The following is a 57,671-nucleotide window of genomic DNA, read 5'->3' on the forward strand; positions in this document are numbered from 1 at the left end:
CATTGCCATTGCCAGCCAGACCGGCGCCATGGAAATTGCCCAGACGGGCATGGTGACCAACCCTCAACAGGTGGAGGCGCTGATCCGGCGCGGCGTGCTGACGGTGCGGGTGGATCTTGCCCGCAGCAAGCTGCCGGGAGGGGGCACGGCAAGCCCGGCGGATGTGGTGACAAACGGGGTGGGCTCCTCTCGTCAGATCGGCAGTGGTGAAGGGCGCGAGCTCAAGATCCGTCGGCTCTATCAGGAAGCGCGCGAACTGCAAGGCAAGTTCATTCGCCATCTCAAGGCCGGAGAGCCCATCGACATCACGCCCCTTGCCGCCGTGGCCGAAGAGATGGTCGATACCATGTTCACCCACGGCGATGCCATGCTCTGTCTGGCGCGGATCCGTGCCAAGGATGCCTACCTGATGGAGCACTCCATGAATGTCGCCATCCTCCTGGCGAACTTCGGCCGCTACCTGGGGCTGGATCGCAGCGTGCTCAAGGAGCTGACCCTCGGTGGCCTGCTCCACGACGTGGGCAAGATCATGACCCCGGACGAGGTGCTCAACAAACCGGGCAAGCTCACCGATGAGGAGCTGGAGGTGATGCGCGAGCACGTGGTCCACAGCCACGACATCCTGGCCGCCACCGCCGGCATCACCCCCATCATGCTGGAGGTGGCCGCCAACCATCACGAGCGGATCGATGGCACCGGCTACCCGCGGCGCCTCAAGGGGGATCAGCTCTCCCTCTACACCCGCATGAGCGGCATCGTCGATGTCTACGATGCGGTGACGGCAGACAGGGTATACAAACAGGGCATGCAGCCAACCCAGGCGTTTCGCATTCTGCTCAAGGGGGTTGATCTGCATTTTGATGCCGACCTGGTAACCAGGTTCATCAAGTGCATGGGGGTCTATCCGGTGGGTACCCTGGTGCAGCTCTCCAACCAGCGCCTGGCCATCGTGATGCAGCGCAACGAACAGCAACCGCTCAAGCCCGTGGTCAAGGTGATCTATCACGCAGGCCATCGCCATTATCTCGAGGTGCAGTGGCTGGATCTCGCCAAAAACGGGGTTCAGGAGACCATAGAGAGCACGGTGGACCCCAAGGAGTTTGGCATCAACCTGGCCAACTTCGTCTAACCTATCCGGCTTGTTGGCGGCTGCTCGCGGCAATGGCGAATCAGGAACTCCTCATCCAGCGGGGAGAGATCGAAGCGCAGGCAGGCCTCTTCGATGGCCCGGATGTCGTGTTGATGGTGTTCGCTGAGCCAGCGCACCGCGCGGCGCAAGTCTTCACCATGGGGCAGCAGGGTATGGTCGCTCATGGAATACCTCCGGTCAGCCATCGACGCCAGCCCGTCAATCCGGGCTCTCACTTTTAGCTTAGCCCGCCCGCACTCGCCCGGCAGACACCTGCGCCCTTGACGGTGCCCACCCTGTAGCAGGTATGCTCGACCCCTTCGGCGCCCTGCCGTGCCGGCGCCGCTCAAACAAGGATGCTGCATGCAAACCAAGGACAAGTGTCTGGCCGCCCTGGTCATTCTCTGCTGGGGACTCAACTTCGTTGCCATCAAGTGGGGGCTGGAAGGCATCCCCCCACTGCTGCTGGGAGCACTGCGTTTCGTCGGAGTCGTCTTCCCCGCCATTCTGCTGGTCCCCAGGCCTGCCATGCCTTGGCGCTGGCTGCTGGCCTATGGCGGTGCGATCAGCCTGGGCCAGTTTGCCTTCCTGTTCTGCGCCATGAAATTCGGCATGCCCGCCGGTATGGCCTCCCTGGTGCTGCAATCCCAGGTGGTCTTCACCCTGCTGTTCGCCATGATCTGGCTGGGAGAGCGCTGGCAGCCCCACCACTGGGTGGCACTGCCGCTGGCGGGAGCAGGTCTTTATCTCATTGCCACCCATGGCGAGGGCAACCACACCCTCATCGGGTTTGTGCTGACGCTGTGCGCAGCCGCCTGCTGGGGCCTTGGCAATGTCATCAATCGCCAGATAGGTCTGCGCTATCGCACCTCTCTGCCGAGCCTGGTCGCCTGGGGCGGGCTGGTGCCCATCCTGCCTTTCTTCGCGCTCTCCTGGCTGTTCGAGGGGCCCGAACTCATCGCAAGCAGCCTGCTCAACATCCGTTGGCAGGGCGTCTTGTGCGTGCTCTATCTCTCGTTTATCGCCACCTGGCTCGGTTATGGCCTGTGGGGGAGGCTGCTGATGCGCTATCCGGTGGCCCAGGTTGCCCCCCTCTCCCTGCTGGTACCCTGTGTCGGCATGGTGGCCGCCGCCCTGCTGCTCGATGAACACCCCACTCCCCTGCAATGGCTGGGCTCGGGTCTCGTGCTGCTCGGCTTCGTGGTGCATCTGCTGGGGGGCAAGATGCGCTTCTTGAAGACCCAAACCGAGGATTGACCTCGCCCGGGAAACTTCCCATCATGGGTCAGGCCCTCTTGGGCCCACCCCGTTATTTCGGCAGGACGCCATCATCAGGAGAGCAAGGACATGCGTCATCCGTCACTTTCGATCATTCCCTCTTTACCAGGCATCATGCGGGTCACGGCCATGCTGCTCCCCTTCTGCTGGAGCCCGTTCGGCTGGAGTGCCACCCTGCCGGCAGATCTCAAATGGGAGAACAACGACACCGATCCCGTCTATGCAGACCCCGAGGCCAAGCGAGGCGGCACCTTCCGGGATTTCATGTCGAGCTTTCCGCTCACCTTGCGCAAATACGGGCCGGATTCCAACGGCGGCTTTGCGGCCTACGTGCGCGAGACCAACCTGCCGCTCCTGAGCACCCATCCCGTGACGCGCAATCCCATCCCCATGCTGGCCAACCAGTGGGCTTTCGGCGCGGATAACAAGACGCTCTATTTTCGTATCAACCCCAAGGCCCGCTGGTCGGACGGCCAGCCCGTCACTGCGGACGACTGGGTCTTCACCCTCAAGATGATGCGCAGCAAGGAGATCAACGACCCCTGGTACAACAACTACTACAGTACCCAGATAAGCGAAGTGACCAAGTTTGACGATCACACCCTCGCCATCACCAGCGGCACCGAGAAGAGCCGGGAAGATCTGCTCGAAGCTCTCCCCTTCACCCCGGAACCCAGCCACGCCATCAAGCTGACCGCCAACTGGGTCAAGGAGTACAACTGGAAGGTGCTGCCGGTCACCGGCCCCTACCAGATTGGCGAGCTCAAGAAGGGCAAGTCGGTTACCTTCGACCGGGTCAAGGATTGGTGGGGGAACGACGAGCGCTACTTCCAGCACCGCTTCAATCCGGATCGCATCGAGATCAAGGTGCTCAGGGATCAGAACATCGCCTGGCAGCACTTCCTGCGCGGTGAGCTCGACACCTTCCCACTCGTGATGCCCAACTGGTGGCATGACAAGAGCAAGACCGCCGAATTCGAGAAGGGCTATATCGAGCGACTCTGGTTCTACAACCAGACGCCTCAGCCCCCCATGGGGCTCTATCTCAACACCGCCGATCCCTTGCTGAGCAATCTCGACGTCAGACTCGGCATCCAGCACGCCCTCGCCCTGGACAAGATGATCGCGACCCTGCTGCGGGGGGACTACCAGCGTCTCAACACCTATGGCTCGGGCCAGGGAGATTTCACCAATACCGACCTCAAGGCGCGCCCCTTCGATCCCGCCCTTGCTCGCGAATTCTTTGCCAAGGCGGGCTTTACCAAGACCGGGCCGGATGGCATCTTGCGAAACGACAAGGGCCAGCCCCTCTCCCTCAGCATCACCTACACCACGGCGGAACATGCACAACGCCTCACCCTGCTGCGGGAAGAGGCGAAAAAGGCGGGGCTCAACCTCGAGCTCAATCTGATGGATGCGTCTGCCGGCTTCAAATCCATGCTGGAGAAAAAACACCAGAGTGCCTGGATGGCCTGGAGCGGTGGTCGCTATCCCGCCTATTGGGAACACTTCCATAAGGTCAATGCCAACAAGCCCCAGACCAACAACATCATGAACATCGATGACGACAGGATCTCGGCCCTGGTGGAGCAATACGACAAGGCGTTCGATTTCAGCAAGAAGGCCGACCTCTCCCGCCAGATCCAGCAGCGACTCTATGAGCTCGCCAGCTTCGTCCCCGCCTATCAGGTGCCCTATACCCGGGCCGGCGCCTGGCGCTGGATACGCCTGCCCAAGGTGCCGGCAACCCCCCAGAGCGACTTGCTTTACTGGCCCCTCGACGGCTCCAACTCGGGTTACAGCTTTGGCGGCCTGCTCTGGATTGACGAAGCGGCAAAGGCGCAGACCCGGGCCGCCATCAAAGGGGGGCAGACCTTCCCGCCAGTGACCATCACGGATACCACCTACCAACAGAAATAGGGCAGCTGGCACCGTCAGCCCCAAAATATCTATGGTCACCCCCTTTTTTGCAACCTTGATTTCGGGTGTTGTGGTTGGCTTGCTTAAATCTATCCGGCGTCTTGATGGAGAATGTTCTCCGCGCCACGATGAGAATCGCGCCTGACTGTCCTAAAAAGACCCTCGGCCTAGAAAGCCTATTCTTTTGCCAGGTTATCAGTCAGGCCGGTATGCCGTTCACGTCATCCAATATCACAGTCGCAAAACCAGGTGGGTGTGTCAGTACAAAAGTAAATAGGGGCGCGTCAGGTTGGCATTGCCCGAAATTCGGTATGCCGTGCCGCCAGCGCCCAAGCCGTGCGGGCCAACTTGTTGGCTAGTGCACAAGCCACAACATTCGAATGTCGCCGAGTCAACATAGACCTGACCCAATCAGCCAATCGTCCCGTTTGCCGCTCTAGCCGTTGCATATAGGCTCGTGCACATTGCACCAACAATCGTCTAAGATTTTTGTCGCCACGCTTGCTGATACCCTTCAGGTTTGCCCGGCCCCCAGTACTGTACTGGCGTGGCACCAATCCGACTGACGCCGCGAAATCACGACTACATCGATAGTGTTTTCCGTCACCGAGCTCGGCGGCCAACACGCTGGCAGTGATCGGGCCGACACCAGGGATTGTCATCAGACGCTGACCAAGATCGTCATCGCCAAGCTGGCTGGCCAGTTCCTTGTCGATCTCGGCAATTTGCTGCTCCAGATACTTGAAATGGGCATGCAGCCTCTTCAACATGGTAATCAGTCGCGCTGGTAACTCGTGTTCAGCCATCACAGAAGGCAGGCGCTTGATGGCGGCATGACCGACGGGCAGACTGATGCCAAATTCGAGTAAAAAGCCGTGTATCTGGTTCGATGCCTTAACCCGATCGCGCACAAACGATTCGCGCACACGATGCAGTGCTCCCAACGTTTGCTGGCTTTCGGTCTTGGGCGTTACAAACCGCATGGAGGGACGGCAGGCGGCCTCGCAAATAGCTTCAGCATCGATGAAGTCGTTCTTGTTGCTCTTGACGAATGGGCGCACGAATTGAGGCGAAATGAGCTTACTCTCATGCCCAAATTCAGCCAGCCGACGAGCCATGTAATGGGCTCCGGCACATGCCTCCATGACGATGGTGCATACAGGAAAAGTTGCGAGGGATTCGATGAGCTTTGTCCGGTTGAACTTCTTGCGAAGAAGAGCCTTGCCGAACCGGTCTTGACAGTGAATGTGAAAAGAGTGTTTACCGAGATCAATACCAATAAGCGCAACGTTTTCCATGATGGCCTCTCCTGAAAGAAAAACACCCTGTCAGCGTACCGCTCACAGGGTGGGGGTGACCATCTCATTAGACCCCGCACATTGGCGGGGTCTTTGTTACAACCGGGATGGCACCAGGCAGAGGGCATTCAGCCGCGTTTGGCCTGCTTTTGCGCGATGGCGTCGGCGACGTCGGCCGGGTCCAGCACAATGCCTTCCTGATCCGGTGTCGGGAACACGGCCACGCAGAGATCATCCTGCTCCATGCCGTCCACCCAGCGATCCAGCCACACCTTGAGGGTGATGGATTGCGGCTTGCACTCGGCCCACTCCCCTTCGGCCCAGGCCTTGGCGTAGTCGGGATGCGGCCATACCGGGATGCAGTCTTCCTCTTCGGTCGTCAGCATCATGACGCCGTGTTCGTCGGTCAGAACAAACAGCTCTTCGTGCTCGACCAGCTTGCTGATGAAGTGATCAAAGCGGTAATCGGCGTTCAGTTGCAGCGCGGCATTGCGCTCGGTGTCGCTAAGTTCATAGCTCATCGGTCAAGTCTCTCGTTCAATAAAGGGCGACATGTTCACATCTTGCCGACCCCTTGTCCAGCAGGAGTAATGGGTCATCCGTCTTTCCATCGCCTCACCCCAGCTCGGGGGTCAACAGCCGGAGTCCCGCGGTCTCACCCAGTCGCTCCCTCAGCCAATAGGCGGACTCCACCTCCACAAAGCAGAGCTGATCCCGCCCCGCAGCGACCCCCACCATGATCTGCTCAAGCCGTGCTTGCTGAGCGGCACTCCAGGCAGCAACCAGCTTGCCGCCATGGGCCTCGTCCACCACCTCACGGCGCAGCTCGAACAGGTTATCGGTGATCGGGCTGTTTATCTTGCTCGGGTGGCGCCAGTACATCTGCAGGTTGTCCAGCATCTCCTCATCGTAACTTACCAGCGCATCGAGCTCCGGCGTCTCTTTGCTCTGGGCCGCGAACTCGCACCAGCCTGCCGACAAGGTAGCCAGACTCTGGGCATCCTTGCCATGCTGACGCAGGGTTGTCACGTCTTCCCCACGAATGGTCGGCAGCCAGAGATCTCCTTGATGTTGCGCCAGGAGAGGGAGCAGCAAGGAGGGAGCATAAACAGGAAAACGGGGACCCAGAGAGTGCAGCAGAGAGACCAGAGTAACAGTGATCATGAGACGCGCCTTGAACAAGATGACCTGGCATCACGCCTGGTCATGAGGGTGAACGAGGGTGCCATTCTAGCATGTTTGCCTTGCTGGGGGCGTTTGCGTCCAGCCGGACCGGGGATAGATAGCGTCCAAAAAAGCAGCGTTTGAACCAGAGCGGCCCCGATAAAGGCCAATTGTTTGAACCAGCGCCCACTAAAGAGGCACCGGGGATGCTAGGTTGCATACATCTTTAGCGTAAGGAGTGCATCCATGAGTGGGATCAACCAGGTTTCTGACGATTTTGTGAATGAGCTGAAAATACTGGCGTGTTTTGATCCGGCCAACATGAGCCTGGGGATCAAGCTGCGCAGCGACATGTCGGAAGCGCTTTGCCAGGCGGCAGCGCGCCTGCACAGCCAGGGCCTGATCACCGCGGCAGATGGCGGCTATCTGACCCCTTTCGGCATGACCATGCTGGAGCATCTCCAACACCTGCTGGTTGCACTCAAGCCGAATTGAGCGGTTGTGGTGCCCAGAGCGAGAAGTTGAGCAACTCCCAGCGCTCTCCTTGTCGCAGCAGACAAGCAAACAGCAAAGGACCTTCGGGTCCTTTTATCTTGCCATCGACCAGCCACTCTCCCGCCCGTTTTGGCACCGGCTGTACCCTGATCTCATCGGGTTTCACCGCGTTTCCCAGGCGAACATGTACAAACTGTTGACACACGGACACGGCATCATTCACCGCAGGATCCGGCGCTGGCGGGCTGGCCTGACCGGTCAACGCCACGGTCAGCAAAAGGGAGGAGAGCAGGGCCATGACGCGTATTGATGAAGCCATAAAAACAAAAAGCCGTGGCACCAGAGGTACCACGGCTTTCTTAAATTCTGCAAGAATTACAGAGCAGTTACGTTCTCAGCCTGCGGGCCTTTTTGACCTTGGGTCACAGAGAACTGTACGCGCTGACCTTCAGCCAGGGTACGGAAGCCGTTACCTTGGATGGCGCTGAAGTGAACGAAAACGTCCGGGCCGTTTTCTTGCTGGATGAAGCCAAAACCTTTGGTTTCGTTGAAAAACTTAACGGTACCGGTGATCATGTTAGACATATCTTTAAACCTGTATTCAAAATAATTACTTATGCTTTTCAGCGGGTAAAGCTCAAAAAACGGGATTACTTATGAACAACAGGAAAAGATGTAAAACATCATATTCATTGACATAACTATCGCCTTTTCAAGCTGGTTAACATTATACGTGCCTTTGTCGATTACGCAAACAAATTTGTACCCCGCCAGCGGCGGGGTACAGTGGGTCAGACCTGTGCCGACTCCAGTGCCTGGACCAAGGCTTTGAGGAAGCGAGCCGCCTCTCCACCGGTGCAGGCTCTGTGGTCAAACGTCATCGACAAGGGAAGTGCACGCACCGGGCGCGCCTCACCGTGGATGAACACCACCTTCTCGAACAACTTGCCCGCACCTATGATGGCCACCTGGGGTGGTGTGACGATGGGGCTGGCGTAACGGCCAGCGATGGCGCCAAAGTTGGTGAGGGTGATGGTTGCCCCCTGCAGCATTTCCCGCGGCACGGCACGGGCCTTGACATCGGCGATCATCCGATCCAGTCCCTGCCGTATGTCAGCCGAGTCCCGTTCAGCCACGTTCTCCATCACGGGCACATAGAGCCCATGCTTGGAGTCAACCGCGATGGCCACATTGACCTCCCTGAACAGACGCCGCGACAGGGTCTCTCCGTCAAACCACGCATTCATGGAGGGTTCGGCCCGACACGCCACGCCGATCGCCTTGATAAGGCGCACAGTCACATCTTCATCCGGGCGCCAGTGGCGCAAGTCCACTTCGTCGGTGATGCTCACCGGCACCACAGTCTGGTGCGAGAGCTCCATCGCCTTGGCCATGGCCCGGCGCGAGCCTTTCAGGAATTCGTTGCCGCTCTCCTGCTGGGCCTCGAACGCCTGCTGCACATCCTGCTCGGTCACCATGCCAGCGCTGCCGGTTCCCTTGACCTTGTCGATGTCCAGCCCCAGTTTTTGCGCCAGCAGACGGACCGCTGGCATGGCTTGCACCAACGTACCGCCGGGCGCCATGGCCCCCACCACGAAATGATCCTCGATATGCTGCTGATGGGCGCTGACCTTGCCAACGACGGTGCCGTCATCCTCGCCCCCTTCAAACTCCACCAGCGGTGCCCCGATGTGGAGGATGTCCCCCTCCTGCCCGCACAATCTGGCGATGACCCCGGCCACCGGTGAGGGCACATCCACCAGCGCCTTGGCTGTCTCCACCGACAGCAGTACCTGATCTACCTGCACCGTATCACCGGCGCTCACCTTCCACTCGACGATCTCGGCCTCGGCCAGTCCTTCGCCCAGATCCGGCAATTTGAAAAATTTCATGACCTGCTCTCCCTCTGCTGGGACATCACCAAACATTGACAGACACCATGGAGCCCTGTGGTCCTGGCACTTGCGCATCCGTACCTGTCGTGCGTCATAGCCACTGGTTCTCCATCAGTTGCCGAGCCGCCTGCGCGATCTCCTGCTCGGTGATGAGGTAATACTCCTCGTTGCGATAGTAGGGGACGGCGGCATCCACGCCGGTGAGGCGTCTTGGCGGCGCCTTGAGGGCAGTCATCGCCTCTTCGGTCACCTGGGACACGATTTCGGCACCCACCCCGAAACTGCCACAGGCTTCGTGTACCACCAGCAGCCTCCCGGTCTTGCGTACCGAGGTCAGGATGCTCTCCATGTCCAGGGGTTTGATGGTGGCAAGATCCAGCACCTCGCACTGGATGTCCTGCTCCGCCAGCAGGTGCGCCGCGCGCATGACTTCCTGGATGCAGGCTCCCCAGGCCACCACAGTGATGTCCCGGCCGGGACGCAGGGTGAAGCAGACATCCAGCGGCAGGCCGATGCCGTCATCCACCACATCCGACTTCATGGAGCGATAGATGCGATCCGGCTCGAAGAACATCACGGGATCCGGGTCCCGAATGGCCGACAGCAGCAGGCCGTAAGCCCGCTTCGGGCTCGAAGGGATCACCACCCGCAGCCCGGGGATATGGGCAAACAGGGCCTCGACGCTCTCGCTGTGGTGCTCGGGTGAATGGATGCCGGCACCATAGGGGGCGCGGTAGACGATAGGACAGGTGACGCGGCCACGGGTCCGGTTTCGCATCCGCGCCGCCTGGCAGATGATCTGCTCCATGCCCGGGAAGATGAAGCCCTGGAACTGGAATTCGGCCACGGGTTTGAGCCCCTGGGTCGCCATGCCCACCGCCACCCCGGCGATGAGCCCTTCGGCCAGCGGCGTATCGATGACCCGCTTGAACCCGAATTTATCGCGAAGCCCCACGGTGGCGCGAAACACACCGCCGTTGACCCCCACATCCTCCCCCAGTACCACCACATCAGGATCGCGTGCCATCTCGTGGTGCAACGCCAGATTGATCGCTTCGAGCAGCGTGATATCGCTCATAGTTCCTCCCCGCTCTGCTGCATGCCCTTGGCGATGATGCGCTGGCGCTGGGCAAGATAGGCCTTCGGCAGCTCGGCAAACTGGTAATCGAGCAGGGTCTCCGGCGCCTGGGGCGTGATGGCCTCGTAGGCGGCAACGGCGCGTTCCACTTCCCGGCCCGCCTCTGCCAGCAGCGCCTGTTCTTGCTGCTCGTCCCACCAGCCCCGTTCAAACATGAACTGGCGCAGCCGCTTGACCGGTTCCCTGGCCCAGGCCGCTTCCACCTCGGCGCCGTCACGATAGCGAGTCGCATCATCGGCGGTGGTGTGATCCCCGAGCCGGTAGCTGACGGCTTCGATGAGCGTCGGCCCCTTGCCGCTGCGAGCCCGCTCGACGGCGGCGCGGGTCGCCTCATAGACCGCCACCACGTCATTGCCGTCCACCTGGAGGCTGCGCACCCCGGCTCCTATGCCCTTCTGGGCCAGAGTGGGCGCGCTCGACTGCAACTTGCGCGGCACCGAGATGGCCCATTGGTTGTTGTTGATGATCATCACCATGGGGAGATGCCAGACACCGGCACAGTTGAGCCCCTCGAGGAAGTCTCCCTTGGAGGTGCCGCCATCGCCGATGGTCACCACGGCGACCCTGGGCTGGTTGCGCAGCTTGAAGGCGGCCGCGATGCCGGCAGCATGGGTGATCTGGGTGGCGATGGGAACGCAGATGGGCAAGTCTTCCGACAACTCGCCATCGGCCTTGTAGAAGACACTGCCCCGTTCATCGCCGCCCCAATACTGCAGGTTCTGCTCCATGGGCACGCCCCTCACGTAGAGAGTGGGCATGTCCCGGTAGTAGGGCACATAGACATCCTCTGGCTGCATGGCGAGCCCGACCCCGATCCCCACCGCTTCCGCCCCGAGATGGGAGGGAAAGGTGCCGAGTTTGCCGGTTCGCTGCAGTGCTATCGCTTTCTTGTCGTAACTGCGCACCATCACCATGTTGCGGTAGAAGGTGTGCAGCATCGCCTTGTCCAGCCAAGTCGGCAGTGTCGCGACCGGGCGCCCCTCCTCATCGAGGTAACGAAGGAAGGGAATGTCGACATGGGTCATAACTGGCTCCTTGCCGTTGTCAGCGTCACCACCATGAGGTGACATTTAAAATGTAAACAACATGTTAACTAAAGGGCAACGAGATTCATCCAGGTAAGACCAGTAGAAACTTCTTTTATTTTCGAAGGTAATCGGAACTTTCGGCGAGCAGAAACAAAGAAGGGAGCCTGTTCAGGCTCCCTGTCATATCGAGTTCGGGATCACGCCCATCACCGTCATGCTGCTTGCCACCGCCCGTGGCGCAGGTTCAGCATGAGAAAAAGGCGTCAATTCACTCCCACAAACGGGTGGGTACTACCAGCAGCATGGTGCGCTGTCCGATGGCCACGTTGGCGTTGGGGAAGACCACCGCCTCCCGCGCTTTCTCTACCCTGTATTGCCGATCCCCATCTTCTGCCAGCACAAAACCCTGGGGAAATTCGGTGAAATTGTCCACATCGCTGGCAAACAGGAAGCGGAACTGCTCCGACTGCTTGTTGATCACCCGATCTATGGCAAAAAGGGTGAAGTCATCGGCTCGCCATGGCTCGAGGGCCACCTCATCCCGGGTCACCAGCTCCTGCAATGTCTGGCGCACCTCGATGAAGCGAGTCATGTCGTTTTCACCGAAAGGCCGCACCTTGCCCAGCTCCACCGTAAAGGCATGGGCGCCGTGCTGGTGCGAGCTGTAATAGCTGAAGGTGGTAGTCGGGCCGCTCGAGAGCAGTATGGTGCGCACGCCGCAGGCACCGAGGAAACGTACCTGCTCCTTGCAGTGGGGGCGTTCGTGGGGGAAGGGATAGACGGCAAACTTCTCGTGGCGCGAGCCGCGAATGGCGGTATGGAGATCGTAGTGGTAACGGGGCCTGCCCGAGTCGGCAAAGAAGCGGCTCACATACTGCTCCAGACGCATGGCGCGGATGCGCTCCCGGTTGCACAGCCCCTCCCCCTTGCTGTGGGCGCCCGAGAAGAGGCGGTTCATGTTCTCTTCCACCTCCCTCACCCCCTGGTTCATGGCGGCGGGGTTGCCAAAGAGGAAGAGCACCCGGTGACGAACCTTGAGCTCCTCTGCGAGCAACCGGGTCAGCAACTGGTTGCAGATCTCGATAGGGGCGGTCTCGTTGCCGTGGATGCCGCAGGAGAGGACGATGTCCTTGTGCCCGGGTTGCCCCGCCTCGGAAGCGGGTTCCAGGCAGATCACGCCGGTATCCCACACGCTCACCCGGGTACCGTCGGTCAGATTGAAGGCGAAAGGCTCGAGCTGCCACTCATGGCGGCGCGTCAGGGCCAAAAAGTCATGCTGGGGAATCATCCGTCTCACCCTTTAGTCTGGAATGCCATGGCCGGATTATACGCAAGGCAACCGGGCTTAAAATCAGTTTTTAAACAAATTCAAACAGTAAGGATACAAAAGTGGCGAGAATGAGTGACAACTCATGCAACAGGGTCAAGCGGGGGGAAACACGGGAGAGGGAAATCAGTGAACGGGTATCGGCAGGTGAAGGCAGCATGCCTTCGGCAGACTGGTGGGCATCATGCCCCTGGTATCAGCAGAAAAACAAGGCATCCATGCCCGGCTGATCAACCACGCCAGAACGGCTTGGTGGTCTCTTGATAGCGGTCGGCTTCGTTCAGACCGATGTCCTTGAGCAGGTAGGCGGGTAGCTCGGAGAGCTGGCGACGGCTGCGGCTGCGTTCCAGCCAGGTCAGGACGGTCATCTTGACGCGAGCAACCAGATTCGATTCGCTGGAATGCTGGTAACCGGCTTCGGTATAAGTCATGTTGGCCATGATATGGCACCTCTCTCTAGTTCTGCGCAAGGCTCGGATTTGATGCGCAAAGCTTAGTCAGGGCGGGGAGGTGCCTCAATTGACGAATTTTGATACATGACATTAGTAAAAGTAATGGTTGATATCGCCAGAGCAATAAACATAACCATATGATTTTAAAATGAAATAATGCTGAAACTTTCCCCCTGGCAGCCTGGCAGCATTTTCTCCTGCGCCACCCACTTCTAACTATGCACTTTCCCACGCTAGCTATGCACGGCACGACGACGAGTCAGCAGGGTGCAAACTCTCGGCCACCAGGTTTTGTTAACAAATAGATCGCAACAAGATCGTTATTTAACAAAAGGATACGAACAGGCAACCTGAACCGGATGCCCCCATGTCACCCCCATCGTCAGGGTGGCACCGGACACTTGGCACCCTGCCATCATACTGGTATGGTTATTTATACAGTGGTTTATCATGCTGCCTCCCCACGTTGTCCCAATATCATGCTGAACAAGGGAGCGGCATACACACAGGAGCTGCCGATGGACACCTTTACCCCCACCGCCGCCCTGCGTCAACAGATGGCCCTGCTGGAGGCGTCGCTGGCACGCCTTGCCCGGCAACTGGGCCAGCTCGACCTGCTGGAGGCTCATGTCTATCCCCTCCCGGCCGTGGCCCAGGGGGAAGAGCATGAGCCCATCGAGGCCATCGAGGTGGGCTATCTCTCGGGCGAGGCGGCCCTGGCCGCCACCCTCGCCGCCTTTCAGGACCACAGCGCCCGCCCCGGCTGCTCCACCAAGGCGACCCACCGTCTGCCCGGCTGGCTGCGCTTTACTGCCGCCAGCGCCAGGGAGCTGGCCCCCGTCATCGAGGAGATCAACGCGCACAAGCTCGCCTTCAAGGCCATGGTGCAGGCGGCGGGCGGGCGGGACGAGAAGTTCGAGCTGGTGCACGGTGCCCTGCCCGGTGTCATCACCCTGCAGGTCTATCGCAAGCTGACCTGGCTTCAGGGGGATCTGCATTCGCTGGGCTTCACCTGGGCCGACAAGCAGAGCATCAGCCGCCTCAGCCGGGAGCAGGTACTGGAGATGCTGGAGCGCAGCCGCCGATATGTACCGGCGCTCTTTGACAACGAAGAGTGGAGCAAGATGGTGGATCAGGAGGTATACGACATTCGCCGCCTGCCGGCGGATGCCGCCCTGCGGATCCGCAGGCCGGTCAAGACCCACCCCATGATCAACCTGCTCTGGCAGGACCGGGAGCCCCGCAAGCAGCAGATCAAGGCGAGCCTTCCCCTGCTGCTCTGCTCCGATACCCAGCCGGCCGTCACCCATCTGGGCCACTACCCGCCCAAGCTCCGCCAGGCACGCCGGGATCGCAAGATTGGCGGTGACCCCATCATAGAGCGGCTGCACCTCTACCTCTATCAGGGGTAGTGCAGGCTCGGCACCGCCACAAACGACAAGGGGAGCATCACAAATGCTCCCCTTGTCACATCGAGCGACAGCCCATCGCCGTCAGCTCATCAGCAGTGCCCGCAGGCTCTCCACATCCAGCCCCTTCACCTCAGACTGGCCGCTCAGGAGGCCGTCGGCCAGTGCCCGCTTCTCGTCGTGCAGCGCCACTATCTTCTCCTCCACCGTCTGCTCGCACACCAGACGATAGACGGTCACCGGCTGGGTCTGGCCCATGCGGTGCGCCCGATCGCTCGCCTGATCCTCCACCGCCGGGTTCCACCAGGGATCGAGGTGCAGCACGGTGTCGGCCTGGGTCAGATTGAGGCCCGTCCCCCCCGCCTTGAGGCTGATGAGGAAGAGCGGCACCGCTTCGTGACGAAAACGCAGGATGGACTCCTGACGGAACTTGGCCGAGCAGCCCCCATCCAGATAGCAGTAGTCCCACTGCCGCTGTTCGATACGGCTGCGCAGCAGGCTCAGCAGATCGACAAACTGGCTGAACACCAGCACCCGGTGGCCGCCGTCGATGGCTTCGTCCAGCAGCGCCATCGCCTCGTCCAGCTTGCTGCTGGTCTGGGACCACTCCGGCATCACCAGCTGGGGGGAGCAGCAGAGTCGGCGCAGCCGGGTCAGGCCGCTCAGCACATGCATCAGGGCACGGCCATCGGCACTTTGCACCTGCTGCACCACCTCGCGCCGGGTCGCCTCGTAGAGCTGACGCTCCTCGGGGGAGAGGCTGATGTGATGGATGATCTCGGTCTTGTCCGGCAGCTCCGTCAGCACCTGTTGCTTGAGGCGGCGCAGGATGAAGGGGCTGATCACCGCCCGCAGCATCGCCATGTGCTGGGGATCCTTGACCGCCTTGCCAAAGCGGCGCTTGAACTCCCCGAGGCTCCCGAGCAGGCCGGGATTGATGAAGCTGAACAGGCTCCACAGCTCCCCCAAATGGTTCTCGATGGGGGTGCCGGAGAGGGCGAGGCGAAAATCCCCGTCGAGCTGGAACAGCAGCTTGGCGCGCTGGGTACCGGCATTCTTGATCTGCTGTGCCTCGTCCAGCACCATGCTCGACCAGCGGCGGGACTTGAGCGCCTGGGAAAGACTGCCGAGCATGCCGTAGTTGACCAGGACGATCTGTCCGGCCCTGGCCCCCTGGATCAGGGTCTCCCGCTCGGCGGGATGGTCGAACACCACCACCTCGAGCTCGGGGGCAAAGCGGGCCACCTCCTCCTGCCAGTTGGTGACCACTGACTTGGGCACCACCACCAGCGCCGGGCCCAGGTGCTGACGCATGCGCAGCACAATGAGGGCCTGCAAGGTCTTGCCCAGGCCCATGTCATCGGCCAGACAGGCGCCGAAGCCGTGATGGGCCAGGGTCGCCATCCAGCGTACCCCCTCCTTCTGATAGTCCCGCAGCGCCGTCAGCAGCTCGGGGGGACAGCTCACCTCCTGCTGCCACTCCTGCTGGAGATTCTGCCAGGCGGCATCCCCCTCGGTGGTGATGACGGAGAGCAGGCGGGCCAGCGGATAGGCCAGCTTGTTGTTGATGCGCTGCTCGTTGTCCAGCATGGCGCCGAGCACGGTGAGGCGATCCACCAGCTTGTCGCTCAACATCAGGCTGGTCTTCTCATCGAGCTGCACCGTGCGCTGGCCCGGGGTCAGCTGGCGCAGGATGAGGCGAAGATCGAGGATCTGGTGCTCGTCCAGCGAGAGCGCGCCCTCCACCTGGAACCAGTCCTGACGCCGCTCGATGCGCAGGCTCAGAGCCGCCTCATCAAGGCTCTTGAGGCGGGCGCTGTCCTGGTGCCAGTGCACTACCACACCGGCGTCCACCAGCTCGGGCAGGGCGTTGACCAGGGTGAGCGCCTGCTCCCCGTCCAGCTTCCACTCGTTGCCGGGCAGGCCGATGGGCAACTGGTTGCGAAGGCGTTGGGCATCGTCCTTCTCGGCAGCCAGATCCCGCTGCCAGTAGTGATACTCCCGGATACCCTGGCGCACGATGGCCTCCCCCTTGCCCAGAGGCAAGGGAGGCAGGTCCCCCTCCCGGGTCACCAGCTGAACCACGAGCTGCCCCTCCTGCCAGTCGAGCAGGACGGAGGGAACGCCGGGCCAGGGGGCCAGCTCGGCGTTGCCTCTGAGCCCCGCCACCTGGCTGTGCCAGGGGAGATCGGGGATCGCATCCAGCGTGCGTTGCAGCTCCTCGAGCCCGGCCGGCGGCAATGCCGGAATGGCCTCCAGGGCCGGTAATCTGTCCAGCAGCGCCTGCGGTGTCAGAATAAGCTGCCACAAATCCTGAGCCAGGGGGACGATGTGCGCACCGCGGGCGGCGGGAGCAGGATGTAGTCTGGCGCTCATGCCCTCCCCGCTCTGTACCAGTTGCAGCAGGGGGGCGCTGACGGCCAGTTGCAGCTTCTGCCCCTTGGCATTGAAGAGGCGAGGATGGTTTGCCAGGGGCACCCAGGCATCCCGGGGCAGCTTGCCCATGTTGCGCGGCAGGGTGCGCACCAGTGCCCAGTCAGCTTCGTCCAGCAGGCTGGCGTACTGGGTGGAAAGCAGGGCCGGATCGACCCTTCGCCCGGCGGTCCACTCCCCCTTGGTGCTCTGCTTCTGGATCTTGCACTCAAGCTCAGGCCCCTCCGCGTGGAGCAGCCAGACCAGCCGCTCCCGAGGCTTGCGCACCCCACTCGAGCGTCCCAATCCCTGCAGCCAGTTGAGCCAGCTTGCCGAGGCGGGGGCCTTGCCTTCCCCCTCGGTGGCATCCTCTTCCTCTCCTTGAGCAGGACGCAACGCGCGCAGGGGCCAATGGGCGGCCTCCCGGCCCAGCAGGAGTCGCAGCAGATCCTGGCAGAAGGCCATCAGTCGATGCCGGGGCTCGGCGTCCAGCACGTGGGAGAGGTCCCACTTGTGCAAGATGGTCACCTGGGGGCTCTGCTCGCCGTGGCGCGCCAGGGCGCAGAGATCGAGCCAGAGGTAACCCCAGTGGAGCTCCTCCAGCGGCAGTTGCAGGGTATCGAACAGGCCGACCGCCTGGCCGTGGCGATCTCCGGCCCACTGCCCCAGCAGATCGGCCAGCAGGGGGGAGTGATGGCCCAGACTGCGCTGCCACTTCTTGCGCTGCTCGCTCCCCTGCACCGGATCTGCCTGTTGCAACCAGCCGAGCCAGAGCAGGGCGCTGAACATCCGGGGCCAGGGCGACGCCTCTTGCCCCTGCCACTGGCCAAGCGCCCCCAGCAGCCGCTCGGCCAGGGGTTGCTCATCCCCCTGCTGCGCCAGTTGTTGCAGTGCAGGCCAGTGAGTGGTTACCTCGCCGCCAAAGGAACCGCAGAGCCACTCCCATTCTCGGGCGCGAGCCTGGATCTGGCCAGAGAGCGCCGGGGAGCAGGAGGCGACCAGCGTAGCCAGCGGCCAGCCCTCGTCAGGCTCTGCGTCAAGCAGGGCCTGCAAGGCGAAGTGCTCGAGCAGCAGGGCCTGCCAGGCGGGGCTGGAGCCTGCCAGCAGGCGGGGAGCATCGGGGAGATCCAGGAGGCTCAGGAGTTCGGCACTCTGGTAATAGGCCGGGATCTGCCCCGCGTCTCCCAGACAGAGCTCGCGCACCACCTCCTGTGCCCGCTCCAGGCCCGTGACCGAGGGGATGCGGGACCACTGCGGCATGGGGCACTCCCCCGCACGCACCGCCAGGATCAGGGTCAGGGTTCCCTCTGCCGTCAGACTCCACTGCTGCTCCGTTCGTTGACGGACAAGCCCCCACTGCTGCAACTGATCGAGGGTGTCGAGCAGCGCACGCCCGGGTGCGCCCGGGGCATAGAGGGTGTCTTGCAGGTAACGAGTGCTGGCGGCGCGCTGCAATTGCAGCTCGCACAGCAGGGCATGGCAATCTGAAGAGAGGGTGAAGGCTGACATCAGAACTCACGGGCAAGTGCAAAGGCGGAATTTTAACGGGAAAGCGGCGGCGGCTCGACCCTTAAGCGCGAAATAGTGCAAAAAAGCTGGCGCCTTTGATGGGTACGCGAGCGACAGGGCTGACAGGGCACTCGCCCCTGCCACCGGGCAACGGGCCGCAGGAGGGGCGCGGTCATCAAAAAAGGCGCCGCAGCGCCTTCTGGAAACAGGTTGTTGGCTCAGCCTTCCAGCCGGGCCAGACGGGCTTCCAGCCCCTGCAACTGCCCCTTGAGGTGCTCGACCTCTTCTTCGAGCGCCGCCAGTCTGTCTGCCGCCGGTGACACAAGGTTGCCAGCGGGCGCCGCGTCGGCCAGCGCCTGCAGATCCACCTCGCCACTGAACAGGTGGGCGTAGCGGGACTCCCGCTTGCCCGGCTCCCGGGGCAGCTTGACCACATAGGGCCCCCGCTCGACGAGGCCGGCCAGCACGGCATCCACCTCGGTCACGTCGTCGAAACTGCACAGGCGATTGGTGCGCGAGCGCAGTTCACCCGGGGTCTGCGGGCCGCGCAGCAAGAGTTCGCAGACAATGCCGAGCTCCTGGGCCGTGAACTTGAGCTCGCCAAATTCGGTGTTACAGAAGCGGTGCTGATAGCGCGGCACCCGGGCGTTGAAACCGGCGGTATTGACCACCAGGCGGCGGCGGATCAGCTCGTCGATCACGGCGCGGATGTCCAGCTCGGCGAGCTCCAGCACGGGCTCGCGGTTACTCTTCTGGTTGCAGGCGTTGACCAGCGCATTGAGCGAGAGAGGGTACTGATCCGGCGTGCAGATCTCTTTCTCTATCAGGCAGCCGATCACGCGCGCCTCTAATGGGCCTAGTACTATCTCCATGTCATACTCCCTTGCCAAACAAGACGTTAAGACGGTTATCTTAGCCAAGACGCTCCCGCCGTCCAGCACTCAAGCCCGTTTTTGCGAGCCGATGCCCCCCTTGGTGCAACCTTGTACAGCTCCTGCCCCGACGTGGCTATACAGACTTGTCGACCCGGGTGTCCGCTCCCGTGGTCAGGATGCGCACCCTGTCCCCCTTGGCGAAGGTGAGTGCGGGATCCTGCTCCTGCACGACGTTGAGCAGTTTGCCCGCCTCCGTCTTGATCAGCAGCTCGACCGTCTGCCGGCCCTGCCCGCTCTGCTGGTTACCCTGGCGGCGGCGGGAGACTTCGGCCCCCGCGACGGCCCCCACTGTGGTGGCGACGGTCTGGCCGGAGCCACCGCCAAATTGGCTGCCGACGGCGGCTCCCAGCGCGGCCGCCCCTATGGTGCGAAGGGGCCGGGTAGTTCCCTGCCGGGGCGCCTCCTGGGTGAGGAGGCGGCTCTCCTGTACCGTGCCGTATTCCACCTGGGCGCTGGTGCCCGCGACAGCGGGCGAACCCGTCAGGGCGAGCAGGCTGATGACGATGAATGCACTCTTCTTCACGATGTCGACTCCGGTGACAACCAAGACCCGATGACGCCGACCCCGCCTTGGGCCACGCCATCCCCCCGGGGAGACTACACCACCAAAGCTGACTGCCAGCTTGCCCGGGGTGGAAATGATCACGGCCGCGAGGCGGCCGTGATGGAAAGACACCGAGGGCTGTCACTCCGGACTATGAAGAGGGCTTGCGCTCCAGGGTCGCGGCAACGGATCTCGCCGCCGAGCCGGTGAGCAAGGGCTCACCCGGATAAAGCACCAGGGCCTCGGCCCGCAGGCGATCGGCCTCCTCATGCCTCCCCAGGGCATTGAGGGCGATCACCATGTTGGCGTAAATATTGGCCCTGGGGGTATGGCGCACGAACCCCTGCCCCCAGTCGAGATAGGCCTCCAGCTCTCCCTTGTTGTTGCTCTGCAGGCCCACCATCAGCCGCACCGCGTTCACGTCAAACTCCACCCGGGTCAGCCAGGCCATGGGATTGACGATGTCGAGCAGAAGCGCCGGCTGCTTGTAACCGCCGCGCTCGTACTGGGTCACCACCCAGGCGGTGTGGATGGCCGTCAGCATAAAGGGCACCACGATGAGGGGAATGGCGATGGCCGCGAAACGCAGCAGCAGCCAGGGGCGGTAGGTATACTCCCGCCAGCTGGCCTCGGCCCCCTCCTCCACCTCTGCATCCAGCACATGGACGAGCAGCAGCAAGGCCCACCAGTGGGCGATGGAGTGATAAAACGGGTACTCGGTCTGGGTATGCAGCAGGATGGGCGTCACCAGCGCCAGCAGGGCCGGGCCCCTGACCCAGCCAGTCCGGCTCACCCGCCACAGCAGGGCGCCCCCCATCAGCACCATGCCGAGCATGGGGGCCAGCCCCCCCTCCACCGCCCAGTAGAGAAACTCGTTGTGGGGGTGATCCAGGTTGTATTCGATCTGCACCATGGCGGGGTTCAGCGCCTTGTCGGCCATGTAGTGCTGAAGAAAAACGGACTCGAAGCTGCCGTAGCCCCAGCCGGTCCAGGGTGCCTCGGCGATGAGCCTGGCAGCATAGGGCCAGTAGACCGAGCGCATGCCGCCGGACTGGTACATCTCTAGCCCCCGCTTTGCCCCCGCCATCCCGTACTGGGAGGCCAGCCCGAGCGCCACACCCAGGGCCACCAGACCCAGCACCCGGCCCAGCAACCGCTCGCGGTGCAACCGGGGCACGAGCAGCAGCAAGGCCAGCACCCCGCCGAGTTGCCCCACCCTGGATTGCACCACCACCAGCAGCAGGGACGTTGCCAGGATCACCCCATAGCGCAGCCCCCTGAGCCAGGGGTGCCCATGGCCCCGCAGCTCCAGCCAGATGGCCAGCGACAAGCCGGTCGCCATGAAGCTCGCCATCACGTTGGGTTGCTGGAAGATGCCGTAGGGGCGGTTGACCTTGGTGTCATAGCCCAGCCAGTTGCCCGGCACCAGCAGGTAGTACTGCACCAGGCCGAGCAGCGCCTCTATGGCGACGGCACCCAGCAGCAGATAGAGCAGCCGGTCGCGCGCGCCGCGATCCAGCCGCCACTGGTAGAGGCTGGCGAGGAACAGCAGGCCGGCAAACAGCCCCAGCAGCCGGGGAATGGCGTAATCCTTGAGCGCGAAGCCGGGATAGGCCATGGGCAGCAACAGCAGCAAGCCGCCAAGCCACAGGACCGTCAGCAGCGGCGAAACCATCAGCCGCTGGTTGAGGGTGACCTGCCACAGCCCCAGGGCCATCACCAGGCTCGCGAAGATCCAGCCCCAGGCGTTGAACGGCAGATAGAGCCCGGCCCCGCCAGGGTTGTGCATAAAGAAATGCATGCCCAGCAGCCAGTACAGCACGCTGATCAACCCAAAGGCCCTTGCTGTTGACGTCATCTTCCCTGACCTCCATGCATTCATGTTCATAACACTACCCCCCAAGCAACAAAAAGGGGGCCGAGCCCCCCTTTGATGCACTTGGCAACGATTATGCCTGTTCTGGCTCGGGCTTGCGAAACGCATGGCGCACCAGCACTATGCCCACCCCCAGCATGCCGCCGAGCAGGGTGGCCAGCACCACGACCAAGGGGCGCTTGGGCTTGTCACGGCTCTGGGGTTCGTCGGGTGCGTCCAGATAGGAAAATGGACGAAAATCAATCCCCTCCAGAGAGATGCGCTTCAAGCGATCCATCTGTGCCTGCAACTTCTGCAACTCGGGTTGATAGACTGACAAATCAAGGGACTTCAGCAAGGCCAGCTTTTCTTCCAGTCCCTTGGACCCGAGCAAGATGGAGAAACGTTCCTGACTGCTAGTCCGTTCCAACGGCGTACTCACACCCGCAGCCTTGGCCACGCGGTTGGCAAGCGCGACCTCGGAGATCTCCTGCTGCAGTGCACGCTTGGCCTCTTCCTGCATCACGGTGTAGCGTGTATTCATCTCTCCCAGTTGCAAATCACGCTGTGCACCTAGGCGCTCGATCAATTTCTGCTGTTGCAACTTGACGATGTAACCGACATATCCTTCCAGCATCGCCAGCGACGTTTCAGCGGCAGGAGCCGCAAAGGTAATTGCAATCCCTGGCTCTTCTCCCTTCTTATCTACAGGTTTGGCCGTCGCCAGATTGGCCCAGTCACGCAGCCAACGTCTCTGAGCCTTGGCATCCAAAGCTGATTCCTCTATCTGCTCAGCAAACAGCGGGCTGTCTTTCAGGTAATCCCGACGGTTTTCATAAGCGTTGAACTCCTGTACAAATTCCTGATAGAGACTTTTCCCGTCTGGAAAACCTGTGAGCCCCAGTGCAGAGGCTTGTACCGATATTTTATTCATCGGTAGCAAATCTTCCGGCTTGGGCTCCGCGATCACCGCCTTGGCAGACCAGACCTGTGGCGCCAGCAGCGCATAGGCCACCCCAGCCACGGCAAACAGCGCCGTGAACAGCAGGATCACCGCCTTCTGACGCCATAGCACCAGCACCAACTCGCGCAGATCGATTTCATCAGAAGTAGCCTGCCAGCCTTTTGGCAAATGAGCATCAGCTTGTGGAGTTATCTCTTTATTGGTCATAACGGCAGTCGTTTCCTAAGCAGTTCAGAGAAGTCATAAAAGGCGCCTGGCGGTCTTTGTCAGACAAGATCGGGGGCGTATCTTCCATAAGAGGCCAGGCAATATCCTATGCAGACCGGCCCAATTTAATTAGGGTCATTGGCAATCTTGGGCTTTACCCAGGCGAGAATACGCCAGATATTGTTAAGCAACTGGTAATAGAGGACAAACACCAGAGCAAATAACAACAAGCTGATCCACTCTGGCACGGCACCATATTCGAGGGCAATACCCGCAACGGCCAGCAGGGTCGCAACACCACAAATCACCACCAAGGCTTGATGGGATGAAAGCCCCGCCCGCAGGCAGATATGATGTAGATGCTCGCGATCGGGCTTAAAAGGGGAGACTCCCTTACGGATGCGCCGCACCATGATACAAGTCATATCCATCAGCGGAATGGCAATTAACCAGAGTGCGGTGACCGGGTTCATCTGTGCTTTTGGCCCTTGAGTACCCTGCAACAATACCCAGATTACGGTAAAACCGATCAGCATGCTGCCCGCATCCCCCATAAAGACCTTCTTGTGAACACCAAAAGGGAAGCCCAGATTCAGGCAGATATAGGGCACCACCACGATCATCATCAGCAGACAGAAGCGAGCCAGTGGTAGTTGCCCATCGGCATAATGGATATATGCGAGTGCACCAAAGGTCACCATGGTGAGCCCACCCAATAAACCATCTATACCATCCACCATATTAAAGGCGTTAATAGCACCAAGTACGGCAAGAATGGTGACAATGTAGCCGAGCGGCCCCAAGTTTATCTCATAACTGAAAAAAATATGACCAAGGCTTTTTAACGAGAGCCCTGCGGCAAAAATCATCGCACAAGAGATAAGAATTTGTACAATCAATCTGAGACGATAATCAACATCATATTTGTCATCAATGGCGCCCATCATGACTAAAACAGAAGCACAAAGCACGTACACTTCAGAATTAGCCAGTAATTCAGGCTTATACCATAAGGCTAACATCAGCGTCAGATATATCGAAATCCCCCCGACCAGAGGAACCAACCCCTGATGCAATTTACGTTCATTAGGCCGGTCTACTAAATTTATTCTTTGCGCTAACTTTCTTGCAAAAAACAATAAGATAAAGGACGCAACAAAAAATAATATAAACTCCACAATTCGACTCCAGAAGACAATTAAATAGAATCTATAAAATATCAAGTAAACATTACTCTTCTGCCCTATACACACTCTTTAATAACCTGCCATGGCTCTGTGAAGCAATGGCTAAGTAAGGCAGCTAAATAAGGCGCATAAAATCAAAAAATATTGAATAATAAAACAACAGCCAATGCTAGCTTATCTCGCGCCCTACGCCTTAATCTATTAATGTTGACTAAGAGATATAGATTACCAACATAGCCATTCATCAATCCATTTTTTACAATCGGAGTATTTTCTAGCCCTAATAGGGTGGCAATACTGACAATTTGATTTCTATACCACTTATCTTTAATCAATCGCAATCTTTTTTTTGCCGCAGCGAAATTATTATTAGTTCCTACCTGATTATTCTGATGCTGGCGATATTGCATGCCAGAATTCGGATCGATATACCAACGATAATCATTGTTCCTGGCAAACGCGTACATTAACCAATCATGTAAAGCCACATTGTTTGCTATTACTTCATGATGTCTTCTTAACCATTCTTGAAAAACAAGACCGAACTCTCGCTTGAAGACATAAGTACACCCCGGCCCCGCAGCTTCAAATAAATAATCCCAACGCTGTTGTGGTTGCGCCTTATCAATAAGAACTTCGCGGCCATCCTCCCAAAATGCAGTGACATTTGAAGAATAACAATCGTATTGTTGTAATTTTTCAATAGCATTAGATAGCTTATCATGATGCCAGATATCATCCTGATCACTGAAGGCAATGTAATCAAAGCTTGAAAAATCACAATCTTTTATTAAACGATAGAAATTATTCCCCGCACCACCAAAAGACTCACCATATGGCAGCACCTTAACATTAGAGTTCAAATCAGCATATTTTTTACAAAGTTCTAATGTATCGTCGGTACTCCTATCAACGCTAATAACAACACATACATCAACATCGCGCTGATTAAATATTGAATCCATCTGCTCTGATAACCATTGCTGTCCATTATAAGCGGCGACTAAAACTAATATCTTTCCACTGTTCACAATCATGAGCCTTAATTAAAACGTTGGAGTGTTTTAGGAAAAGTGCGAATAAGCTGACCACACCTTCATCATGGCGTTGCTAACCAAATCTGTCTGAAGCTGGATAGCCACCCGCCAACTCATTAGGCTGAACAGGTCGCTCAACATCCAAAATATGATCCAGTGACCGAACGTCACACTTCTGTCAATAGGGGCGGTTAACGGTTCCAAGTATTCAAGTAAGCTGATAGCGTTCATGATGATAACCGTATTGATAGAAGAACGTCTATCAGATCAGAATCTTGTCGCTATTATAAGCATTTCGAAAAAATGGCATAGAAGAAATAGAGTTCTCATGAATTTATCTTGTTTCATTAAATATTAAACGAAAAATCCCCTACCGGCAGAATATGTTACCCAAGAATTATAAATAACCGTGTTAGTGCGTCACGTAATTTATCAGACTTATACGGGGGTTTATCACAGGCAGCGCAAATACGCTGAATAATATTCTTTTGATTAAAGTTTTTAAAGAATGTTATTCTTTCAAACTCATTGCAATTTAGCTTTTCTATTTCATATTGAGATAGCTTGCTATAAAAAAATTCAAGTTGATATATTGCTCTATGAAAGTTTGCCCACGATTTTTTTATTTTTTTATAAAAATCACTAAAATTACTTTCAATAGTCGCGCCAACCGCATTATTTTCATGCTGACGATACTGAACCAGCGGTTCATTAATCACTAACACATTTTCATGAATAGAGGCGAACATTAAAGCCCACCAATCATGCATCACGATTTTTTCGTCATCAAGAGGATATATTCGCTCTATACATTTTCTATTTAATAACATAGCACATCCTGGCGCAACATTTTGAAAGAAAAGATTCGATACTTTACATCCCCAATCAAAAGAAACTTTTTCATTTTCGAAAAAATTACGGCCTAATAAATTCAAGTGCTTATCAACAAGTGTTAGGTTGGAATAGACAACACCGGGATGATTGACATCAAGAAACTTTGATTTTTCATAAAACTTTAATATTTTATCCTTGCACCAAACATCGTCTTGATCAGAAAACATGACAAACTGTGCAGTTGAAATACTCAAGCCATGAGAAAAATTTCCAACAGGACCTTTATTAAAGGTATTTGTTACAACCTCAATTTTTGAGTCATTAAACTCGTGGACAATTTTAACTGTATCATCAACGGAGCTATCATCACTGACAATGATTCTGTTAATCAATTCATTGTAGCCATCACAATTTCGAATTGAATCAAGTTGCTCTTTTATAAAAAGAGCACCATTATAAGTAGCCAACACAATATCTATATAATACTTAGACATCAACGATCCCTCAGAAAATTCATTTATCTTCACACCCATTAGAGACTGCCTGAACACTCGTGCTAAACCTTAAAAGAAGCATAGCAAGATAGATAAAAACAAATGTAATAATAGAAGAATACACAATTGACAGCAACAACAAAACATCAGTGTATACATATGTTATATTTATAAAAACTCCAATGAATATTAATGAACCAAATAGTCCTGAAGTTTTTATCAAGATATAAGCATTGTTTCTAATATAGAAAAATATAAATCCAAACATTAATGAAAGCGCATATTTTATGTGCAGCGATACAAGAGAGAGTACAACAGGCAATTGACCATTAGGGCCAAAACTAACTAAATTTTCACCTGTAACGGCAGACACCAGTTGCGAACCAAGCGGGTACTGTTGCTCTATTATTTTAAGCATAGATAGTAGTGGAGATAACAAATAAGCAAACAAGTTTATAGATTCTATCTTTTTCTCTAAATCATATTCATACCAGAAGAAAAATGTGTCTCCAAACGCTATCATTCTTATCATAAGTAATTTTAATATTTGATCGATTCCACCTTGGTTTGAAACAATGGAAAAAACCACGCCAACAAATAGACACGCGCCGACCATAAATATATAAGATAATTTTCTAATGCGTTTTGCATTTCTATTATTTATGTCAAAACTTCCGATGAGTGCAAACACAAATACCACAGGCAACAAGGCAGACTTTGCCCCAGTAGATAACGTGACTAGTATAGAAAAGCATGTGACTGTAATTAATATTATTTTTCTAAAAAAATTATTTTTCAAATAAACCAAACAATAAACAGAAAAAAAGATACAAAATAATGGTGTGACAAAATGAATATATCTTACAAACCCAAAACCACCTTCATAATATTCTGATTTAGCTCTGTCGGGGTTTTCAGAGAGAATAGGAATACCTTTTATTAACCATAAAGCTAGCGTTGAAAAAAACAATATAATAGATATTGTATAAAACACTTGAAAATCAAATTTTCTTGTGTTTTCTAGCATTGCGTCATGTATTTTTCGAACATTCATTTTTTTAAAGAAGAATGAAGGTAAGAAAAAGCATACATTAAATATTGACAAATCAATGAAGTATGAATATCTACTATTGATTTCACTGACCATCAAAACCGTAGCCCAAGAAAAACCATTAAAAAAAATAAAAATCAGCAAAGGATCAAAAATACTATAAATGTGTTTTTTAACAAAAAAAAGCTGAACTAAAAAAAATACAAATGCAAAAAATAAATAAAGTAACATTTGTTTTTCTATAATTAATAGCGCAAACTCAACAAGCAGCCCCACTCTATATCCCCTAGAATAGTGATTATCTATCGTAGAATATTGCCATCATTGAAAATGAAACGACGTCGGCGTACATTAAATTATGTCATTCCAACTTTAAGCGTCCTAGTTTTAGGTGTTCAAATAGAATATTTAATGCAAACTCAATTTGTTCTCTAAATCGCTCATTGCAATCTGGTCGTGATTGACATAATTACGGAAAAATTGCAGCGCTTCATCGGTAATATATTCATTAAATAGCTTTCGGTAGGCACTCAGCCCAGGGCATCCGCATGAATGCTCGTTAATTAGCCATCGAAGCAAATCCAGCCAATAAAACTCGCTCTAAAAATGCCGGATTCATCATGCAGCGTTTCTGTTTCATCGGCATGCTTATCTTCGTTTCTTCCGCTCGTAGCATGTTGAGAACCATATGCCGCAGACCCGCTAGATTTTCCGCCGCATTGTCACGGTAAATCTGGCACGCATCTTCGCGAAGGCTTACATCCAAAATCCAGTGCATCGATTCAATGCCCCAATGCGCTCGCACTGCGTCACCAGCCTCACTTGAGGTTAATTCCTTCGAGCAAATGTAATAGCGCTGTTCCAGGCTAATGGACTTTCCTTTTTCTGCCCGGAAGTACTCCACCATGACGATGCTTTTGAGCCCAGACCAACCCGAAAAATCCCCTATTAATTCATTGGCATCCAGTACATGGCTCGTGCGTAACTCCACTCGACCACGCTGTAATTTGAGCGGCTCATGAGCTTCAAGCGCCGCTTGCCGCTGAGGTGCAAATGCGGCCTTTATCGCATCAGACAGTTTGCCCTGGTTGCCTTTCACTGCCAGCAAATAGTCAGCCCCTTGCTCTAAAATCGTTTGGGCAATGTTGGTTTGACAGGCCATCGCATCAATGGTCACCAGCGCTCCACGCAACTCGAGCATCTTTATTAATGCAGGGATCGCGGTGATCTCGTTGCTTTTGGCATCGGTTTTAAGCTGGCCGAGCACCAGTTGGTTGGCACTAGCGTATGCACTTAATCATGTGGATTGTGCTACCGCGCTCACTACGATTGTAAGAGCCTCGTAGTGTCTTGCCATCAATGGCCACCACCTCGCCTTGTGTTAACTTGTGTACCGACCGCATCCAATTGAGGAAGCACTCCTGAAATGCCGCTGGCTTAATGCTTGAAATCAAGCGGGCAAAGGTGTCATCCACTGGCACGCCATTTTCAAACAGCTTGTGTTTCAGAAACCATTCGTGATGCCCCATCACATATTCACGGATGTCAGTCCAGCCGCGCCCTCCAGCCATGATGGCGCACAAACTGCCGAACAAGATATCAAATAACGGATAGTCGACTTTAGCGCTTTGCCTGTCATCGTGGATCTGGATGAAATATTCCTTGATGCTGTCGATATCCATGCTTATACCCTCAAAAAGAGAGCATAAGATCACACCACGAGTTTCGGGTCAACAACGGGAGCATTTTGAACAAAAAACGTTCATGATCTTGCCTTGGCACTCAGCCCTCCCGCTAGCGATTAGCCTAAGCTAAGATAAGTAGATGCACAATTAAACAACAGGGAAAGATTACGAGAATCCCTTGCCCTTACACAGTAAGGACTACAAATAGTTAGTCAACTTTCAATATGCCTTTATGGGTTTACATTTAACTCCCGCTTCATGCTCTTGCCTTTATTGTTTGTTCCGATAAAAATATATTATAGGCTCCGTATAGATATAGTATCCTCATAAGCTTACTCTACAAAAATCAAATAACCTAATAAAGAATATAATAAAAACTGCATCCGGATACTTATAAGCATTTAAAATTTTATCTCTTCTACTCATCATTCTTGAATAAGTAAAAAACCTCAATTCCCATAAAGAAAACTCGTTGAGTTCCAATGTGATATTCTTATAAAAATATGACAAGTCGTTTTGCAGTATAGGATTAGGTCCTTTTGATGTGGACACTCCACCGAGACCATAACGAATAAAAACAGACTCCATAAAATGGATATTTATCCCTAACGAAAGTGCTTTAACATAAAAAGGATAATCCTCTAAAAGACGATATCTTTCATCAAAAAAGCCTAGCTGTTCTAAAACAGATCTACTATACGCAGTTGAAGCACCGGAAATAAAATTACCATGCAGAACCAAAGACTTTAATAAAGAAATTCGGTTGGAAAATAAAGGGATTTTTCTTTTTTCTGGCAAGAGAGGCTGTTCAACACCATCAAGAACAGGCTGTCTAAAACCTGTAATTATATTGGCGCTTGTTTTCACAAATTCTTTGACAATATTATCAATCACATTTTCATCATAAAACTCATCATCCGCAGAAAGAAAAACAATAATATCACCATTTGATTGTTTAATTACATTATTAACGGAGGCAACAGTGCCAACATTCATTTCATTTAAAATTAACTTTGTATTTATTTTCAACTTTGATATTAGTTTGCTCACATATTCCTGATTGAAGTTTTCGGTTCCATCATCCACGATGAAATACTCAACCTCATATTCTTTACTGACAATCTGCCTTGCTACTGATGCTATCGCTTTGTCCAAAAGATGCCAATTTTTGTATGTTGTTGTTATCAACGTCACCCTATTTACTATCATAAAAACGTCACCAAAACCAAATAGTTTGTATTATACAGGGTATTGTTGTACTTCAGAGCTAAATCTATCACACACTAAGCACACAATGTACAGCTTAATTATTATTAACTAAATTAACGAACGAACTTTTTCAAACTCAAGAAAACACTTAAAAAATATATGATATAATTCACCAAATAAGAAATTGTTACACCTTTTATCCCTGCGTAATTAACCATTAAATAGGTTAGCATAACGAATGAAAAGGAAAATATCACTTCAGTCCCAATAAACCACCTCGTTGCACCACGGGATAACATCGGATAAGCATACAACCAACTGGCAATTTTAATCACGTCACCACAGAGTTGAACGGCAAAGAGATCGCGGGCGGCATTAAATTCTTTGGTAAATAGCAGCCAGATAGCGACATCACGCAGCAGATAGACACCCAATGCCAAGATGGCAACGATAGGCAATACAATGCGAGCCGTTTTATGAATTTCACTGACAATGGCATCAACGCCCACCAATGATGAGAGACGCGGTAAATAGTAGGTTCCCAGTGCCATGGTGATGACACCAAGGTAAACCTCGGATATTTTCCATACCGCCTGCCACTGGCCAGCAGCTTCCCACCCGACTTGGTCGATCAAAATATTTCTGACCAAGATAAGTGATGTTGGAACTGTCAATGCAGTGGTAATAGCCATCAGCATATAGCCACCGATCGCTTTTCTAGCCTCTTTATCGGTTGTGCCCCACCAATACCGCAATTTAAACCAGGGTTGACGAAGATTAATCATCAACATTATCACGCCAATTAAGGCAGCCTGTACCGCCGTCGCCAGTAAGGCACCTTTAATATTGGCCTGAACAATCATGATCAACATCACAGCACTAGAAATCAGGACTGACAGCATCCCTAGCCCAACGTAACGACGATACTGTTGTTGACCATTGATCACCGAATTACAGAGTGTACCTATGGCAGCAAACGGTAATACTGCCACGGTGACCATCACAATCCAAGCCAGGGTTTTATCTTGAAATAGCCAAGTCGCTATGTGCTCGGCTAGTAATAATCCCGTCGGGATAGTGATTGCCGAAATAATCAGTACCCATTGCAGCGATGCTCGCCACCAAGGGGCGCAAGCCTCAAATCCCTCACCTTGTTTTTCTGCCGTATAGCGAACAATGCCGCTGCCCACTGGCGCATTAACAATGCCATTGAGGCTGGTCACCATACTCTGGACTTGGCCCAACATTGCCATGCCAGTGGGGCCGGTATACACGGCCACCACCTTGGCAATTACAAAGCCCATTACCATCCTGAGCAGCGTCAGCAGCCCTGTCATGGCTGTGACTTTGAGTAAACGCTTCATGCCTTAAAGCCATTTACCGCATTAATAACGGCCTCTACCGCGTCATCACTCATGGTGGGATCCATGGGGAGCGAGAGTACCTGTCTATGAATCTGCTCGGTCACGGGCAGTTGGCAATCCCAAAACTGCGGGTAAGCCTGCTGCTTGTGAGGGGGATGGGGTAATGGATCAGGGTCTGGATCCCTTGCTCAGTCAGCCATTGCTGTAATTGCTCGCGAACGTCGCTGAGCACTACAAACAGATGCCAGACATGGGCCTTTTCTGTTGCTACCTGAGGCAATATGACCGATGGATTTTTCATCCCCGCACGATAACGCCGGGCAATCTCCTGGCGGCGAGCGGTTTCCCTCTCCAGATAAGGCAATTTAACCCGCATCATTGCAGCTTGGATTTCATCCAAACGGCTATTCATCCCCTGATAGAGATTTTCATACTTTTTATGAGAGCCGTAATTACGCAGCGCCTTCAGCGTTTGAGCTAATTCGTCATCGTTGGTAGTGACAGCTCCTGCATCACCAAGCGCCCCTAAGTTCTTGCCAGGATAAAAACTAAAACCGGCTGCATCGCCCCAATTACCAGCACGTTTTCCATCGATTTCTGCCCCGTGTGCCTGAGCACAATCTTCAAGTACCAGCAGATCATGCTCTTTGGCAATTGCCATCAGTTCAGGCATGGGGGAAAGCTGGCCATAGAGATGCACCGGCAGAATTGCTTTCGTATTGGAGGTAATAGCAGCGCGAACCAACTCGGGATCGAGGTTATAGGTGTCAGGATTGGGCTCAACCAGTACAGGTACCAGATCGTTTTCGCTAATAGCCAATACCGAAGCAATATAGGTGTTGGCCTGCACGATGACTTCATCACCTGCTTTCAGTTTGCCAAGCTCTTTCCAGGCTCGCAGCACCAGAATAAGAGCATCCAGACCATTAGCAACACCGATGGCATGTTTAGTACCACAATAAGCCGCAAACTCAGTTTCAAACTGAGTCAGCTCGTTGCCCATAATATACCAACCAGAGTCGATAACACGGGCACAAGCTTCTTTCAGGTCTTGCTGATATTGGGCGTTGACAGATTTCAAACTCAAAAATTCGACCATTTTAGTTCTCTATATAGCGAATGACTTTAGCTGGATTGCCAACGACTACGGCATAATCAGGAACATCTTTTGTTACTACAGAACCCGCTCCGACCATGGCATAGGAGCCAACTGTAATGCCAGGCAATAAAGTGGCATTTGCCCCTATCGATGCATTTTTCTTTATATGAATGCGAGAAAATTGTTCAGGATACACTTTCGAACGTGGCATTTTATCATTGGTGAAGGTCACACAAGGGCCGATAAATACATCATTCTCTATCGTTGTGCCGTCCCAAATATAAACACCCGATTTGATAGTAACCCTATCACCAATCGTCACATCATTCTCAATCAGAGTATGTGCACATATATTGCATTCGGCGCCTATTTTTGCATTTTTCAATATGACAGAAAACTGCCATACTCGTGTACCTTCGCCGACCTTATCTGATTGAACGTCACTGAGGGGATGGATATTATACATACGCTCACTACTTGTCGACTAAGGAAATAAAGTTATCATAACTTCTAATGTAGTCATTCTCATCATATAATTGATCAGCTAACACCATCAGCACACAATCATCGGAAAAATCGTGCATCTCCCGCCACATAAAGGACTCAATCAGCAGGCCTTGAGCCGGGTTATCGAGTAATACTTCTACTCGCTCTTTCCCATCATCTAATACGAAACGGCAAGATCCACGAACGGCAATAGCGACTTGTTTTAATGCTTTGTGGGCATGAAAACCACGGCTAACACCATCTTTAGTATTGAACAGGTAATAGACCCGTTTAACCGGGAAAGGGATATTTTTACCTTCTTCCAACGCGATTAAAGAGCCTCGTTCATCGCCATGGGCTTGGAGCGGTATTAATTTAATTTTCATTTTAAAAAGTCTGCTCGCATTGTAAAAAAGGCTGAGCGTTCTGATCTTTTTCAGACAAAAGCACACCTTCAATAGGCCATTTAATATTTAACTCAGGATCATTCCACATAATCGAACCTTCACTTTCGCGATGATAATAATTAGTGGTCTTATATAAAAACTCCGCGGTTTCACTTAAGGTAACAAACCCATGGGCAAACCCTTCCGGGATCCAGAGTTGGCGCTTATTTTCGGCTGACAGATGCACACCCACCCATTGCCCAAAGGTGGGGGAGCTTTTGCGAATATCGACAGCGACGTCAAATACTTCTCCAGCGACACAACGAACCAGCTTGCCTTGGGCATGGGGGGGTAACTGATAATGAAGCCCACGCAGCACACCCTTGCTGGATTTGGAGTGATTGTCTTGAACAAAGGTAACAGAGCGGCCAATGGCTTCTTCAAATTGCTGTTGATTAAAGCTTTCAAAGAAAAAACCGCGTTCATCGCCAAAGACCTTGGGCTCGATGATTTTTACGTCGGGAATTTTAGTGTCGATGATGTTCATTAATGTCTCGGGATTAGGGATTAGGGATTAGGGATTCGGAAATGGGGAGTTGGGAGCCGTCAGTGACGAATCCCTATTCCCAATTCACTACTCCCCGTTCACTTTCCGACCATCTTCAGCAGATATTGCCCATACGCATTTTTAGCGAGGGGGGTCGCCAGCTCACGAACCTGTTCAGCGCTGATAAATCCCTGGCGGTACGCAATCTCTTCCGGACAGGCTACTTTCAATCCTTGGCGAGTCTCGATAGTCTGAATGAAGTTGCTCGCTTCAATCATGCTTTCATGGGTTCCAGTATCCAACCAGGCATAGCCACGGCCCATCATGGCCACCGACAGATTACCCTGCTCGAGGTAGATGCGATTCACATCGGTAATTTCCAGCTCACCACGCAGCGACGGCTTCAGGCTCTTGGCAATCTCGACCACGCTGTTGTCATAGAAGTAGAGCCCTGTCACCGCATAGTTGCTCTTGGGCTCCACCGGCTTCTCTTCCAATGAAATGGCCGTTCCCTGTTTATCAAATTCCACCACCCCATAGCGCTCAGGGTCATGCACGTGATAGGCAAACACGGTGGCGCCACTGGATTTGGCCGCCGCACCTTCCAGCTGCTTCTGCAAGTCGTGGCCGTAGAAGATGTTGTCACCCAGCACTAGGGCGCAGGGGTCAGAACCAATGAACTCTTCACCCAGAATAAAGGCCTGCGCCAGCCCATCCGGGCTCGGCTGTACCTTGTACTGCAGATTCAGGCCCCACTGGCTGCCATCGCCCAGCAACTGCTCGAAGCGAGGGGTATCTTGCGGGGTGCTGATAATCAAAATATCGCGGATCCCCGCCAACATCAGGGTGCTCAGCGGGTAGTAGATCATCGGCTTGTCATAGATAGGCAGCAGCTGCTTGCTCACCGCCATGGTGACTGGATAGAGACGGGTGCCAGAGCCACCGGCCAGAATAATCCCTTTACGTTTGGTCATGATGCTTGTTTCTTATGTTTAAATTGCAAAAGAGAAGGGTGGCTTGCGGCCACACTTTTTAAACTTTATCACTTGGCCAGTGATTTACTTGCCGAGGATCTCGGTCAGCATCCGCTCGACACCGACAGTCCAGTCCGGCAGGCACAGGTTGAAGGTGCGTTGGAACTTGGTAGTATCGAGTCGCGAGTTGTGGGGACGCTTGGCCGGCGTTGGGAACGCGCTGGTCGGCACCGCATTGACCCGAGTCACCGCCAACTCGACGCCGGCCTCCCGCGCCTTGGCAAACACCAGCTGAGCATACTCAAACCAGGTGGTGGTGCCGGAGGCGATCAGATGATAGAGACCCGCCACCTCAGGTTTGGTTTGCGCCGTACGGATCGCATGGGCCGTGCAGTCGGCCAGCAACTCCGCGCCGGTTGGCGCACCGAATTGGTCGTTGATGACCGACATCTCGCTGCGTTCCTTGCCAAAGCGCAGCATGGTCTTGGCAAAGTTGGCGCCACGAGCGGCATACACCCAGCTGGTGCGGAAGACAAGGTGACGAGAGCACAGCGTGGCTGCCTGCTCCCCCGCCAGCTTGGTCTCGCCGTAGACGTTGAGTGGAGCGGTTGCATCGGTTTCAACCCAGGGCCGCTCGCCACTGCCATCGAATACATAGTCCGTGGAGTAGTGCACCAGCCAGGCACCCAATGCTTCCGCTTCTTTGGCAATCGCCGCCACGCTGGTCGCGTTGAGCAGCTCGGCAAACTCCCGCTCGCTCTCGGCCTTGTCGACGGCGGTGTGGGCCGCAGCATTCACAATCACATCCGGCCTGAGCAGGCGCACCGTTTCCGCCACGCTGGCCGGGTTGCTGAAATCACCGCAATAGTCGGTGGAGTCAAAATCAACGGCCGTGATACGCCCCAGCGGCGCCAGTGCGCGTTGCAGCTCCCAGCCTACCTGACCGTTTTTGCCAAACAGCAGAATATGCATCAGGCACGCTCCCCGTAGTTCTGTTCGATCCAGGATTGATAGGACCCGCTCTTCACGTTGTTGACCCACTGCTGGTTATCCAGATACCACTGTACGGTTTTGCGAATACCCGACTCGAACGTTTCTTGCGGTTGCCAAGCAAGCTCACTGCTCATCTTGCTGGCGTCGATGGCATAGCGGCGATCGTGACCGGGGCGATCCGCCACATAGGTGATTTGCTCACGATAAGAGCCCGCCTTCGGCACCATCTCGTCCAGCAGATCGCAGATGGTGTGTACCACCTCCAGATTCTGCTTCTCGTTATGACCGCCGATATTGTAGGTCTCGCCGATGACCCCGGTGGTGACCACGGTATAGAGCGCACGCGCGTGATCTTCTACATAGAGCCAGTCACGGATCTGGTCGCCCTTGCCATAGACAGGTAACGGCTTGCCATCCAGCGCGTTAAGAATGACCAGCGGGATCAGCTTCTCAGGGAAGTGATAGGGACCGTAGTTGTTGGAGCAGTTGGTGACCACGGTCGGCAAACCATAGGTACGGCGCCAGGCACGCACCAGATGGTCGCTGGAGGCCTTGGAGGCGGAATAGGGGCTGCTGGGGGCATAGGGAGTGGTTTCGGTAAAGAGCGGCAATGCCTCACCGGGAGCGACTTCATCCGGATGGGGCAGATCCCCATATACCTCGTCAGTGGAGATATGGTGGAAGCGGAAGGCCGCCTTGCGCTGATCATGAAGACCATTCCAGTAAGCGCGGGCCGCTTCCAGCAGCATATAGGTGCCGACGATATTGGTTTCGATGAAATCGGCTGGGCCGGAGATGGAGCGATCGACGTGGCTCTCGGCCGCCAGATGCATCACGGCGTCCGGCTGGTGAGTGACAAAGACCCGATCCAATTCGGCGCGGTTGCAGATATCGACCTGCTCAAACGCGTAACGAGCGCTGGCAGATACCGCCGCCAGTGATTCCAGATTGCCCGCATAGGTCAGCTTATCGAGGTTGACCACTGAATCTTGGGTATGCTGGATGATATGGCGAACAACGGCCGAGCCGATAAAGCCGGCGCCGCCGGTGACAAGGATCTTCATTGAAAGGTTCCTGATTGCGATCTAATGAAAAGGAAAGATTTTTGGTTAGGGTTTGCTACTGTGCATCACTCTGGTTTTTCTTCATTGCACTGAGAGCATGAATGCTTGAATTCCAGACCGAGCTCCTCGCTTAGGCATGTACGATTATCTGCTTATGCGATGGAATGGTCCTCAAGGCGAGAGGACTAATGGCATGGATGAACGCAAGATTGGAATGCATAAATGATGACGCTACCGCCCCTGAGTTACAGCTCCCAACATGCTGCTTTTAACCTGATTGTGTGCGCTGTTGGCCATCATACCCTCCAGCAATTTCTTGTTTTGATTGATGTTTAGCAACGTTGTCGCATTACATTGCACACCCAGGCAGTCCGCAGCCTGCATTGCTCACATCTTGGGCAATTGATGCACCAAACCCGATTTTGGACCAGATTCTATCTCGTTTGGTGTGGGGATGAATAGTCATAACCGCAGAAAACCTCTCGTAGGGTAGGGATTCAAAATTGCCACTCATTAGACCTTCTGACCCTTCTCGCGCAACATCCATCCCTACGCCACACCGGGAGTTGTTCCCAATCACCGGCATCAAACAATAAAATTGAATATGTTCAGGCGATTACAACTGCATGCCTGCGTTACCCCGATGCTCGGAGCCTAGTTGTGACGATGAGCACCGCTGCAACAGTACAGTGAGTCCCCATCCCCACCAGTGCGATCAGAACAGTCGCAAGTAGTCACCAATGGAACCCCGACAGTCCTCATCTGATTCGACAGCATGACTCACAATAAAGCACGAAAGGCATGACTGCCGATGCAAGGACGGGTAGAGGAGACAAAGGCTGGCATGATTCAGTCCCGATACAGGGGGGTCAAGTAGGATCCGCATTGACTCTCCTTCTTGTTGACCCTCTAATTGACAGCCTGGACCCTTATCATCATGCATCTTATGAAAATCCTACTGGTCGAAGACGACAAGCTGCTCAATCACCACCTCTCCACGCTGTTGACCGAGGCCCAGAATCAGGTCCACAGCACGGACAGCGCCCAGGTGGCGCTGCACTATGCAGCCGACTACCCCATCGACGTGGCCATCATCGATCTCGGCCTGCCGGACATGGACGGCCTGCAGCTCATCAGCCGCCTGCGCGAACAGCAGATCCCCTTCCCCATCATAGTGTTGACCGCGCGTGGCAACTGGCAGGACAAGGTGGAAGGGCTGGAGGCCGGGGCGGACGACTACCTGGTCAAACCCTTCCAGAAGGACGAGCTGCTGGCCCGCCTCAATGCCCTAGTGCGCCGCAGCGCCGGTTTCATCTCCCCCAGGGTGAAGGCGGGTGACTACGAGCTGGATCTCTCCCGCAAGGAGCTGACCATCGCCGGCGAAGTCACCGTGCTCACCAGCTTCGAGTATCTGATCCTGGAGTACCTGATGCGCAACGCCCGCCAGGTGGTCTCCAAGCAGCAACTGCTGGACCAGCTCTACGGGGATGGCGAAGGGGATCCCAACACCATAGAGGTGATGGTGAGCCGACTGCGCAAGAAGCTGGATCCGGAGGGGCTCATCCAGCCCATTTCCACCATCCGCCGGCAGGGTTACATCTTCAACCTCTCCTGCAGTTGATGCCCCTTGCCATGCTGCACCCCATGACACTGATCCGTCGCTCGCTGCACCTCAAGCTGATGCTGAGCGCCATGCTGGTCATCGCGCTCATCATGGCCTTCTCCGTCTATATCCTCTACCTCGGCCACGCCGAGGAGCAGGCCCAGAAAGCCAGCATCCGCATGCAGGAGAACCTCTCCAAGCTGTTCTCCTCCAAGCAACCTGAGCCTCACGCCATCACGGATCTCGGCGGCCTGACCCCGGATGCCATCGACCCCAATCTCGACACCCTGATCTGCCGCTCCGATGGAGAGTTGAGCTGGTCCAGCCTGCACATGCCCGAGGTAATCACCATCAAGGAGACCATCTGCCGGGATCTGATGAAGTACCTTGGGGGCCTGGATCAGGACTATTTCTTCAAGCTGCACACCATCAAGAATGGCGAGAGCTACTTCATCTACAGCCTGCGCTTCCTGCGCAACCACGGCGACGGCCCCACGACCTACTACGTGGTGATGGTCGATTCCGCCAAGCGCTACCAGGCCCAGACCCGGGACTATCTCTACCGGTGCATTCGCCAGGCCTTGCTCGCCTACAGCCTGCTCGGCGCCCTGCTGCTGCTCACCAGCTTCTGGAGCCTCTCTTCCCTGCGCACCATGGCGCGGCAGATAGACGAGATCCGTGCCGGCACGCGGGAGGCGCTCTCCAAGGACTACGAGCGGGAGCTGACGCCGCTGACCGAATCCGTCAACCAGTTGCTGGAAAACGAGCGCCAGCAGACCCAGCGCTATCAGCATGCGCTCAACGATCTCGCCCACAGTTTGAAGACCCGGCTGGCCCTGATCCAGATCACCGCCCAGGAGCTCAAGCTCGGCCACGACATCCATGACAACATCAGCGAACAGATCACCACCATGGACCAGATCATCCAGTACCAGCTGCGCCGCGCCGTCACGGGTCGAAAGCGCCTCGCGAGCAAGGGCACCGAGCCGGTACCGCTCATCGAGAAACTGCTGGCCAGCCTCGCCAAGGTCTATCGCCACAAGAAGCTGCAGACCGGCTTCCAGTTCGATGACGATGTCTTCTTCCACGGCGAGCAGGGCGATCTGATGGAGTTGATGGGCAACCTGCTCGACAACGCCTGCAAGTTCGCCATCAGCGAGATCCGGGTCCATGTCGGCCACCAGGACAACGGCCTGCTCATCGTGGTGGAGGATGACGGCCCCGGCATCGCCCCCGGCAAGTCGCAGCAGATCTTCCAGCGCGGCGTCAGGGCCGACAGCTCCCCGGGCCAGGGGATAGGGCTCGCCGTCGTCACCGAAATCGTGCACAGCTACGGCGGCAAGATCCGGGTGGATGAGTCTCCCCTCGGCGGCGCCCGCTTCCATATCACCCTCCCCTGACAGATCGGGGCCAGGCCAGTGCCTGGCCCCTGCCGCATTCGGGCATCGCCATCCCGGCGCTCACCTTCTCCCACCCTTTCCCCTGTGCTGCCCGGCGATGCCTGGCCGAGTGCAATGGTGCTGACAAGTTGCCTCCCATCAGAAACCGACGAGCCTCTCCCCTCACCCCCTGCTCGAGCAGAAACGACGGGCATAAAAAAACCGGCCGCGAGGGCCGGTGAAACAGTTCAGGCTTGTCAGGTGACAATTCGCACCCAGCGGATGAAGACAGCTTCCAATTCCCTGTGAAACCCTGTCCTCTTGAGTACGTGAGCCTACTCTACGCCAGGGCCACTGAATCAGGGCTGAACCGCGATGAAATCGTTTCCCTAGCCTGTCAGAGACGGATCCCGAGGGACTGGCGCAGATAGGCGCCCGCACCGAGCAGGCCCGGACCTTCGTGGGTGATGAGGAACACGGGGATGTCCTTGAGGTAGGACTTGAAGCGCCCCTTGTCCTCGAACGCCACCCGGAAGCCGGAGGCGATAAAGAACTCCTGGAAGCGCGGTACTATGCCGCCGGCGATGTAGACGCCGCCAAAGGTGCCCATGTTGAGGGCCAGGTTGCCGGCAAAGCGCCCCATCAGCACGCAGAAGAGGCTCAGGGTACGGCGACAATCCAGGCATTCCCCCGCCAGCGCCCGCTCCGTGATGTCCTTGGGTTCGAACGCCTCGGGCTCCCGGCCGTCGGACTTCACCAGCCCGCGGTACAAGTTCACCAGACCCGGACCGGAGAGGAAGCGCTCGGCCGACACATGGCCCAGCTCGCCGCGCATCACCTGCAGCACAGCATCTTCCTCTTCCGTGTTGGCGGCGAAGTCCACGTGCCCGCCCTCACCCGGCAGACTGAGCCACTGTTCGCCGGCCTGCACCAGGTGGGCGACCCCGAGGCCGGTGCCGGCACCATAGATGGCGATGGGCTTGCCGGCCACTGGGGCCGCGCCCCCGAGCTGGATGCGATCGCTCTCGCCGAGCACGGGCACCGCCATGGAGACGGCAGTGAAGTCGTTGATCACCTGCAGACGCGCCAGGCCGAGGTTGGCCTGCATCTCGCTGATGGAAAACTCCCAGCTGTGGTTGGTCATGGCGACCCAGTCGCCGTTGATGGGACAGGCGATGGCGATGCAGGCCTCGCCCACCTTGGCACCATGTTCTTCCAGATAGAGGCGCACCACGGCCTCCAGGCTGGGGTGGGCCAGCCCTGAATAGGTCTTTGCCTGGGAAATGGCGCCGGTCGCCAGCTCGCACAGGGCCAGCCGGGCATTGGTACCGCCTACGTCGCCCACCAGCGCATGGGTATGCTGCATAACAAACTCCTTCGTTACCGACTCGGGGCGGCCCTTACCGTCCCGACATTATTATTTGGCTGCAATACTACTCGAGCCCGCAGCTGGGCTGCGCGATTTATGCAGACAAGTGTGCGCCCGCTCACAGTGTTGTTGCTTTGCAACATTTGTAAGCGTTTTCAAGACGCAAATGGAAGTTTGCAACTAAAAACACGAAATAATTAGACATGAGTCATACTTTGCAGGGCCGAGATTAGTTCCGATAAGCGCTTGTCTTGTATAGTCATCGCGGAGACTGGAAACCTGCTTGAGCTGTGAATTTAGTGCACAGACACTGAAGTTAAATTACAAAAATGCCTGGTGGTAATGATGAATACCCTCGATAAAATTACGAACAATCTGGAAAGTTTCAGTAAATCAGAGCGTAAGGTGGCTGAAGTGATCCTGGCCTCACCCCAGACCGCCATTCACTCCAGCATTGCTACCCTGGCCAAGCTGGCCGATGTGAGCGAACCGACCGTCAACCGTTTCTGCCGTCGCCTCGATACCAAGGGTTTCCCCGATTTCAAGCTGCACCTGGCCCAGAGCCTGGCCAACGGCACCCCTTATGTGAACCGCCACGTGGAAGCGGAAGACGGCCCGGATACCTATACCGCCAAGATCTTCGAATCCACCATGGCCTGCCTCGATGCCGCCAAGAACAGCCTGGACATCTCGGCCATCAACCGCTGCGTCGATATTCTGACCCAGTTCAAGAAGATCAGCTTCTTTGGTCTGGGCGCCTCCTCCGCCGTTGCCCGGGATGCCCAGAACAAGTTCTTCCGCTTCAATATCCCCGTGGTGAGCTTCGATGACATCGTCATGATGCGCATGAGCTGCATCAACAGCAGTGAAGGGGACGTGGTGGTCCTCATCTCCCACACCGGCCGCACCAAGGCCCTGGTGGAAATTGCCGCGCTGGCCCGGGAAAACGATGCCACCGTCATCGGCATGACCGCCAAGGACTCTCCCCTGGCCCGCGAATGCAACCTGGTGCTCTCCATGGACGTGCCGGAAGACACCGACGTCTACATGCCCATGGCCTCGCGCATCGCCCAGCTCGCCCTGGTGGACGTGCTGGCCACCGGTTTCACCCTGCGCCGTGGCATGAAATTTCGCGAAAACCTGAAGAAAGTCAAAGAAGGTTTGCGCGAATCCCGCTTTGATACCCCGCACTCCTCCTGATCATTCGGGGGTCCGCCCCCGACTGTCTATGCCAACGGGCTTGGTGTAGTATCGAAATTCAATCAAACAAGGCCACCCAGATGGCCTGCCAGTTGGCGCCATGCCACATGCTTGACGGGGCAGTATTTCAAGTCATATCAACTTCACATTGGAGTCTTTCATGCCAAGACGTACAAAGATTGTTACCACACTCGGTCCGGCGACCGATCGCGACGGCATTCTCGAGGGGATCATTCGCGCCGGTGCCGACATGGTGCGGATGAACTTCTCCCACGGCACTCCTGAAGATCATATCCAGCGCGCCAACCAGGTGCGTGACATCGCCGCCAAGCTGGGCCGCCACGTGGCCATCATGGGCGATCTGCAAGGCCCCAAGATCCGCGTCTCCACCTTCAAGGATGGCAAGATCTACCTCGCCATCGGTGACAAGTTCATTCTCGACGCCGCCCTCGGCAAGGGAGAAGGCTGCCAGGAGCAGGTCGGCATCGACTACAAGAGCCTGCCGCAGGACGTGGTATCCGGTGACATCCTGCTGCTGGACGATGGCCGCGTGCAACTGAAGGTCGAACAGGTCGAAGGCACCCGCATCCACACCACGGTGACCGTGGCCGGCCCTCTCTCCAACAACAAGGGCATCAACAAGAAGGGGGGCGGCCTCTCTGCCCCGGCCCTGACCGAGAAGGACAAGGAAGACATCAAGACCGCCGCCCGCATGAACGTGGACTACCTGGCGGTCTCCTTCCCCCGCAGCGGCGATGATTTGCGCTACGCCCGCGAACTGGCCCGCGAAGCCGGCTCCAACGCCAAGATCGTGGCCAAGGTCGAGCGCGCCGAGACCGTCGCCAGCGACGAGGCGATGGAAGACATCATCCTTGGCTCCGATGCCGTCATGGTGGCCCGTGGTGACCTGGGTGTCGAAATCGGCGACCCCGAACTGGTGGGTGTGCAGAAGAAGCTCATTCGCCACTCCCGCCGCCTGAATCGCGTGGTCATCACCGCGACCCAGATGATGGAGTCCATGATCAACGCACCGCTCCCGACCCGTGCCGAAGTCATGGACGTGGCCAACGCCGTGCTGGACGGTACCGATGCGGTGATGCTCTCCGCCGAGACCGCCGCCGGCCAGTTCCCCATCGAGACCGTGACCTCCATGGCCAGCGTCTGTGTGGGCGCCGAGAAGCACCCGAGCCTGAACGTATCCAACCACCGCATGAACTACACCTTCACCTCGGTGGAAGAGGCGGTGGCCATGTCCACCATGTATGCGGCCAACCACCTGGAAGGGGTCAAGGCGATCGTGGCGCTGACCGAGTCGGGCACCACCCCGCTGCTGATGTCCCGCATCAGCTCCGGCCTGCCCATCTTCGCCATGTCTCCTCACAACAAGACCCTGGCCTGGGCCAACCTCTACCGCGGCGTCACCCCCGTGCTGTTTGATGGCGACGAAACCAAGCCGGTCTACGAGGTGTGCCGCGACGCGCTGGACGTGCTCAAGGCCAAGGGACTGCTGCAAAGCGGCGACATGGTATTGCTCACCCACGGCGACAAGATGGAGACCGTCGGCAGCACCAACACCTGCAAGGTGATGATGGTCGAGTAATCGCCCCTCCTCCCTGCAACAAAAACGGCTCCCGCAGGAGCCGTTTTTTATGGGATCTGCCCCAGGTTCAACCGCGAAACAGCTCCACCTTGTCTCCATCCTGTAGGCTGCCGGCGCCGCGCACCACCACCTTGTCTCCCTGTTTGAGGGCGCCGCTCACCGCCACCTCCCGGCTGTCCCCAAAGAGCACGGTGACCGGCACCCGGTTCACCGTGAGCGCCTCGCCGCGCTGCTCCACCTGATAGACCACGCTTCCCTCGGTGCCGAGCACCAGGGCATCCCGTGGCAGCAGCATGGTGTGCTGCTCTCCCATCGGCAGCGCCACCCGCACTGGCGAGCCGATGATGAACGTGCCCGCTTCCGGCTTGAGGCGCAGCTCGATGAGCCGGGACTTGGGATCGGCGCTCGCCGCCCGCTGGTAATAGATGGCGTGGCTGCTGAGCTGCTCCCCTTCCACCCGCAACCGGGCCTGGGTGGCCAGTTGCCGGGCCCAGGCAATAGGCGCACGCAACCGGATGTCCGGCTGGTCCGGATTGACCAGCTCAAGCGCCTGTTCGCCCGCATCCACATGCTCCCCCGGCTGGATGAAGTGTTCATTCACCACTCCGTCAAACGGGGCAAAGATGCGGCTTCTGCGCAGCTGCTCCTCAATCTGGCGCACCTGCACCCGCGCCAGCAGCTCGGCCAGCTCAGCCTGCTCCACGTCATAGCGCGCCTTGTCATACTGGCTCTGGGAGGCACTCTTTTGCTGGTGCAAACGATCCAGGCGCTGGAACTCGGCGCGAGCGTAACGCAGATTGCTCCCCTCTCTGGCTTGTTCCGCCCTCGCCTGCTCCAGCGAGAGGCGCAGAGTCGCGCTGTCCAGGCGCAACAACTCGTCCCCCGCCTTCACCCGGCTGCCAAACTCGGCTATCCACTCCACCCGACCGCTCACTTCGGCGCTGAGCGCCGCCTGCTGGCGGCTCGCCACCGTGCCGCTGACCCATATGCTGGCCCCCGCCTCTCCCTGGGCCACCTCCGCCAGCGTCACCATCTTGCTTTGTGCAAGCGCAGGCAGCCCGCCAGCCAGCAGCAGTGCCCCCACCACTATCCTTGTGAAACCTTGTGTCATCGATGAGCTCCTTGCTCAGGCACGCTGCCGAAGGGCGTGCGGTATGTCGGTCTGCTCCCCCAACCGCAGGAAGGCGGGCAACAGGATCAGGGTGAAGAGGGTGCTGCAACTCATGCCGCCGACGATGACGGTGGCCAGCCCCCGGTAGATTTCGCTCCCCTCGCTCGGACTCAGCATCAGGGGCAGCATGCCGAAGATGCTGGTGAAGCTGGTCATGGCGATGGGACGCATCCGGCTTTGCAGAGCATCGGTGACTGCCGACTGTCGGCTCATCCCCTCCCGCTCGGCCATCCTGGTCTGGTGCACCAGCAGAATGGCGTTGTTGACCACCAACCCGAGCAGGATGACGAAGCCGATGATGGTGAGCAAGTCCATCGGCAGCGGCGCCACCAGACCGCTCAGGTGCAGCGCCAGCACGCCGCCGACGGTGGCGAGCGGCAAGGTGAGCAGCACCAGCACGGCATCCTTGAGGGAGGCGAAGACCCCCCACAACAGAATGAGCAGTATCATCACGGCGAACAGGAAGATGCTGCCGAGGTTGCCGAGCGCCTGCTGCAGGCTGTCGGCATTGCCGGCGACCCGCAGCTCCCCCCCGGCCGGCAGCAACGGCCGGATGGCGGCAAAGCTCTTGTGCTGCAGGGTGTCGAGCACCTGCTCCATGCTCATCCCCGCCGGGGGCGATATCTGCAGGCTGATGCTGCGCCGCCCATCGGATCGGAAGATGCTCTCAGGCCCGAGTTGCGGCTCCACCCGCAGCAGTTCCCCAAGGGGAACGATGCGCCCGGACGGGGTAGCAAGCGGCACCGCCTTGAGCTCGTCCGGGTTGGCGGAGGCCTGCCCCATCAGCAGGATGTCGAGCCGCTCATCCCCGTCGAAATATTCGCCGACCCGCAGACCATCGCCAAAGGTCTGGATGATGGCGGGCATGGGGGAGCGATCCCAGCCCACCTCGGCCAGGCGCCTGTCCTGGGGCACCAGCCGAAGCTCGGGAGCGGTGAAATCGAGTCCGGGCTCTGGCCTGACCTGGGCGCCGGGCAAGTCCCGCTGCACTATGGTCATGCTCTCCCTGGCCGCCTGATAGAGTTCGGGTAGCCCACCCCCTGGATCAGCAGGGAGATGCTGTTTTCACTGTCAAAACCGCCAAACAGGGACCCCTGACCACCAAACACCCGGGTGTCGGGAATGCCCACCAGCAATTGCTTCATCAAGAGCTGCTCCAGCACCTTGATCTGGTTATCCTCCTTTGGCCGCACCCCGATCTGGGCACCGCCCGGGTAGCGCAGGATGTAGTAGTTCTTGAGGACAGGCCCCTTCTCCCCTTTCATATAGGGGTCGAGGCGGGCAATCAGGGTATCGATCACCTCCTCCCGCTGGGCCTTGAGATTGACCCCGGGGGTGAAACTCATCCAGACGTCGATGGCGTCCCGCTTCACATCCGGCAGGTAGTTCATCTTGGGCAACATCAACCAGCTCACCAGCACAGGCCCCGTCATCATCAGGACGATGATGGCCCAGCGCCTGGGGGCGGTGGCCGTCCAGCGGATCACATGGCGGGTGACGCGGCACCACAGGCGCTCAAAGGGATCAATCAGCCGCTCGTGCCCCATCCAGCGCGCCGCCACCGCAGGCAACACCGTGACCGCCACCACCATGGAGACGGTCACCGCGCAGGCGATGGTGAGCGCAAGATCGGCAAACAACTGCCCTTCCACGTCGTTGAGCAGGAGCACCGGCAGGAAGATGGCGACCGTGGTCAGAGTGGACGCCACCAGAGCGGTCCACACCCGGCGGGTGCCCTCCAGCGCCGCCTCTCCCTTGCTGATGTCACCCCGCTCATGGCGCCGGTAGATGCTCTCCAGCACCACGATGGCGGCGTCGAGCACCATGCCGACCGCAAACGCAATGCCCGCCAGGGAGATGATATTGAGGGTCCGCCCCATCACCTTGAGCAGACAGAAGGTGAGCATGATGCTGATGGGGATGGCGATCGCGATCATCAGGGTCGCCTTGAGCTGGCGTAGAAAGACCCAGAGGATGGCGCAGGAGAGCAGCACCCCGAGCCCCAGGTTGGCGGTCACCATGCTCACCGCCCGGTTGATGTAGAGAGAAGCGTCAAACGACTGCTCCATGTGCAGGCCGACCGGCTCCAGCACCTCCCGGTTGAGCTCCCCGACCTTGGCCTTGATCCCCTCGAGCGCCGCCAGGGCATTGGCGCCGCTCTCCTTGAAGATTTGCGCCGCGATGGCGGTGTTGCCGTTCTGGATGCGCAGCACCGGGTTCTCCTCCCGGGCCACTCTGATCTCGGCTACGTCCCGCAGATAGATGGGCAGGCCGTCACGCCAGTCCACCACCTTGTCCCCCAGGGCCGCCACGTCATAGCGACCGGCAAAGCGCAGCTTGTACTCCCAGCGTCCGATGTCGAGGGTGCCGGCCGACACATCCCAGCCCGTCGTTGCCCGGCTGGCGAGCACCGGGATCTCCACCCCCAGCTCGGCGGCGCGGTAAGGGTCGAAACGGATCTGGATCTGGCGCTCGTTGATCCCCTCGATGTCGACCGTGGACACCCCGGGGATCCGCTCCAGCTCGGGCTTGACCCTCGCCTCGATCAGCGCCTGGTGATCGTCTATCTCCCCCTTGGCGCCGGGCAGTTGCTGGATGAAGAAGAAGGTCAGGGTGTCGTTGCTGCTGTAGTTGTTGACGTAAGGGCCACCGATGTTGTCCGGCAGCCCCGAGACCCGGTTCAGGCGGGAGATGACATCAAGCTGGGCCCGCTGCATGTCGGTGCCGAGGGCAAACTCCATGTCGATTTCGGTGAAGCCGGGGTAGCTGTTGCTGCTGAGGCTCTTGAGCCCCTGTACCCCCTGCATCTCCTGCTCGATGGGATCGGTTATCTCCGACTCCATCTCCTGGGGCGAGGCCGAACGCCAGTCCACCGTGATGTTGAGGTGAGGACGGTCTATGTCGGGAAACAGCTGGACGGGCAGTCCCCGGATGCTGAGCAGGCCCAGCAAAAAAATCAGCACGACCGAGACCGCCACCCAGATGGGGCGTTCGATCGCCGTTTTGGCGAGGTTCATTCACTCTTCCTGAGTTGTTGTTATCGGCCATTCCGATGGCCTTGCTTCCTGCCCCAAGGGTGGGGGCCATTGCATTAAACTGGAATTAATCGACCTTGTAAATGCCTGGTTAAACAACAAAAAACCGGCCACTAGGGCCGGTTGTCGGTTTATGCTCGAGGTCAGGCTGCATGCTCGACCGGGCTCGTTTGAGGCAAACCTTCCAGCTCGCCAGGAGCGAAGTTGTCCACCTGGATAGCCTCGTAGCGCAGGGCATCGGCGGCCAGCAGCTTGTCCGCCTCCTCCTTGCCGAGGATGGACTGGGACAGGGCCGCAGCCACCAGCTCAGGCAGCGCCAGCTTGCGGGGCAGTCTGCCCTCTTTCTGGGCCTGCACCAGCTTCTTCTCGATGGGCTGCACCGAGACCATGGCCTGGAAGGCACGCTCCATCAGCCCCACCGGATCCGCCTCGTCCTTGCCCACATAGCAGAGCGCGGTCAGACGATCCCGGAACTCGCCCGGCGTCATCATGGCCAGACAGATGGCATGGCAGCGATCGTCCGCCGGCATCTTGTAACCGACGCCGAACGGGAACACCACCCGCTTGAGTACGGCACCCACCACCTTGTTCGGGAAGTTCTGGAAGAAGCCCTCGAACGCCTTGCCAATCAGGTAGAGGTTGCGCTCCACCGCATACTGCACGAACGGCAGGTCAGAGACCATGCGGCCCTGATCCTCGTAATGCTTGAGGGTGGCGGAGGCCAGGTAGAGGTGGCTCAGCACGTCACCCAGACGGGCGGAGATCATCTCCTTGCGCTTGAGATCCCCGCCCAGCATCAGCATGGAGACGTCGGCGCACAGGGCCAGCCCCTTGCTCATGCGGGAGAGTTGCTTGTAGTAGCGGGCGGTTTCGCCAGCTACCGGCGCGCTGTTGAACTGGCCCAGGGTCAGCCCCTGGAACAGGGCACCGAAGAAGTTGCCGGTACCGAAGGCGATGTGTTTCATCAACAGGGCGTCAAACTTCTCGAGACCGCGCTCCACATCGGTGTCGGCCGCCGCTTCCAGCTCGGCAAACACATACGGATGGCAGCGGGTGGCCCCTTGCCCGAAGATCATCAGGTTGCGGGTCAGTATGTTGGCCCCTTCCACCGTGATGGCTACCGGGATGCCCATGTAGGCGTAGCCGGTGTAGTTTTTCGGGCCCAGCTGGATGGCGCGACCGGCGTGGATGTCCATGGAGTCATCCATCACCTGGCGGGCCATCTCGGTCATGTGGTACTTGGAGATCGCGGTGACGATGGCCGGTGCCTGACCCAAATCCAGGGAACCTGCGGTCATGCGACGAGCCCCTTCCAGCTGATAGGTGAGGCCGCCAATGCGGGCCAGCGCTTCCTGCACCCCTTCAAACTTGCCGATGGACATGCCGAACTGTTTGCGCACGTAGGAGTAGGCGCCCACGGTGCGGCTCGCCATGTGACCACAGGCGGTGCCAAGGGCAGGCAGCGAGATGCCGCGACCGGCGGAGAGGCACTCCACCAGCATGCGCCAGCCGCGGCCGGCGTAATCCGGGCCGCCGATGATCCAGTCGAGCGGAATGAACACATCCTTGCCGAAGGTCGGGCCGTTCAGGAACGCCAGCCCCATGGGGTAGTGGCGATCGCCGACGCGCACGCCTGGGTGACTGGTCGGGATCAGCGCACAGGTGATGCCGATCTCTTCCTTGTCACCCAGCAGTTTTTCCGGGTCATAGAGCTTGAACGCCAGCCCCAGCACGGTGGCACGCGGCGCCAGGGTGATGTAGCGCTTGTTCCAGTTGAGGCGAATGCCCAGCACCTCTTCACCCTTGTGCATCCCCTTGCAGACGATCCCCTTGTCCGGGATGGCGCCCGCATCGGAGCCCGCTTCCGGCCCGGTCAGGGCGAAGCAGGGTACCTCCTTGCCGTTGGCCAGCCCCGGCAGCCAGAAATCTTTCTGGGCCTGGGTGCCGTAATGCATCAGCAACTCGCCCGGGCCGAGGGAGTTGGGCACCATGACGGTGACCGCGACGCTCAGGCTCTTGGTGGCGATACGGGTGACGATGGTGGAGTTGGCAATCGCCGAGAACTCGCGGCCGCCGTAGGATTTCGGGATGATCAGGGAGAAGAAGCCTTCTTTCTTCAGATAGTCCCACACCGGCTCCGGCAGGTCCTTGGTCTCGTTGACGATCTTGAAGTCGTCCACCATGGCGAGCAGGGTTTCGACCTGGTTGTCGATAAAGGCCTGCTCTTCTGCGCTCAGCTCGGCCTTGCCGTAGCCGTGCAGTTTCTTCCAGTCCGGGTTGCCGCGAAACAGCTCCCCGTCCCACCAGACGGAGCCGGCCTCCATGGCCTCCCGCTCGGTGGCCGACAGGGGCGGCAGTATCTTCTTGAAGATGCCGAACACAGGGCGGGTCACCACCTTTTTACGGATGGCGGGGACACCGAGCACCACGGCTATCGCCAGCACCAGCAGGACAAGCAATGTGATCATACCGAAGTTCCTTCTATTTCACTGTTTCCGTTGATTATTGTTAGGTGTTACACGGCCAGGGAGAGCCTGGTCGACTCCACGGGCGCCCCGACACCGGACGCCAGATAAGGAATGACGTTGCGCACCAGCCCTTCCACATCGAGCTGCTGGCCAAAATCGGCCTGGGCGATGTCACGCAGGGCATCCGCAGAGGCCATGGTGAAGACGACGGTGCCCAGGGTGAAGTGCAGGCGCCAGAAGAGATCCGCTGGCGACAAATCCGGATTGGCCTTGGAGATGGCCTGGGTGATCCCGTGCAGGGTCGCCCCATAATGGGTGGTAATAAAGCGGCGCAGGTGGCCCTGACTGTCGATATAGCCGCGCCCCAGCAACTGCATGAAGAGCGCCGGACCATTCGCCCTGACGGCCGACAGTTTCATCAGAGGTTCGACAAAGCTCTCGAACACCTGCAACAGGGTCAGCTGATCCTGCGCCATCAACGTCTGCAACCGCCCGTCCAGTGCCGGTATGAAGAGGCTCAGATAACGGTCGAGCACCGCCTGGATAAGCTCCTTCTTGGAGCCGAAGTGATAATTGACCGAAGCCAGGTTCACATCGGCCTCGCTGGTGATCAGACGCAACGAGGTATCGGCGAACCCTCGCTCGGCAAACAGCACCTCGGCGGCGTCGAGAATACGGTTCTTGGTATCGATTTTACTCACTGGACACCTCACTTAAACGAATGTTTAAAAAGTACGTTTCACGCCCACCCATGTCAAGAGAATGTGAACAAGTGTTGGCTAAATGTTTTTAATCAAAAAAGAGGGAAGATGGCGGGAACTTCGCGGCGAGACGGCACTCTATATCTATGCCACTGCAATTAAACATTAAGTCTCGCCCAACCTGCGTCATGCTAGTTGGGCATTTTTTTGCCCTGCCGTCACCCGATGCGCCGACAGAGAACCAAAAAAAACCGTCGCAGGGGCGACGGCGGGGAAAACGGGTCTGACCATCCAGTGTCGACCCATCGATGGGTGTTCAGGCTTGCATCGATGTCGCCATCCTCGCAGTGAAACGTCATCAGACTTTGTCAGCACAGACCCAAATTGTGACAAAGTATGGCAACCAGCCACATGGCCCGGCTTCGCCAATCTTGCTATGCTGTCGCCTCATGCCAGAGGGGATAGAAGATGAAGTATACGGTCGATACCCACACGCACACCGTCGCCAGCACCCACGCCTACAGCACCATTCACGATTACCTGCCCATCGCCAAAGCCAAGGGGATCAAGCTGTTCGCCACAACGGACCATGGCCCGGACATGGCAGATGCCCCGCATTACTGGCATTTCGTCAATCTGCACGTGTTGCCCAGGGTTGTGGACGGGGTCGGTATCCTGCGCGGCATCGAAGCCAACATCAAGAATATCGACGGTGAAATAGACTTCCCTGAGCGCTACGAGTCCCGGCTCGACATGATCATGGCGGGCTTTCACGAACCGGTGTTCCCCCCCTGCGATCAGGCGACCCACACCCAGGCCATGATCAACGCCATTCGAAGTGGTCGGGTCGACATGATAAGCCACCCCGGCAATCCCGCCTTCCCCATCGATATTCAGGCGGTGGTCAAGACAGCGGCAGAGTATCGCGTGGCACTGGAGGTCAACAACTCCTCGTTCAGTCACTCCCGTGCAGGTAGTGAAAGCAACTGCCGCGCCATCGTCGAGGCGGCGCGCGATCTGGGTGCCTACCTCACTTTCGGCTCCGACTCCCACGTGGCATTCAGCCTCGGCGACTTTGATCACTGCCATCGGCTGGTCACCGAAGCCAACTTCCCACATGAGCGGATCCTGGCCCGCTCCCCCCGCGCACTGCTCGATTTTCTCGAGAGCCGCGGCCGTGCTCACATCCCGGAGTTCATTGACCTCTGATATGCCTTAACATCATGAGCCAACTCATAAAATCGAGTTGGCTCAATTGACTTGTCCGGCTTTTTTCACGACTCTGAACATCAGGCCGCCGGTATAGCTCAGTTGGTAGAGCAGCGCATTCGTAATGCGAAGGTCAGGAGTTCGATTCCCCTTATCGGCACCAGATAAAACAAAGGGTTAGCATCATGGTGAGGCTAACCCTTTGTGCATTCTGACTGTTTGGCCCAACAGGGGGCCCAACAGGTGGCAATCGGTAGGGCTTTTCATAGAGTCAGCGAGATAGCCTTGCTTTCATCACCTCAAACACGGCGCGATACTCTGGAATCAATACCTTCACCTCTGGCGACTCAATGCGCACGGTTAGGCGTCTGGTTCCGTTGTATCCAGCCATCCCGCCGAACTTAGAAAGCCACCTGCGCGGCCCCATGCCCTTCTCTGCGGCAACCAGAGAGCGAACCAGCATTTCCTCATCGCGTCTTATGTCGTCACGATCATCTATCAGCATTCAGCCCCCAACAAAAAAGCCCCGTAAGGGGCCGTTAGCAATCATCATCGCGAATGATCTTGTTTCGCAGTTCAACGTAGAACTTCAGCCGCTCAGGCTCCACACCTCTCACCTCTGCAAGTGCTGTGATCTCGTCATCGCTTGCGACAACGAAATCCCCATCCTTTGGCAGCTCACTAGCCAACCGCATGTACTTAGCCAGCAAATCCACCGAATCGCCACCATATCGACGAGAGACGGCCTTCTCGACCGCTCCCAGTCGCTTTAGCAGGCCCTTGGTTCGGGCGCTCATTCCTCTGCACCCTTGCCAATCTGCCCCAGCATCTTTTGCCACCGCGCGTGATAGTTAGCTTCAGCGTTAACAAGGTCAAGCAAGCAGCCGGAAAGCTGGCCGATTTCTCGCGCTGCACCACCGGTGGCAACCTCAATCGCCTTTGCCCGAGCCTCTCCAGCCATGCTGGTGCGCCCAAGCTGTTCGGCGAGTGTAGCCAAGCTGTTCAGCGATTTGTAATCATCAAGCTCGGAAAGCAACTGCTCAAAGTGCATATTCCCACGCATGGCGATCGCTCAATAACATTCATGCCGATCACGTAATAACATCCATGCCGATCACTCAATAACATCCCACGCCGATCACTTTTTACCCTCGATGGGAAACCATGATCGGCATCCATGTTATTGGTGACTTTTTCTCCCCGCTTCGTTAAACCCGCACTTTCCCATCTGCTCCAACAGAGGAACGTGCATGTCTGCGAGGCCTATCACTGTGAGAAAACTCAAAGAAATTCTTCGCCTTAAATATCAGGCTCAACTGGCTCATCGGCAGATCGCCCTCAGCCTGCATATCTCTCCTAGCACCGTATCCTATTACCTCAACCGGGCGGCTCAACTGGGTATCATGACCTGGCCCCTGTCTGAGTCCTGGGATGATGTCTCCCTGGAGCGCGCATTTCTCAAGACCTGCTCTGTCCATAAAACTCAGCACAAACCCACTCCCAACTGGGCCTTGTTGCATCAGGAACTCAAAAAACCAGGTCAAAAAGGCGTGACCCTCGAGCTGCTATGGCAGGAGTACGCCGAGCGCCATCCAGGCTCCCACTACAGCTACAACCACTTCTGTCGGCTCTATAAAGAGTGGGCGGCGCTGCTGCAACCCTCGATGCGGCAGACCCATATTGCGGGCGAAAAACTCTTTGTCGACTACTGCGGCCAGACCATGCCCATTGTCGATCCGCATACCGGCGAGATCCTTTACCGGGCCCAGATCTTTGTCGCCGTGCTGGGGGCCTCCAACTACACCTTTGCCGAGGCCACCCGCTCCCAGCAGCTCGATGACTGGGTGATGAGCCACAAGCGCGCTTTCGAGTTCTTTGGCGGTGTGCCGCAATTGGTGGTACCTGATTGCCTCAAGAGTGCCGTCAGCGTGGCGCGCAATACCGATCCGGATCTCAACCCTACCTACCAGATGCTGGCGGCCCATTTCGGTACGGCGATCATGCCCGCGCGGCCCCGCAAGCCGAAGGATAAGTCCAAGGCGGAGGTGGGCGTGCAGATCGTCACCCGCTGGATCCTGGCGGTGCTGCGTCATGAAACCTTCCATAGCCTGGCCCAGCTCAATCAGCGAATGGGTGAACTGCTGACCCGGCTCAACCAGAAATCCTTCCAGAAGCTGCCTGGCTGCCGTGCCTCACTGTTTGCCGAGCTCGATGCACCGGCGCTCAAGCCGTTGCCGGATTATCCCTATCACTACACCAAAGTAGTGCCGGTGCTGGTTGGTAAGGACTACCACGTCGATCTGGAAAAGCACTATTACTCAGTGCCCTATGCCTTGCAGGGCAAGCGGCTGGAGGCGCATCTGGCCGAGCATACCGTCACGCTGTACCACGCGGGCAAGATCGTGGCCGAACACCAGCGGAGTCATCACAAAGGCCAGCACAGCAGCCTGCGTGAACACATGCCCGCGCATCATCAGGCACTGCTGGAGTGGTCGCCAGAGCGACTGCTTGGCTGGGCGGCGTCCATCGGCCCCTACACCACGCATTGGGTGGATGGCTTTATCCGGCAGGCAGAGCATTCGACGCAAGCGGTGCGCCCTTGCCTGGCCTTGCTGGGGCAGAGCAAAACCTATGGCAAGGAGCGGCTGGAAGCGGCCTGCCTCCGGGGGCACCTGACCGGCGCCAACCGGCTGCACAACATCCGCAGCATGCTCAAGCATGGCCTGGAGGAGCAACAACTCATTGCCAACGAGCGACAGGATCCGCTGCAAGACATCCGTCATGACAATGTCCATGGCGAGCACTACTTCCACTAACCCCACGGATCAGGAGAAGCCGATGCAATTACACCTCGATGAACAACTAAGCCGCCTGCACTTGAGCGGCATGAAACAGGCTCTGAACCAGCAGCAGGCCCAGAGCATGCTGTACCTGGATATGGGTTTTGAAGAGCGGCTGCAACTATTACTGAGCCATGAGCTGGTGCAGCGGGAGCAGAGGAAAACCAACCGCCTGGAGAAGCAAGCCCGGTTCCGGCTAGCCGGACAGGTGGAGCAGCTCGACTATCGGGCGGGTCGAGGCGTGAGCAAAGCGCAGATCCGCCAACTGCTGGAAGGACACTGGCTGAGTCATCAACAAAACCTGCTGCTAACGGGCGCGGCAGGCTGTGGCAAGAGTTACCTGGCGTGTGCCCTGGGCCGTTACTTTATCCGGCAAGGAGTGGGCGTGCGGTATTACCGGCTGAAAACCCTACTTGAAGAGATGCGACTGGCCCAAGCGGATGGCAGCTATCCGAAACTGCTGGAGCGGGTAAGCAACATAGGGGTACTGATCCTGGATGACTGGGGCATGGAGATGCTGGACGCGAGCGAACGCAGCAACCTGCTGGAGATCATCGATACCCGCTACGGCAACGTCTCAACGATAGTGGCGAGCCAATTGCCGGTGGAGAAGTGGTACGGGATGATCGGAGAGGCAACCTTCGCCGAGGCGATCTTGGACCGACTGATCCACAGAGCGGTGCGCGTGACCTTAACGGGAGAATCGATGAGAAAACAGGGCGCCAACTTGACCGATGCCGATCAGGCGGAGTAAAAGGAAGACGCTATAAACGCGGGCAGAAAAAAAGTGATCGGCATGATGTTATTGGCTGATCGACATGATGTTATTAGCCAAGCCCGATAGTCGTCATTCCAGCCGGCTCTTTTTAGCTTGTTTCTCTGACTTCGAGCACCACAATTGCTCTGTTTTACGATATTCAATACGAACCGCCGGAATAGCGCCATATTCTCGACCGCATCCTCCATCGCTATCCTGGAAGCATCCTCGTTGAACACCACATCAAGAATGTAATGCTGGCTGTTCTCTATCCGCCAGTGCTGCCGTATATAGTGCCCTAGCAGCTTGTGCTTGGGGGATAACGAGCTGACATAGTAAGAGGTATCTACCGTTCCTTTTCCGTTGGCGCTGCGGTGACGCTCAACGGCAATGATGCTGCGGATTGTCGGCCATTTCTCCGTCAACTCTGGCGGTAATTTGGCTTTTAATTGAAATACATAACGCTCTTCCTGGCGGCCATGTCCACTCTCTTTGTGCTCGACGACAATCTTCTCTTTCTGGGCGTCAAACAGTGACTGGAATTGCGATTGAACCGCTTGATACAGCTTCGGTTGATTATTCTTGACCTGTACCACTACATGAGCCTTCTTCTCGCTGATTTTCTCCAGTGTCTCACGCTGACAATGCAACGCATCGAGTGTGACAACGGCTCCTTTTAGCTCAAGAATGTCCAGCATATCTTTGACGGTTTCGATTTCCCCCTTCTTGTTAGGGGTTGCTTTCTGGCTTAACACCAGCCCATTTTCGGTATCGTAAGCCGTGACCAACTGAAGCGCATCCTTGGCATTTCCCCGAAAGGAGCCGCGTAACACCTTGCCATCAAAGGCAATGATGGGTTTGCCCTGATGAGTGCGCTGTTCATTGACCCAGCACAGCAACGCTTCAAGCAAGGTATCGATGACAATGCAGCGCAGAATGCGGGCAACCGTGTGACGCCGCGGGATGCCGT

Annotated in this window: 46 protein-coding genes, 1 tRNA gene and 4 pseudogenes (2 of these 51 running past the window's edge); 13 read left to right on the forward strand and 38 right to left on the reverse strand. The window is 56.7% G+C overall.

What is annotated here, in order from left to right:
* Positions 1–1,129, forward strand: partial view of an HD-GYP domain-containing protein gene (locus C3F36_RS02610; protein WP_104454396.1) — the 3' portion only. 62 nt of this gene lie to the left of the window's left edge; the window shows 1,129 of its 1,191 coding nt (coding positions 63–1,191); its start codon lies beyond the left edge, outside the window; it ends in the stop codon at positions 1,127–1,129.
* On the opposite strand, the gene C3F36_RS02615 is transcribed toward C3F36_RS02610, so the two are convergent.
* A complete protein-coding gene (locus tag C3F36_RS02615) occupies positions 1,126–1,314 on the reverse strand; it encodes a hypothetical protein (RefSeq protein WP_042017535.1) in 189 nt (62 codons plus the stop codon). The two genes, C3F36_RS02610 and C3F36_RS02615, sit on opposite strands and share 4 nt — an antisense overlap.
* A gap of 178 nt (positions 1,315–1,492) precedes the next feature.
* Between C3F36_RS02615 and C3F36_RS02620 the strand changes: the two genes are divergently transcribed.
* Positions 1,493–2,386: an EamA family transporter gene (locus C3F36_RS02620; protein ID WP_104454397.1), complete on the forward strand. Its 894-nt coding sequence runs from the start codon at positions 1,493–1,495 to the stop codon at positions 2,384–2,386.
* Positions 2,387–2,521: 135 nt separating this feature from the next.
* Positions 2,522–4,327 carry an extracellular solute-binding protein gene (locus C3F36_RS02625; RefSeq protein WP_199769701.1) on the forward strand — a complete coding sequence of 602 codons (1,806 nt, stop codon included), beginning with the start codon at positions 2,522–2,524 and terminating at the stop codon, positions 4,325–4,327.
* 284 nt (positions 4,328–4,611) lie between these two features.
* On the opposite strand, the gene C3F36_RS02635 is transcribed toward C3F36_RS02625, so the two are convergent.
* The 3 genes from C3F36_RS02635 to C3F36_RS02645 all read right to left on the reverse strand — a co-directional run bounded on the left by C3F36_RS02635 (position 4,612) and on the right by C3F36_RS02645 (position 6,789).
* Positions 4,612–5,625, reverse strand: coding sequence for an IS110-like element ISAeca3 family transposase (locus tag C3F36_RS02635; RefSeq protein WP_104454400.1), 1,014 nt, complete (start codon positions 5,623–5,625; stop codon positions 4,612–4,614).
* Between the two features lie 128 nt (positions 5,626–5,753).
* On the reverse strand, positions 5,754–6,146 hold the full coding sequence (locus C3F36_RS02640) for a DUF2750 domain-containing protein (RefSeq protein WP_010675308.1): 393 nt from the start codon (positions 6,144–6,146) through the stop codon (positions 5,754–5,756).
* Positions 6,147–6,240: 94 nt separating this feature from the next.
* Complete coding sequence (locus C3F36_RS02645; RefSeq protein WP_104454401.1) at positions 6,241–6,789, reverse strand: hypothetical protein; 549 nt, start codon at positions 6,787–6,789, stop codon at positions 6,241–6,243.
* A gap of 246 nt (positions 6,790–7,035) precedes the next feature.
* Between C3F36_RS02645 and C3F36_RS02650 the strand changes: the two genes are divergently transcribed.
* Positions 7,036–7,284: a TIGR02647 family protein gene (locus tag C3F36_RS02650; protein WP_010675310.1), complete on the forward strand. Its 249-nt coding sequence runs from the start codon at positions 7,036–7,038 to the stop codon at positions 7,282–7,284.
* On the opposite strand, the gene C3F36_RS02655 is transcribed toward C3F36_RS02650, so the two are convergent.
* From C3F36_RS02655 to C3F36_RS02685, 7 genes are all read right to left on the reverse strand, one after another.
* Entirely contained in the window at positions 7,271–7,582 is a 312-nt protein-coding gene (locus tag C3F36_RS02655; protein ID WP_104454402.1) for a hypothetical protein, read from the reverse strand. The genes C3F36_RS02650 and C3F36_RS02655 overlap by 14 nt on opposite strands.
* Before the next feature lie 77 nt (positions 7,583–7,659).
* Positions 7,660–7,869, reverse strand: a complete 210-nt coding sequence (locus C3F36_RS02660) for a cold-shock protein (protein ID WP_005302803.1) — start codon at positions 7,867–7,869, stop codon at positions 7,660–7,662.
* A gap of 206 nt (positions 7,870–8,075) precedes the next feature.
* Complete coding sequence (locus C3F36_RS02665; protein WP_104454403.1) at positions 8,076–9,176, reverse strand: dihydrolipoamide acetyltransferase family protein; 1,101 nt, start codon at positions 9,174–9,176, stop codon at positions 8,076–8,078.
* A gap of 94 nt (positions 9,177–9,270) precedes the next feature.
* Positions 9,271–10,257: an alpha-ketoacid dehydrogenase subunit beta gene (locus C3F36_RS02670; RefSeq protein WP_104454404.1), complete on the reverse strand. Its 987-nt coding sequence runs from the start codon at positions 10,255–10,257 to the stop codon at positions 9,271–9,273.
* Positions 10,254–11,342 carry a pyruvate dehydrogenase (acetyl-transferring) E1 component subunit alpha gene (gene pdhA, locus C3F36_RS02675; RefSeq protein ID WP_104454405.1) on the reverse strand — a complete coding sequence of 363 codons (1,089 nt, stop codon included), beginning with the start codon at positions 11,340–11,342 and terminating at the stop codon, positions 10,254–10,256. The genes C3F36_RS02670 and pdhA overlap by 4 nt, the downstream gene beginning before the upstream one ends.
* Positions 11,343–11,613: 271 nt before the next feature.
* Positions 11,614–12,633 carry a succinylglutamate desuccinylase gene (gene astE / locus C3F36_RS02680; protein WP_104454406.1) on the reverse strand — a complete coding sequence of 340 codons (1,020 nt, stop codon included), beginning with the start codon at positions 12,631–12,633 and terminating at the stop codon, positions 11,614–11,616.
* A gap of 269 nt (positions 12,634–12,902) precedes the next feature.
* Entirely contained in the window at positions 12,903–13,112 is a 210-nt protein-coding gene (locus C3F36_RS02685) for a DUF1127 domain-containing protein (protein WP_010675316.1), read from the reverse strand.
* A 530-nt stretch (positions 13,113–13,642) separates the two neighbouring features.
* Between C3F36_RS02685 and C3F36_RS02690 the strand changes: the two genes are divergently transcribed.
* Positions 13,643–14,536 carry a DNA replication terminus site-binding protein gene (locus tag C3F36_RS02690; RefSeq protein WP_104454407.1) on the forward strand — a complete coding sequence of 298 codons (894 nt, stop codon included), beginning with the start codon at positions 13,643–13,645 and terminating at the stop codon, positions 14,534–14,536.
* 81 nt (positions 14,537–14,617) lie between these two features.
* On the opposite strand, the gene C3F36_RS02695 is transcribed toward C3F36_RS02690, so the two are convergent.
* From C3F36_RS02695 to rfbB, 19 genes and pseudogenes are all read right to left on the reverse strand, one after another.
* Positions 14,618–18,454, reverse strand: a complete 3,837-nt coding sequence (locus C3F36_RS02695; protein WP_104454408.1) for a DEAD/DEAH box helicase — start codon at positions 18,452–18,454, stop codon at positions 14,618–14,620.
* Between the two features lie 218 nt (positions 18,455–18,672).
* Positions 18,673–19,326, reverse strand: a complete 654-nt coding sequence (locus tag C3F36_RS02700) for a YceH family protein (protein ID WP_104454409.1) — start codon at positions 19,324–19,326, stop codon at positions 18,673–18,675.
* 136 nt (positions 19,327–19,462) lie between these two features.
* Positions 19,463–19,912 carry a glycine zipper 2TM domain-containing protein gene (locus C3F36_RS02705; protein WP_052447009.1) on the reverse strand — a complete coding sequence of 150 codons (450 nt, stop codon included), beginning with the start codon at positions 19,910–19,912 and terminating at the stop codon, positions 19,463–19,465.
* Positions 19,913–20,084: 172 nt separating this feature from the next.
* Positions 20,085–21,791: a PglL family O-oligosaccharyltransferase gene (locus C3F36_RS02710; RefSeq protein WP_104454410.1), complete on the reverse strand. Its 1,707-nt coding sequence runs from the start codon at positions 21,789–21,791 to the stop codon at positions 20,085–20,087.
* 91 nt (positions 21,792–21,882) lie between these two features.
* The gene (locus tag C3F36_RS02715; RefSeq protein ID WP_104454411.1) at positions 21,883–22,959 is read right to left on the reverse strand and encodes an LPS O-antigen chain length determinant protein WzzB; all 1,077 of its coding nucleotides are present in this window, start codon (positions 22,957–22,959) and stop codon (positions 21,883–21,885) included.
* A 125-nt stretch (positions 22,960–23,084) separates the two neighbouring features.
* Positions 23,085–24,137 carry a UDP-N-acetylglucosamine--undecaprenyl-phosphate N-acetylglucosaminephosphotransferase gene (gene wecA, locus C3F36_RS02720; protein WP_104454412.1) on the reverse strand — a complete coding sequence of 351 codons (1,053 nt, stop codon included), beginning with the start codon at positions 24,135–24,137 and terminating at the stop codon, positions 23,085–23,087.
* A gap of 143 nt (positions 24,138–24,280) precedes the next feature.
* A complete protein-coding gene (locus C3F36_RS02725; protein WP_199769653.1) occupies positions 24,281–25,183 on the reverse strand; it encodes a glycosyltransferase in 903 nt (300 codons plus the stop codon).
* Between the two features lie 386 nt (positions 25,184–25,569).
* Positions 25,570–26,511: a glycosyltransferase family 2 protein gene (locus C3F36_RS02735; RefSeq protein ID WP_158656066.1), complete on the reverse strand. Its 942-nt coding sequence runs from the start codon at positions 26,509–26,511 to the stop codon at positions 25,570–25,572.
* A gap of 19 nt (positions 26,512–26,530) precedes the next feature.
* Complete coding sequence (locus tag C3F36_RS23195) at positions 26,531–27,838, reverse strand: O-antigen polymerase (RefSeq protein ID WP_158656067.1); 1,308 nt, start codon at positions 27,836–27,838, stop codon at positions 26,531–26,533.
* 283 nt (positions 27,839–28,121) lie between these two features.
* Positions 28,122–29,244 (reverse strand): annotated as a pseudogene (locus C3F36_RS02740) (ISAs1 family transposase).
* A 327-nt stretch (positions 29,245–29,571) separates the two neighbouring features.
* Positions 29,572–30,456 carry a glycosyltransferase gene (locus C3F36_RS02745; protein WP_104454415.1) on the reverse strand — a complete coding sequence of 295 codons (885 nt, stop codon included), beginning with the start codon at positions 30,454–30,456 and terminating at the stop codon, positions 29,572–29,574.
* A gap of 113 nt (positions 30,457–30,569) precedes the next feature.
* Positions 30,570–31,820 (reverse strand): O-antigen translocase, encoded by a 1,251-nt coding sequence (locus C3F36_RS02750; protein ID WP_104454416.1) that lies wholly within the window; start codon positions 31,818–31,820, stop codon positions 30,570–30,572.
* Positions 31,817–32,919 (reverse strand): annotated as a pseudogene (locus C3F36_RS02755) (DegT/DnrJ/EryC1/StrS family aminotransferase). Before C3F36_RS02755 ends, C3F36_RS02750 begins: the two are co-directional and overlap by 4 nt.
* A gap of 1 nt (position 32,920) precedes the next feature.
* Positions 32,921–33,385, reverse strand: coding sequence for an acyltransferase (locus C3F36_RS02760; protein ID WP_104454417.1), 465 nt, complete (start codon positions 33,383–33,385; stop codon positions 32,921–32,923).
* Positions 33,386–33,392: 7 nt separating this feature from the next.
* Positions 33,393–33,791, reverse strand: coding sequence for a sugar 3,4-ketoisomerase (locus C3F36_RS02765; protein WP_104454418.1), 399 nt, complete (start codon positions 33,789–33,791; stop codon positions 33,393–33,395).
* 1 nt (position 33,792) lies between these two features.
* Complete coding sequence (gene rfbC, locus C3F36_RS02770; protein ID WP_104454419.1) at positions 33,793–34,338, reverse strand: dTDP-4-dehydrorhamnose 3,5-epimerase; 546 nt, start codon at positions 34,336–34,338, stop codon at positions 33,793–33,795.
* 98 nt (positions 34,339–34,436) lie between these two features.
* Positions 34,437–35,312, reverse strand: coding sequence for a glucose-1-phosphate thymidylyltransferase RfbA (gene rfbA / locus C3F36_RS02775; RefSeq protein ID WP_104454420.1), 876 nt, complete (start codon positions 35,310–35,312; stop codon positions 34,437–34,439).
* Between the two features lie 84 nt (positions 35,313–35,396).
* A complete protein-coding gene (rfbD, locus tag C3F36_RS02780; protein WP_104454421.1) occupies positions 35,397–36,284 on the reverse strand; it encodes a dTDP-4-dehydrorhamnose reductase in 888 nt (295 codons plus the stop codon).
* Positions 36,284–37,369: a dTDP-glucose 4,6-dehydratase gene (rfbB, locus tag C3F36_RS02785; protein ID WP_104454422.1), complete on the reverse strand. Its 1,086-nt coding sequence runs from the start codon at positions 37,367–37,369 to the stop codon at positions 36,284–36,286. The genes rfbD and rfbB overlap by 1 nt, the downstream gene beginning before the upstream one ends.
* 946 nt (positions 37,370–38,315) lie before the next feature.
* On the opposite strand from rfbB, the gene C3F36_RS02790 reads away from it, so the two are divergent.
* Both C3F36_RS02790 and C3F36_RS02795 read left to right on the forward strand, forming a co-directional pair.
* On the forward strand, positions 38,316–38,990 hold the full coding sequence (locus C3F36_RS02790) for a response regulator (RefSeq protein WP_199769654.1): 675 nt from the start codon (positions 38,316–38,318) through the stop codon (positions 38,988–38,990).
* 23 nt (positions 38,991–39,013) lie between these two features.
* Positions 39,014–40,372, forward strand: coding sequence for an ATP-binding protein (locus tag C3F36_RS02795; RefSeq protein WP_080560554.1), 1,359 nt, complete (start codon positions 39,014–39,016; stop codon positions 40,370–40,372).
* Positions 40,373–40,748: 376 nt separating this feature from the next.
* Here the strand turns inward: C3F36_RS02795 and glk are convergent, their stop codons facing one another.
* On the reverse strand, positions 40,749–41,717 hold the full coding sequence (glk, locus tag C3F36_RS02800) for a glucokinase (protein WP_104454424.1): 969 nt from the start codon (positions 41,715–41,717) through the stop codon (positions 40,749–40,751).
* Between the two features lie 348 nt (positions 41,718–42,065).
* Between glk and C3F36_RS02805 the strand changes: the two genes are divergently transcribed.
* Complete coding sequence (locus tag C3F36_RS02805) at positions 42,066–42,920, forward strand: MurR/RpiR family transcriptional regulator (protein ID WP_199769655.1); 855 nt, start codon at positions 42,066–42,068, stop codon at positions 42,918–42,920.
* Positions 42,921–43,080: 160 nt separating this feature from the next.
* A complete protein-coding gene (gene pyk / locus C3F36_RS02810; RefSeq protein WP_005324189.1) occupies positions 43,081–44,520 on the forward strand; it encodes a pyruvate kinase in 1,440 nt (479 codons plus the stop codon).
* 67 nt (positions 44,521–44,587) lie between these two features.
* Here pyk and C3F36_RS02815 read toward each other — a convergent pair whose 3' ends face one another.
* The 4 genes and pseudogenes from C3F36_RS02815 to C3F36_RS02830 form a co-directional block, all read right to left on the reverse strand.
* Positions 44,588–45,631: an efflux RND transporter periplasmic adaptor subunit gene (locus tag C3F36_RS02815; RefSeq protein WP_104454426.1), complete on the reverse strand. Its 1,044-nt coding sequence runs from the start codon at positions 45,629–45,631 to the stop codon at positions 44,588–44,590.
* Positions 45,632–45,646: 15 nt separating this feature from the next.
* Positions 45,647–48,708, reverse strand: a pseudogene (locus tag C3F36_RS02820) (efflux RND transporter permease subunit).
* 161 nt (positions 48,709–48,869) lie between these two features.
* A complete protein-coding gene (locus C3F36_RS02825) occupies positions 48,870–51,194 on the reverse strand; it encodes an acyl-CoA dehydrogenase (protein WP_053288307.1) in 2,325 nt (774 codons plus the stop codon).
* Between the two features lie 47 nt (positions 51,195–51,241).
* On the reverse strand, positions 51,242–51,895 hold the full coding sequence (locus C3F36_RS02830) for a TetR/AcrR family transcriptional regulator (protein ID WP_104454427.1): 654 nt from the start codon (positions 51,893–51,895) through the stop codon (positions 51,242–51,244).
* Positions 51,896–52,363: 468 nt separating this feature from the next.
* Between C3F36_RS02830 and C3F36_RS02835 the strand changes: the two genes are divergently transcribed.
* Positions 52,364–53,104, forward strand: a complete 741-nt coding sequence (locus C3F36_RS02835; protein ID WP_104454428.1) for a phosphatase — start codon at positions 52,364–52,366, stop codon at positions 53,102–53,104.
* An 87-nt stretch (positions 53,105–53,191) separates the two neighbouring features.
* Positions 53,192–53,267 (forward strand) — tRNA-Thr (locus tag C3F36_RS02840).
* A 376-nt stretch (positions 53,268–53,643) separates the two neighbouring features.
* Here the strand turns inward: C3F36_RS02840 and C3F36_RS02850 are convergent.
* Both C3F36_RS02850 and C3F36_RS02855 read right to left on the reverse strand, forming a co-directional pair.
* Positions 53,644–53,901 carry a hypothetical protein gene (locus C3F36_RS02850; protein ID WP_104454430.1) on the reverse strand — a complete coding sequence of 86 codons (258 nt, stop codon included), beginning with the start codon at positions 53,899–53,901 and terminating at the stop codon, positions 53,644–53,646.
* Positions 53,898–54,167 carry a hypothetical protein gene (locus C3F36_RS02855; RefSeq protein ID WP_104454431.1) on the reverse strand — a complete coding sequence of 90 codons (270 nt, stop codon included), beginning with the start codon at positions 54,165–54,167 and terminating at the stop codon, positions 53,898–53,900. Before C3F36_RS02855 ends, C3F36_RS02850 begins: the two co-directional genes overlap by 4 nt.
* Before the next feature lie 187 nt (positions 54,168–54,354).
* Here C3F36_RS02855 and istA point away from each other — a divergent pair, with 187 nt between their 5' ends.
* Together istA and istB are read left to right on the forward strand one after the other, a co-directional pair.
* Positions 54,355–55,920, forward strand: coding sequence for an IS21-like element ISAs27 family transposase (gene istA / locus C3F36_RS02860; protein WP_043851823.1), 1,566 nt, complete (start codon positions 54,355–54,357; stop codon positions 55,918–55,920).
* Between the two features lie 22 nt (positions 55,921–55,942).
* Entirely contained in the window at positions 55,943–56,698 is a 756-nt protein-coding gene (gene istB / locus C3F36_RS02865) for an IS21-like element ISAs27 family helper ATPase IstB (protein ID WP_043851824.1), read from the forward strand.
* Between the two features lie 74 nt (positions 56,699–56,772).
* Here istB and C3F36_RS02870 read toward each other — a convergent pair.
* A pseudogene (locus tag C3F36_RS02870) lies at positions 56,773–57,671 on the reverse strand (ISAs1-like element ISAs1 family transposase); its annotated part runs 187 nt beyond the window's last position; the annotation flags it as partial.

The sequence above is a fragment of the Aeromonas sp. ASNIH2 genome, assembly GCF_002934795.1.
GTDB classification, from domain to species: Bacteria; Pseudomonadota; Gammaproteobacteria; order Enterobacterales; family Aeromonadaceae; genus Aeromonas; species Aeromonas caviae.

Coding starts and splice junctions, on each gene's coding strand:
- C3F36_RS02795 (WP_080560554.1), top strand. CDS start 39,014: ATGACACTGATCCGTCGCTCGCTGCACCTCAAGCTGATGCTGAGCGCC.
- C3F36_RS02710 (WP_104454410.1), bottom strand. CDS start 21,791: ATGACGTCAACAGCAAGGGCCTTTGGGTTGATCAGCGTGCTGTACTGG.
- C3F36_RS02665 (WP_104454403.1), bottom strand. CDS start 9,176: ATGAAATTTTTCAAATTGCCGGATCTGGGCGAAGGACTGGCCGAGGCC.
- C3F36_RS02850 (WP_104454430.1), bottom strand. CDS start 53,901: ATGAGCGCCCGAACCAAGGGCCTGCTAAAGCGACTGGGAGCGGTCGAG.
- C3F36_RS02765 (WP_104454418.1), bottom strand. CDS start 33,791: ATGAAAATTAAATTAATACCGCTCCAAGCCCATGGCGATGAACGAGGC.
- C3F36_RS02615 (WP_042017535.1), bottom strand. CDS start 1,314: ATGAGCGACCATACCCTGCTGCCCCATGGTGAAGACTTGCGCCGCGCG.
- astE (WP_104454406.1), bottom strand. CDS start 12,633: ATGATTCCCCAGCATGACTTTTTGGCCCTGACGCGCCGCCATGAGTGG.
- C3F36_RS02725 (WP_199769653.1), bottom strand. CDS start 25,183: ATGATTGTGAACAGTGGAAAGATATTAGTTTTAGTCGCCGCTTATAAT.
- C3F36_RS02670 (WP_104454404.1), bottom strand. CDS start 10,257: ATGAGCGATATCACGCTGCTCGAAGCGATCAATCTGGCGTTGCACCAC.
- C3F36_RS02620 (WP_104454397.1), top strand. CDS start 1,493: ATGCAAACCAAGGACAAGTGTCTGGCCGCCCTGGTCATTCTCTGCTGG.
- C3F36_RS02815 (WP_104454426.1), bottom strand. CDS start 45,631: ATGACACAAGGTTTCACAAGGATAGTGGTGGGGGCACTGCTGCTGGCT.
- C3F36_RS02690 (WP_104454407.1), top strand. CDS start 13,643: ATGGACACCTTTACCCCCACCGCCGCCCTGCGTCAACAGATGGCCCTG.
- C3F36_RS02635 (WP_104454400.1), bottom strand. CDS start 5,625: ATGGAAAACGTTGCGCTTATTGGTATTGATCTCGGTAAACACTCTTTT.
- istB (WP_043851824.1), top strand. CDS start 55,943: ATGCAATTACACCTCGATGAACAACTAAGCCGCCTGCACTTGAGCGGC.
- rfbC (WP_104454419.1), bottom strand. CDS start 34,338: ATGAACATCATCGACACTAAAATTCCCGACGTAAAAATCATCGAGCCC.
- C3F36_RS02700 (WP_104454409.1), bottom strand. CDS start 19,326: ATGGAGATAGTACTAGGCCCATTAGAGGCGCGCGTGATCGGCTGCCTG.
- pyk (WP_005324189.1), top strand. CDS start 43,081: ATGCCAAGACGTACAAAGATTGTTACCACACTCGGTCCGGCGACCGAT.
- C3F36_RS02835 (WP_104454428.1), top strand. CDS start 52,364: ATGAAGTATACGGTCGATACCCACACGCACACCGTCGCCAGCACCCAC.
- C3F36_RS02650 (WP_010675310.1), top strand. CDS start 7,036: ATGAGTGGGATCAACCAGGTTTCTGACGATTTTGTGAATGAGCTGAAA.
- C3F36_RS02750 (WP_104454416.1), bottom strand. CDS start 31,820: ATGAAGCGTTTACTCAAAGTCACAGCCATGACAGGGCTGCTGACGCTG.
- C3F36_RS02790 (WP_199769654.1), top strand. CDS start 38,316: ATGAAAATCCTACTGGTCGAAGACGACAAGCTGCTCAATCACCACCTC.
- C3F36_RS02645 (WP_104454401.1), bottom strand. CDS start 6,789: ATGATCACTGTTACTCTGGTCTCTCTGCTGCACTCTCTGGGTCCCCGT.
- rfbD (WP_104454421.1), bottom strand. CDS start 36,284: ATGCATATTCTGCTGTTTGGCAAAAACGGTCAGGTAGGCTGGGAGCTG.
- C3F36_RS02655 (WP_104454402.1), bottom strand. CDS start 7,582: ATGGCCCTGCTCTCCTCCCTTTTGCTGACCGTGGCGTTGACCGGTCAG.
- istA (WP_043851823.1), top strand. CDS start 54,355: ATGTCTGCGAGGCCTATCACTGTGAGAAAACTCAAAGAAATTCTTCGC.
- C3F36_RS02685 (WP_010675316.1), bottom strand. CDS start 13,112: ATGGCCAACATGACTTATACCGAAGCCGGTTACCAGCATTCCAGCGAA.
- C3F36_RS02805 (WP_199769655.1), top strand. CDS start 42,066: ATGAATACCCTCGATAAAATTACGAACAATCTGGAAAGTTTCAGTAAA.
- C3F36_RS02660 (WP_005302803.1), bottom strand. CDS start 7,869: ATGTCTAACATGATCACCGGTACCGTTAAGTTTTTCAACGAAACCAAA.
- pdhA (WP_104454405.1), bottom strand. CDS start 11,342: ATGACCCATGTCGACATTCCCTTCCTTCGTTACCTCGATGAGGAGGGG.
- rfbA (WP_104454420.1), bottom strand. CDS start 35,312: ATGACCAAACGTAAAGGGATTATTCTGGCCGGTGGCTCTGGCACCCGT.
- rfbB (WP_104454422.1), bottom strand. CDS start 37,369: ATGAAGATCCTTGTCACCGGCGGCGCCGGCTTTATCGGCTCGGCCGTT.
- C3F36_RS02745 (WP_104454415.1), bottom strand. CDS start 30,456: ATGATAGTAAATAGGGTGACGTTGATAACAACAACATACAAAAATTGG.
- glk (WP_104454424.1), bottom strand. CDS start 41,717: ATGCAGCATACCCATGCGCTGGTGGGCGACGTAGGCGGTACCAATGCC.
- C3F36_RS02695 (WP_104454408.1), bottom strand. CDS start 18,454: ATGTCAGCCTTCACCCTCTCTTCAGATTGCCATGCCCTGCTGTGCGAG.
- C3F36_RS02825 (WP_053288307.1), bottom strand. CDS start 51,194: ATGATCACATTGCTTGTCCTGCTGGTGCTGGCGATAGCCGTGGTGCTC.
- C3F36_RS02760 (WP_104454417.1), bottom strand. CDS start 33,385: ATGTATAATATCCATCCCCTCAGTGACGTTCAATCAGATAAGGTCGGC.
- C3F36_RS02855 (WP_104454431.1), bottom strand. CDS start 54,167: ATGCGTGGGAATATGCACTTTGAGCAGTTGCTTTCCGAGCTTGATGAT.
- C3F36_RS02715 (WP_104454411.1), bottom strand. CDS start 22,959: ATGACCAATAAAGAGATAACTCCACAAGCTGATGCTCATTTGCCAAAA.
- C3F36_RS02625 (WP_199769701.1), top strand. CDS start 2,522: ATGCGGGTCACGGCCATGCTGCTCCCCTTCTGCTGGAGCCCGTTCGGC.
- C3F36_RS02735 (WP_158656066.1), bottom strand. CDS start 26,511: ATGTCTAAGTATTATATAGATATTGTGTTGGCTACTTATAATGGTGCT.
- C3F36_RS02640 (WP_010675308.1), bottom strand. CDS start 6,146: ATGAGCTATGAACTTAGCGACACCGAGCGCAATGCCGCGCTGCAACTG.